This is a genomic window from Polaromonas aquatica (genome assembly GCF_042659145.1).
Lineage (GTDB): Bacteria > Pseudomonadota > Gammaproteobacteria > Burkholderiales > Burkholderiaceae_C > Polaromonas > Polaromonas aquatica.
In genome coordinates this window covers 109,770-164,460 of sequence record NZ_JBHSRS010000018.1, presented here as the reverse complement: position 1 = coordinate 164,460, position 54,691 = coordinate 109,770, and the positions used below count along the sequence as shown (strand labels likewise).

At 62.8% G+C, this 54,691-nt stretch carries 56 protein-coding genes (2 of these 56 only partly in view); 28 read left to right on the top strand and 28 right to left on the bottom strand.

Annotated elements, in window-relative coordinates:
- Together ACFQND_RS09225 and ACFQND_RS09220 are read left to right on the top strand one after the other, a co-directional pair.
- Positions 1 to 912, top strand: partial view of an MFS transporter gene (locus ACFQND_RS09225; RefSeq protein WP_371439074.1) — the 3' portion only. The gene continues 564 nt to the left of window position 1, outside the view; the window shows 912 of its 1,476 coding nt (coding positions 565-1,476); its start codon lies off the left edge, out of view; it ends in the stop codon at positions 910 to 912.
- Between the two features lie 3 nt (positions 913 to 915).
- The gene (locus ACFQND_RS09220) at positions 916 to 1,281 is read left to right on the top strand and encodes a tetratricopeptide repeat protein (RefSeq protein ID WP_371439073.1); all 366 of its coding nucleotides are present in this window, start codon (positions 916 to 918) and stop codon (positions 1,279 to 1,281) included.
- 218 nt (positions 1,282 to 1,499) lie between these two features.
- Here the strand turns inward: ACFQND_RS09220 and ACFQND_RS09215 are convergent, their stop codons facing one another.
- Genes ACFQND_RS09215 through ACFQND_RS09195 form a run of 5 tightly spaced genes read right to left on the bottom strand, consistent with a single transcriptional unit; the run spans position 1,500 to position 4,523 of the window.
- The gene (locus tag ACFQND_RS09215) at positions 1,500 to 1,970 is read right to left on the bottom strand and encodes an OsmC family protein (protein WP_371439072.1); all 471 of its coding nucleotides are present in this window, start codon (positions 1,968 to 1,970) and stop codon (positions 1,500 to 1,502) included.
- A gap of 13 nt (positions 1,971 to 1,983) precedes the next feature.
- Complete coding sequence (locus ACFQND_RS09210) at positions 1,984 to 2,916, bottom strand: alpha/beta fold hydrolase (protein ID WP_371439071.1); 933 nt, start codon at positions 2,914 to 2,916, stop codon at positions 1,984 to 1,986.
- A gap of 9 nt (positions 2,917 to 2,925) precedes the next feature.
- Positions 2,926 to 3,417, bottom strand: coding sequence for a nuclear transport factor 2 family protein (locus ACFQND_RS09205; protein ID WP_371439070.1), 492 nt, complete (start codon positions 3,415 to 3,417; stop codon positions 2,926 to 2,928).
- 33 nt (positions 3,418 to 3,450) lie between these two features.
- Positions 3,451 to 3,975, bottom strand: a complete 525-nt coding sequence (locus tag ACFQND_RS09200; RefSeq protein WP_371439157.1) for a CinA family protein — start codon at positions 3,973 to 3,975, stop codon at positions 3,451 to 3,453.
- A gap of 8 nt (positions 3,976 to 3,983) precedes the next feature.
- Positions 3,984 to 4,523, bottom strand: coding sequence for a phosphatidylglycerophosphatase A family protein (locus ACFQND_RS09195; RefSeq protein WP_377413190.1), 540 nt, complete (start codon positions 4,521 to 4,523; stop codon positions 3,984 to 3,986).
- Positions 4,524 to 4,671: 148 nt separating this feature from the next.
- Between ACFQND_RS09195 and ACFQND_RS09190 the strand changes: the two genes are divergently transcribed.
- On the top strand, positions 4,672 to 5,157 hold the full coding sequence (locus ACFQND_RS09190; RefSeq protein ID WP_371439068.1) for a hypothetical protein: 486 nt from the start codon (positions 4,672 to 4,674) through the stop codon (positions 5,155 to 5,157).
- 12 nt (positions 5,158 to 5,169) lie between these two features.
- On the opposite strand, the gene ACFQND_RS09185 is transcribed toward ACFQND_RS09190, so the two are convergent.
- Positions 5,170 to 6,411: a multidrug effflux MFS transporter gene (locus tag ACFQND_RS09185; protein WP_371439067.1), complete on the bottom strand. Its 1,242-nt coding sequence runs from the start codon at positions 6,409 to 6,411 to the stop codon at positions 5,170 to 5,172.
- Entirely contained in the window at positions 6,408 to 7,256 is an 849-nt protein-coding gene (rsmI, locus tag ACFQND_RS09180; RefSeq protein ID WP_371439156.1) for a 16S rRNA (cytidine(1402)-2'-O)-methyltransferase, read from the bottom strand. Before rsmI ends, ACFQND_RS09185 begins: the two co-directional genes overlap by 4 nt.
- 50 nt (positions 7,257 to 7,306) lie before the next feature.
- On the opposite strand from rsmI, the gene ACFQND_RS09175 reads away from it, so the two are divergent.
- The 3 genes from ACFQND_RS09175 (at position 7,307) to ACFQND_RS09165 (ending at position 9,117) form a co-directional block, all read left to right on the top strand.
- Entirely contained in the window at positions 7,307 to 7,780 is a 474-nt protein-coding gene (locus tag ACFQND_RS09175) for a YraN family protein (protein ID WP_371439066.1), read from the top strand.
- 75 nt (positions 7,781 to 7,855) lie between these two features.
- Positions 7,856 to 8,455, top strand: coding sequence for a phosphoheptose isomerase (locus ACFQND_RS09170; protein WP_371439065.1), 600 nt, complete (start codon positions 7,856 to 7,858; stop codon positions 8,453 to 8,455).
- Positions 8,452 to 9,117 carry a BON domain-containing protein gene (locus tag ACFQND_RS09165; RefSeq protein WP_371439064.1) on the top strand — a complete coding sequence of 222 codons (666 nt, stop codon included), beginning with the start codon at positions 8,452 to 8,454 and terminating at the stop codon, positions 9,115 to 9,117. Before ACFQND_RS09170 ends, ACFQND_RS09165 begins: the two co-directional genes overlap by 4 nt.
- Before the next feature lie 250 nt (positions 9,118 to 9,367).
- On the opposite strand, the gene ACFQND_RS09160 is transcribed toward ACFQND_RS09165, so the two are convergent.
- The 3 genes from ACFQND_RS09160 to ACFQND_RS09150 form a co-directional block, all read right to left on the bottom strand.
- Positions 9,368 to 10,282, bottom strand: coding sequence for an NAD(P)-dependent oxidoreductase (locus tag ACFQND_RS09160; protein ID WP_371439063.1), 915 nt, complete (start codon positions 10,280 to 10,282; stop codon positions 9,368 to 9,370).
- Positions 10,283 to 10,431: 149 nt separating this feature from the next.
- A complete protein-coding gene (locus tag ACFQND_RS09155) occupies positions 10,432 to 11,568 on the bottom strand; it encodes a PilT/PilU family type 4a pilus ATPase (RefSeq protein ID WP_371439062.1) in 1,137 nt (378 codons plus the stop codon).
- 176 nt (positions 11,569 to 11,744) lie between these two features.
- Complete coding sequence (locus tag ACFQND_RS09150; RefSeq protein WP_371439061.1) at positions 11,745 to 12,788, bottom strand: type IV pilus twitching motility protein PilT; 1,044 nt, start codon at positions 12,786 to 12,788, stop codon at positions 11,745 to 11,747.
- Between the two features lie 66 nt (positions 12,789 to 12,854).
- Between ACFQND_RS09150 and ACFQND_RS09145 the strand changes: the two genes are divergently transcribed.
- Complete coding sequence (locus ACFQND_RS09145; RefSeq protein ID WP_371439060.1) at positions 12,855 to 13,583, top strand: YggS family pyridoxal phosphate-dependent enzyme; 729 nt, start codon at positions 12,855 to 12,857, stop codon at positions 13,581 to 13,583.
- A 277-nt stretch (positions 13,584 to 13,860) separates the two neighbouring features.
- Here the strand turns inward: ACFQND_RS09145 and ACFQND_RS09140 are convergent, their stop codons facing one another.
- Positions 13,861 to 14,427, bottom strand: coding sequence for a DUF3617 domain-containing protein (locus ACFQND_RS09140; protein ID WP_371439059.1), 567 nt, complete (start codon positions 14,425 to 14,427; stop codon positions 13,861 to 13,863).
- A 140-nt stretch (positions 14,428 to 14,567) separates the two neighbouring features.
- Positions 14,568 to 15,047 (bottom strand): Lrp/AsnC ligand binding domain-containing protein, encoded by a 480-nt coding sequence (locus ACFQND_RS09135; protein WP_371439058.1) that lies wholly within the window; start codon positions 15,045 to 15,047, stop codon positions 14,568 to 14,570.
- A 96-nt stretch (positions 15,048 to 15,143) separates the two neighbouring features.
- Between ACFQND_RS09135 and ACFQND_RS09130 the strand changes: the two genes are divergently transcribed.
- Positions 15,144 to 18,260, top strand: coding sequence for an L-glutamate gamma-semialdehyde dehydrogenase (locus ACFQND_RS09130; protein WP_371439057.1), 3,117 nt, complete (start codon positions 15,144 to 15,146; stop codon positions 18,258 to 18,260).
- Here ACFQND_RS09130 and fusA read toward each other — a convergent pair.
- The 11 genes from fusA to ACFQND_RS09075 all read right to left on the bottom strand — a co-directional run bounded on the left by fusA (position 18,257) and on the right by ACFQND_RS09075 (position 31,327).
- On the bottom strand, positions 18,257 to 20,362 hold the full coding sequence (gene fusA, locus ACFQND_RS09125; protein ID WP_371439056.1) for an elongation factor G: 2,106 nt from the start codon (positions 20,360 to 20,362) through the stop codon (positions 18,257 to 18,259). The genes ACFQND_RS09130 and fusA overlap by 4 nt on opposite strands.
- A 219-nt stretch (positions 20,363 to 20,581) precedes the next feature.
- Positions 20,582 to 21,487, bottom strand: a complete 906-nt coding sequence (locus ACFQND_RS09120; protein WP_371439055.1) for an alpha/beta hydrolase — start codon at positions 21,485 to 21,487, stop codon at positions 20,582 to 20,584.
- Between the two features lie 4 nt (positions 21,488 to 21,491).
- A complete protein-coding gene (locus ACFQND_RS09115) occupies positions 21,492 to 21,881 on the bottom strand; it encodes a RidA family protein (protein ID WP_371439054.1) in 390 nt (129 codons plus the stop codon).
- A gap of 47 nt (positions 21,882 to 21,928) precedes the next feature.
- On the bottom strand, positions 21,929 to 23,104 hold the full coding sequence (locus ACFQND_RS09110) for an iron-containing alcohol dehydrogenase family protein (protein ID WP_371439053.1): 1,176 nt from the start codon (positions 23,102 to 23,104) through the stop codon (positions 21,929 to 21,931).
- A 55-nt stretch (positions 23,105 to 23,159) separates the two neighbouring features.
- Positions 23,160 to 24,632 carry an aldehyde dehydrogenase family protein gene (locus ACFQND_RS09105; RefSeq protein WP_371439052.1) on the bottom strand — a complete coding sequence of 491 codons (1,473 nt, stop codon included), beginning with the start codon at positions 24,630 to 24,632 and terminating at the stop codon, positions 23,160 to 23,162.
- 30 nt (positions 24,633 to 24,662) lie between these two features.
- Positions 24,663 to 25,394 (bottom strand): ABC transporter ATP-binding protein, encoded by a 732-nt coding sequence (locus tag ACFQND_RS09100; protein WP_371439051.1) that lies wholly within the window; start codon positions 25,392 to 25,394, stop codon positions 24,663 to 24,665.
- Complete coding sequence (locus tag ACFQND_RS09095) at positions 25,391 to 27,184, bottom strand: branched-chain amino acid ABC transporter ATP-binding protein/permease (protein WP_371439050.1); 1,794 nt, start codon at positions 27,182 to 27,184, stop codon at positions 25,391 to 25,393. Before ACFQND_RS09095 ends, ACFQND_RS09100 begins: the two co-directional genes overlap by 4 nt.
- Positions 27,181 to 28,092: a branched-chain amino acid ABC transporter permease gene (locus tag ACFQND_RS09090; protein ID WP_371439049.1), complete on the bottom strand. Its 912-nt coding sequence runs from the start codon at positions 28,090 to 28,092 to the stop codon at positions 27,181 to 27,183. The genes ACFQND_RS09095 and ACFQND_RS09090 overlap by 4 nt, the downstream gene beginning before the upstream one ends.
- A 30-nt stretch (positions 28,093 to 28,122) precedes the next feature.
- Positions 28,123 to 29,250 carry an ABC transporter substrate-binding protein gene (locus ACFQND_RS09085; RefSeq protein WP_371439048.1) on the bottom strand — a complete coding sequence of 376 codons (1,128 nt, stop codon included), beginning with the start codon at positions 29,248 to 29,250 and terminating at the stop codon, positions 28,123 to 28,125.
- A gap of 124 nt (positions 29,251 to 29,374) precedes the next feature.
- A complete protein-coding gene (locus tag ACFQND_RS09080; protein WP_377413177.1) occupies positions 29,375 to 30,358 on the bottom strand; it encodes a Bug family tripartite tricarboxylate transporter substrate binding protein in 984 nt (327 codons plus the stop codon).
- A gap of 57 nt (positions 30,359 to 30,415) precedes the next feature.
- Complete coding sequence (locus ACFQND_RS09075; RefSeq protein ID WP_371439046.1) at positions 30,416 to 31,327, bottom strand: hypothetical protein; 912 nt, start codon at positions 31,325 to 31,327, stop codon at positions 30,416 to 30,418.
- Between the two features lie 153 nt (positions 31,328 to 31,480).
- Between ACFQND_RS09075 and ACFQND_RS09070 the strand changes: the two genes are divergently transcribed.
- Entirely contained in the window at positions 31,481 to 32,374 is an 894-nt protein-coding gene (locus tag ACFQND_RS09070) for a LysR family transcriptional regulator (RefSeq protein WP_371439045.1), read from the top strand.
- Positions 32,375 to 32,426: 52 nt separating this feature from the next.
- On the opposite strand, the gene ACFQND_RS09065 is transcribed toward ACFQND_RS09070, so the two are convergent.
- Positions 32,427 to 32,771 carry a hypothetical protein gene (locus ACFQND_RS09065; RefSeq protein WP_371439044.1) on the bottom strand — a complete coding sequence of 115 codons (345 nt, stop codon included), beginning with the start codon at positions 32,769 to 32,771 and terminating at the stop codon, positions 32,427 to 32,429.
- Between the two features lie 213 nt (positions 32,772 to 32,984).
- Positions 32,985 to 33,287, bottom strand: coding sequence for a hypothetical protein (locus tag ACFQND_RS09060; RefSeq protein ID WP_371439043.1), 303 nt, complete (start codon positions 33,285 to 33,287; stop codon positions 32,985 to 32,987).
- Between the two features lie 171 nt (positions 33,288 to 33,458).
- On the opposite strand from ACFQND_RS09060, the gene ACFQND_RS09055 reads away from it, so the two are divergent.
- On the top strand, positions 33,459 to 33,995 hold the full coding sequence (locus ACFQND_RS09055; protein ID WP_371439042.1) for a bactofilin family protein: 537 nt from the start codon (positions 33,459 to 33,461) through the stop codon (positions 33,993 to 33,995).
- A 499-nt stretch (positions 33,996 to 34,494) separates the two neighbouring features.
- On the opposite strand, the gene ACFQND_RS09050 is transcribed toward ACFQND_RS09055, so the two are convergent.
- A complete protein-coding gene (locus ACFQND_RS09050; RefSeq protein WP_371439041.1) occupies positions 34,495 to 35,982 on the bottom strand; it encodes an FAD-linked oxidase C-terminal domain-containing protein in 1,488 nt (495 codons plus the stop codon).
- A 201-nt stretch (positions 35,983 to 36,183) separates the two neighbouring features.
- Here ACFQND_RS09050 and ACFQND_RS09045 point away from each other — a divergent pair, with 201 nt between their 5' ends.
- The gene (locus tag ACFQND_RS09045; RefSeq protein ID WP_371439040.1) at positions 36,184 to 36,675 is read left to right on the top strand and encodes a DUF4440 domain-containing protein; all 492 of its coding nucleotides are present in this window, start codon (positions 36,184 to 36,186) and stop codon (positions 36,673 to 36,675) included.
- A 52-nt stretch (positions 36,676 to 36,727) separates the two neighbouring features.
- Here ACFQND_RS09045 and ACFQND_RS09040 read toward each other — a convergent pair whose 3' ends face one another.
- Both ACFQND_RS09040 and purU read right to left on the bottom strand, forming a co-directional pair.
- Positions 36,728 to 37,627, bottom strand: coding sequence for a LysR substrate-binding domain-containing protein (locus tag ACFQND_RS09040; RefSeq protein WP_371439039.1), 900 nt, complete (start codon positions 37,625 to 37,627; stop codon positions 36,728 to 36,730).
- Positions 37,628 to 37,772: 145 nt separating this feature from the next.
- A complete protein-coding gene (purU, locus tag ACFQND_RS09035) occupies positions 37,773 to 38,621 on the bottom strand; it encodes a formyltetrahydrofolate deformylase (RefSeq protein WP_371439038.1) in 849 nt (282 codons plus the stop codon).
- Between the two features lie 110 nt (positions 38,622 to 38,731).
- Here purU and ACFQND_RS09030 point away from each other — a divergent pair, with 110 nt between their 5' ends.
- The 17 genes from ACFQND_RS09030 to ACFQND_RS08950 all read left to right on the top strand — a co-directional run.
- Entirely contained in the window at positions 38,732 to 40,072 is a 1,341-nt protein-coding gene (locus ACFQND_RS09030; RefSeq protein WP_371439037.1) for an aminotransferase class III-fold pyridoxal phosphate-dependent enzyme, read from the top strand.
- A 132-nt stretch (positions 40,073 to 40,204) separates the two neighbouring features.
- Positions 40,205 to 40,558, top strand: a complete 354-nt coding sequence (locus tag ACFQND_RS09025; RefSeq protein ID WP_371439036.1) for a non-heme iron oxygenase ferredoxin subunit — start codon at positions 40,205 to 40,207, stop codon at positions 40,556 to 40,558.
- Positions 40,555 to 41,358 (top strand): ABC transporter ATP-binding protein, encoded by an 804-nt coding sequence (locus ACFQND_RS09020; protein ID WP_371439035.1) that lies wholly within the window; start codon positions 40,555 to 40,557, stop codon positions 41,356 to 41,358. The genes ACFQND_RS09025 and ACFQND_RS09020 overlap by 4 nt, the downstream gene beginning before the upstream one ends.
- Before the next feature lie 52 nt (positions 41,359 to 41,410).
- A complete protein-coding gene (locus ACFQND_RS09015) occupies positions 41,411 to 42,406 on the top strand; it encodes an ABC transporter substrate-binding protein (RefSeq protein WP_371439155.1) in 996 nt (331 codons plus the stop codon).
- 6 nt (positions 42,407 to 42,412) lie between these two features.
- Positions 42,413 to 43,198 (top strand): ABC transporter permease, encoded by a 786-nt coding sequence (locus tag ACFQND_RS09010; RefSeq protein ID WP_371439034.1) that lies wholly within the window; start codon positions 42,413 to 42,415, stop codon positions 43,196 to 43,198.
- A 41-nt stretch (positions 43,199 to 43,239) separates the two neighbouring features.
- Positions 43,240 to 44,004 (top strand): SDR family oxidoreductase, encoded by a 765-nt coding sequence (locus tag ACFQND_RS09005; RefSeq protein WP_371439033.1) that lies wholly within the window; start codon positions 43,240 to 43,242, stop codon positions 44,002 to 44,004.
- Between the two features lie 105 nt (positions 44,005 to 44,109).
- Positions 44,110 to 44,619: a cupin domain-containing protein gene (locus ACFQND_RS09000; protein WP_371439154.1), complete on the top strand. Its 510-nt coding sequence runs from the start codon at positions 44,110 to 44,112 to the stop codon at positions 44,617 to 44,619.
- 71 nt (positions 44,620 to 44,690) lie between these two features.
- Positions 44,691 to 45,572, top strand: coding sequence for an alpha/beta fold hydrolase (locus ACFQND_RS08995; RefSeq protein WP_371439032.1), 882 nt, complete (start codon positions 44,691 to 44,693; stop codon positions 45,570 to 45,572).
- Positions 45,569 to 46,399: an IclR family transcriptional regulator gene (locus ACFQND_RS08990; RefSeq protein WP_371439031.1), complete on the top strand. Its 831-nt coding sequence runs from the start codon at positions 45,569 to 45,571 to the stop codon at positions 46,397 to 46,399. The genes ACFQND_RS08995 and ACFQND_RS08990 overlap by 4 nt, the downstream gene beginning before the upstream one ends.
- 5 nt (positions 46,400 to 46,404) lie before the next feature.
- Positions 46,405 to 48,075, top strand: a complete 1,671-nt coding sequence (locus ACFQND_RS08985) for a thiamine pyrophosphate-binding protein (protein ID WP_371439153.1) — start codon at positions 46,405 to 46,407, stop codon at positions 48,073 to 48,075.
- 2 nt (positions 48,076 to 48,077) lie between these two features.
- Positions 48,078 to 48,896 carry an aspartate dehydrogenase gene (locus ACFQND_RS08980; RefSeq protein WP_371439030.1) on the top strand — a complete coding sequence of 273 codons (819 nt, stop codon included), beginning with the start codon at positions 48,078 to 48,080 and terminating at the stop codon, positions 48,894 to 48,896.
- Complete coding sequence (locus ACFQND_RS08975) at positions 48,893 to 50,377, top strand: aldehyde dehydrogenase (RefSeq protein WP_371439029.1); 1,485 nt, start codon at positions 48,893 to 48,895, stop codon at positions 50,375 to 50,377. Before ACFQND_RS08980 ends, ACFQND_RS08975 begins: the two co-directional genes overlap by 4 nt.
- Positions 50,374 to 51,327, top strand: a complete 954-nt coding sequence (locus ACFQND_RS08970; RefSeq protein WP_371439028.1) for an MBL fold metallo-hydrolase — start codon at positions 50,374 to 50,376, stop codon at positions 51,325 to 51,327. The genes ACFQND_RS08975 and ACFQND_RS08970 overlap by 4 nt, the downstream gene beginning before the upstream one ends.
- Before the next feature lie 10 nt (positions 51,328 to 51,337).
- Positions 51,338 to 52,309 carry a VOC family protein gene (locus tag ACFQND_RS08965; RefSeq protein ID WP_371439027.1) on the top strand — a complete coding sequence of 324 codons (972 nt, stop codon included), beginning with the start codon at positions 51,338 to 51,340 and terminating at the stop codon, positions 52,307 to 52,309.
- A gap of 7 nt (positions 52,310 to 52,316) precedes the next feature.
- Complete coding sequence (locus ACFQND_RS08960; RefSeq protein WP_371439026.1) at positions 52,317 to 53,495, top strand: FAD-dependent oxidoreductase; 1,179 nt, start codon at positions 52,317 to 52,319, stop codon at positions 53,493 to 53,495.
- A 61-nt stretch (positions 53,496 to 53,556) separates the two neighbouring features.
- Entirely contained in the window at positions 53,557 to 54,498 is a 942-nt protein-coding gene (locus ACFQND_RS08955; RefSeq protein WP_371439152.1) for a Bug family tripartite tricarboxylate transporter substrate binding protein, read from the top strand.
- 25 nt (positions 54,499 to 54,523) lie between these two features.
- Positions 54,524 to 54,691, top strand: the 5' portion of a protein-coding gene (locus ACFQND_RS08950; RefSeq protein WP_371439025.1) for a recombinase-like helix-turn-helix domain-containing protein. It continues 81 nt past the right edge of the window; the window shows 168 of its 249 coding nt (coding positions 1-168); its start codon is at positions 54,524 to 54,526; the stop codon falls past the right edge of the window.

Below are 54,691 nucleotides of genomic sequence, written 5' to 3'. Positions count from 1 at the left end.
TGGCGCTGGGCTTTCTGGGCGCTGCTGCCCGTGGCGTTGGTGCAGGCGCTGATCGTCTACGCGCAAATGCCGGCGCATGCCGGTGACAGCGACGACGCCGGCAAGGCGCCGCCCGCGGCCTTGCCGCTGACCCAGATTGTTTTATTGATTACTTCCGCGCTGTGTATTGCCATGGCCAGCCTGTTCAGCACGCCGCTGGCGCAGGTGGCGGTTGTTGTTGTCGGCCTGGCGCTGGGTTGGGCGGTGGCGCGGGTGGACCGGCATGCAAGCGTGCGGCTGTTGCCGACCGGGGCTTATGCACTGTTCACGCCGCTGGGTGCGATTTATGCCAGCGTGGCGCTGCTGCTGATAGGCACGACCACCGAGATTTTTGTGCCTTATTTCCTGCAGCACCTGCACGGTTTTTCGCCACTGGCGGCGGGTTATTTGACTGCCGCCATGGCCGGCGGCTGGAGCGCAGCATCGCTGCTGTCCTCGGGCCGCACCGGCGCTGGCGCCGAGCGCATGTTGCGGCTGGGGCCGGTGGTGGGCACCTTGTCCCTGGCTGTGCTGGCGCTGCTGATGCCGGTGGCGCGCATGGAGCCTGTGTTGCAGACGATCTGCATGGGGCTGGCGCTGGCGGGTGCGGGTTTTGGCGTGGGTGCCGGCTGGCCGCATTTGCTGACACGTGTGTTGTCGCTGGCAAAACCCGGTGAGGAAAACCTGGCTTCAACTTCCATCACCACGGTGCAGCTTTACGGCATGGCGGTTGGTGCGGCGGTGGCGGGGCTGGTGGCCAATGCGGCCGGCCTGACGCAACCGGGTGGCAATGCCGGGGCGCAATCGGCTGCGGTCTGGCTGTTTGCCAGCTTTGCCGTGGCGCCCGCGCTGGCGGCGTTGCTGGCGCGCCGCATTGTGGGCAAGCGGGGTTGAGCCATGAGCGCGTCATCGCCCGGGCGCGGCACCGATCCAGCCGCACTGGAGCGCCTTCTGGCTGCCGGCCGCGACAGCGCGTTGCTGCGCATGGGGCTGGCGCTGGCTTACCACCGGCGTGAGGACTACGAAGCCGCACGTTTGCATGTGACGCAGGCGCTGGTTTTTGATCCGGACTTTGCGGCGGCCGGCCGCCTGAAAGGCCTGATCGCGCTGGCTTGCGGCGATACGGTGGGGGCTGAAGCGGCGTTTACCGGTGCGCTGGCGGTGGCGCAGCGGCGTGGTGACTACCAGCTGGCCAAGGAGCTGGTTGTGCGGCTGCGGCGGCTGCAGGCGCCACAGCATGAAGTGCCCGGCGATCTGTCCTGAATACTGCGCCTGAATGCTATCGTTTGTATAGCTGCTTGCGCGCATTCTGATTGGGTGTCGAGCACTTTTGATACTCAAAAAGCCTTGAAAATGCCCGAAAAAACGCTGTCAGAACGCTTTCAGGCGCTCCTGAAGGCCAAAAAACCGGATTTTTAAAGCCAGATCAGGCTCTGGCCGCCATCATATGCGCGCCGCTAGCTATTAATTTAATAGCGGAATCAGGATGGATAAACCGGCTCGCAACGCACATCGGTCCTGACCGAGTTGGCGATAAAACAGGCGTCGTGTGCCTCATGGTGCAGCTTGTCCAGCTCATCGCGTGTGGGCCGGCGCTCGCCCGAGAAAGTCGCCTTGGGCCGCAGCGTGACGGCGGTCATGGCCATTTTCCCGTCTGCGTTCTTTTCCATGATGCCGCTGGCCGCGTCGATGTAACGGTCCACGCAGAATTTGCGTTTGGCGGCAATCGACAAAAACCACAGCATGTGGCAGCTGGAGAGCGAGGCGACAAAGGCTTCCTCCGGGTCCAGCGCGTACGCGTCCGAGTACGGCAGCGGCACCACATGCGGCGATGAGGAGCCCGGTACTTCCAGTCCACCGTCAAAACGCAGCAGGTGGCGGCGGCTGTAGCGGTTGGCCAGAAAGTCCCCGTCGCCCAGGGTCCATGAAACTTCAGCGGTATAGGTGGACATGGATGGACACGGTTCAGCTAAAAAATTGCCGCAGCGCGCCGGCGGTTGCTTCGGGTTGTTCTTCGGGAATGAAATGGCCCGCAGGCATGGCTTGGCCCGTGACTAGGCCGCTGCACTGCGCCTGCCACAGCGCCATCGGGTCGAACAGGCGGTGCACCACACCGCGCTCGCCCCACAGCACCAGCATGTCGCAGCGCACCTTGTCGCCGTGCGCGCGGCTTTCGCGGTCGTGCGCCAGGTCCAGGCCGGCGCTGGCGCGGTAGTCCTCGCAGGCGGTGTGCAGCGCCTCGGCATTGCAAAAGCAGCGTTCGTATTCGGCCAGCGCCTGCGGCTCGATATACCCCAGCCCGGCGCTGCCCCAGCCGCCCAGCTTGGCGTGCAGGTAGGCCCTGGCGGTCTCGGGGTGGTTGGCGCCCATCATGATCTCCGGCAGCGGCGCGGGCTGCAACATGTGAAACCAGTGGTAGTAGGCCCTGGCAAACTCCATATAGGGTTGCGTCATGCTGGTGCCGTCATACATGTCCAGTGTGGGCGCGATGTCGATGACGCAGAGTTTTTGCACACGCGGCGCATAGTCCAGGGCCAGCCGGTGCGCCACACGCCCGCCGCGGTCGTGGCCGCAGACATTGAAGCTGCCCACACCCAGCGCATCCATCACGGCCACCACGTCGTGGGCCATGTTGCGTTTGCTGTAGTTGCTGTGGTCCGGCAGGCCGGCGGTTTTGGAGGAGTCGCCGTAGCCGCGCAGGTCCGGCATGACCAGGAAAAAATGCGCTGAGAGGTGCTGCGCCACGCGGTGCCACATCACATGCGACTGCGGAAAGCCGTGCAGCAGCAGCAGCGCCGGACGCTGCACCTCGCCGGGCGTGACTCTTGAAAACCGCGCCTCTATGCATGCGCCGTTGACTTCGAAACTGCGCGATTCAAAGCCGTCAAACCAGGTCATGGTGATACCTCAGGTTTTGTGCGAAGCCAGATATTTTTGCAGATTGGAGGCCGCTTGTGCACGGACTTTTTTGCGCAGCAAGGGCGTCCAGCCCAGCAGCAGGCCGGGTGCGCCCAGCGCCTGGCGCGACCAGGCCCAGAAATCAAAACGGTCGCGGTGCCGGGTGATCAAACCCTGTTCATTGAATTCAAAGACACCGTCGATGACGTTGTGCACCATGCGCCCGGTGGCGCTGAAGCGGTAATCGGCTTCCCAGTGCGCCTTGCCGCCCCTGGTGTCGGCCTCGATGCCGCTGTAGGTGAGCTTCCAGACATCCGCGCCCCTGGCTTTGGTGGCCTCGCACAACATGCGCCACATGCCGGTGACCTCGCGGTGCCCGCGCAGCGAAAACGCCTCGTCGTCAAATTGCGCGTCCGGCGCATAACAGGCCGCTATGGTGTCGGCGTCGAGCCGGGCGAATGCGCTGTAGAAGTTTTCGAGGGTCTTCTGGTTCGGGTGCATGCGGGCTCCTGTTGTGGCGGCTGCCGTCCATCGTCAATGCGCCGGCGGCAGCAGTTCAATCAACCGTTGCAAAACGTGCCTGACGGTGGCGGCACGCACGGCCGCCCGGTCGCCTTCAAAGCGCTGTACTTCCGAGACTACCTTCACGGGATGACCGGCGGGCTGGCCCGGCAGCGCAAAACCAAACCATACAGTACCCACCGGCTTGAGCCGGCTGCCGCCTGTAGGGCCAGCCACGCCGGTAACGGCCACGGCAACCTGCGCACGCGAGTGGCCCAGCGCGCCCAGGGCCATGGCACGCGCCACGGCCTCGCTCACTGCACCTTCCTTTGCGATCAGCGCGGCGTCCACGCCCAGCGCTTCGGTCTTGGCGTCGTTGGAGTAGGTCACAAAACCACGCTCAAACCAGTTGCTGGAGCCGGCCAGGTCGGTGCAGGCCGCCGAGATAAGCCCGCCGGTGCAGCTTTCCGCCGTCACCAGGAACCACTTGTTTTTTTGAAGTAAATCGGCCACCTGTCCCCAGTGAATGGGTGCAGTTAGCTCCTGTTTTGATAGCATTTCGAGGCTCACCAGAAAGTCCAGACTGCAATGACCAGCAGCGTGCAAAACGCTGCCACGATGTCGTCAAACAAGATACCGAAGCCGCCGCGGGCGTTAAAACCCTTGAAGTTCTGGTCGGCCCATGCCACGGGGCCGGGTTTGACGGCGTCAAAAAACCTGAACAGCACAAAGGCTGCAAGCTGGCCGTAAAAACCGGTGGGCATGATGAGCCAGAGCACCAGCCAGAAGGCCACGACCTCGTCCCAGACAATGCTGCCGGGATCGGCCACGCGCATGTGTTTGGCCGTGACCGTGCAGGCCCACCAGCCCACCAGGGTAGACAGGCCTATCAGCCAGCCCATTTGTGCAGCCGTCAGCCAGCCCTGCAGCACCAGGTAAGCCAGCCAGGCCCACAGCGTGCCGGCGGTGCCGGGCGCGATCGGGCTCAGGCCCGAGCCGAAACCCAGCGCGATGAAATGCGCCGGGTGCGACAGCATGAATCTTGCGTTGGGTTTGCCCTTGGCCAGCGCTGTGTCCGGGTTAGTGGGCGGTTCCATGTCTGTCATGGTTTCTGCTGGCCGTAAGGAGGAGTCGTGCATGGTGTCATGGGGGGTGAGGAACGATTCTGTCACACAGTGCATGATGGCTGGCGGCGTGGCCGGAACCACGGCGCGGTTTTGCAGTCATAAAAGGGTCGGTAACAAGGATTCCACCATGTCCAGACAATTGCTCCTGTCCACCGCCCTTACGGCCCTGCTGCTGGGCGGCTGCGCGGTCCAGCCTGTGCCCTTGGGCGCTTCGCGTGATGACGTGATGGCGCATTACGGCACACCTTCGCGGGTGGTGGCGCTGCCGTCGGGAAGCCGCCTGCAATACTCCCGCCAGCCAGCGGGGCAACAGGCCATCATGGTCGACCTGGATGCCGCGGGCCGGGTTGTTGCCGTGCGCCAGGTGCTGAACCCGGCTGACTTTGCACGTGTGGTCCCGGACCAGTGGACGCGTGGGGACATCGAGCGCGAGTTCGGCAGGCCGGCTTCGATTGACCATGTGGCAACGTGGAGCGGCGACATCATGACCTACCGCTGGCAGGACAGCACCGGTTTTGACATGTTCTTCTGGGTCTACCTGGATGCCGGCAATGTGGTGCGACGCACCGGCCAGGGCATGGAGATCAGGAACAGGATGCGGCGATGGGGCTGAGGCGTTGGCTGTCTAGCCCGCATCGTGGTTGGTCACGGCCCGCCCGATTTCCGGCCAGCGGTGGTGCAGGTAGACCCAGGCGACCAGGCCCACACACATCATGCCCAGGGACACCGCGGCCATTCCCACGGTGGAATGCATGACCAGCGGCGCGAGTATGCCGGCCACAATGCCGTTGGCCGTTGAGCCAATGACGGCCTGCAGCGACGAGGCCATGCCGCGCCGTTCGGGGTAGAGGTCCAGCACCAGCAAGGTGACCACCGGCACCATCAGGGCCCAGCCGAATGCAAACAGGGCAATCGGAATCAGCGCCCACGACACATGCGGCGTGAACAGCAGGTTGGCCGCCAGGTTGAGCACGGAGACCATCAGCATGATCACAAACCCATGGCGGATCTGCTGTTTGGGCGCAATCTTGCCCGCCAGCCGGCCGCTGAGCCAGGCGCCCGACATGATGCCGCCTATGGTCAGCAAAAAGAACCAGAAAAACTCGGTAGGCCCGAGATGCAGGTGGTCGCCCAGAAAGGCGGGTGCCGCCAGCACATATAAAAACATGCCGTTAAAGGGCACGCCGCTGGCCAGAGCCAGCAGCAAAAAACGCGGGCTGGAGCCGAGCTGCCAGTAACCGCGCATCAGGTGTTTCACTTCAAAGGGCTGGCGCTGGCTGACATGCAGGGTCTCGGGCAAATACCTGTAGTTGGCGATCCACAGCACGGCGCCCACGCCGGTCAGAAACCAGAAAATGCTGTGCCAGCCGGTATGCACCAGCAGCCAGCCGCCGACGATGGGGGCAATCGCGGGTGCCACGCCAAAGTAGATGGTGACCTGGCTCATGACCTGCTGGGCCTGCGCCGGCGGAAACATGTCGCGTATCACGGCGCGCGAGACAACAATGCCCGCGCCGGTAGACAAACCCTGCAGCGCGCGGAAAAACACCAGTTGCCCGATGCTTTGCGACAGGGCGCAGCCGGCAGATGCAACAGCAAACACCGCCATGCCCCAGAGCACCACAGGCCGGCGGCCAAAGCTGTCGGCCAGCGCGCCATGGAACAGGTTCATGAAGGCAAAACCGAACAGGTAGGCCGACAGGGTCTGCTGCATCTCCACAGGCGTGGCGCCCAGCGACTGTGCAATGCCTGAAAACGCCGGGATGTAGGTGTCAATTGAAAACGGCCCCAGCATGCCCAGCAGGGCCAGCAACACCGCAAGCGTCCAGCGTGGGCCGGGCCAGAGCTTGTCGGCGTTGGGATTCATTCGTTGCCGGCCTTTTTCAGCTTCAGCGCGGTTTCATACAAATCATTGCGCGGTGCGCCGGTGATGTCAGCCGCCAGCTTGACGGCTGTTTTTAAGGGCAGTTGCTCCAGCAGTAATCCCAGTACGCGGCTGCCATCGTCCTGCGGCAGCGCCTGCGCTGCAGGGTGCAGCACCAGCGCAAATTCGCCGCGCGTGCGTTGCGGGCTGCCGGCCAGCCACGCCGGGAATGCGCTTGCTGCCACGGTGGCAATCTCTTCAAACTGTTTGGTCAGCTCGCGGCCGATTGTGACCAGCCTGTCGCCCAGCGGGGTCATCGCCTGCGCCAGTGCCTCGATGCGGTGCGGTGCTTCAAGAATCACCACCGCGCGGGCCTCGCCCTGCAGCCCTACAACGGCCTGGTCGCGCTCGCCCGCCTTGCTGGGCAGAAAACCTGCAAAGATAAAACCGGAGTCGCCCGAGATGCCCGCCGCGCTGAGGGCGGTGGTCACACTGCTGGCGCCGGGCAGCGGCATGATGGCCAGCCCCGCGGCGCGCACGGCGGCCACCAGGCGTGCACCCGGGTCGCTCACGGCCGGTGTGCCGGCGTCGCTGACATAGGCCACACGCTCACCGCGCTGCAGGCGTTCAATCACGCCGACGGCCGCCTCGGCCTCGTTGTGTTCGTGCACGGCCAGCAGGGTTTTCTCGATGCCGTACTGGCGCAGCAGGCCTTGTGTGTGGCGTGTGTCCTCGCAGGCGATCACGTTGGCCAGGTGCAGCACATGCAGTGCGCGCAGGCTGATGTCGGCCAGGTTGCCTATCGGCGTGGCCACCACGTACAGCGTTCCTTCCGGATAATGCTGCATGCCGGCAGCGGCTTTAGCTGCGCCCAGTGCCAGGTCGAAAGAAGCGTTCAATGTGGTTTTCCAGAAAACAGGTTGCAAAGTCCGCGAAAGCGCCGAAAGGCCAGCTTGAGTTGTTGCCGGGTCAGCAGGTGGCCGCGCCAAATCAGCTTACCACCAAGCGATTGGGCGACGCTGCCGAGTCGCTCGCGCTGAAGCACCTGGTCAAGGCCGGGCTCAAGCTGGTGGACGCCAATTATCGGACACCGGGCCGCGGCGGCGGCGAGATAGACCTCGTCATGCGGGCGCCTGATGGCACGCTGGTGTTTGTCGAGGTGCGCCAGCGCTCCGGCCAGTCACACGGCGGCGCCGGCGCGAGCATCAGCGCCGTCAAGCAGCAGCGCATTGTTCTTGCCGCCCGCCATTACCTCATGCGTTTTGCCAGCGCGCCGCCCTGCCGCTTTGACGTGGTGCTGGTGCAGGGCGGGCTGGGCGAAGAAGGTGGGGCAAACATCGAGTGGTTGCGTGCGGCGTTTGATGCCTCGTAGGGCGAGGCTGGTTTTGTAACCATACGTGATGCCCGCCCGTGCATGGTGTCATTCTTGACCCGCTATCATTGCCACATGCTCGAACAACGTATTGAACAGCACTTCATAGACAGCGCGGACCTTAAATACCAGGCCGCACAGGTTTTATCCAAACCCATCGCAGCGGCAGTGCATGCCATCCTCGCCAGCGTCACCAGCGGCGGCAAGGTGCTGGCCTGCGGCAATGGCGGCTCGGCTGCGGATGCGCAGCATTTTGCAGCCGAATTTATTGGCCGTTATGAGCGTGAACGGCCCGAGCTTGCGGCGATTGCGCTGACGACGGACAGCTCCATCCTCACGGCGATTGCCAATGATTACGACTTCAACGTGATTTTTTCCAAGCAGGTGCGCGGGCTCGGTGCCGCCGGCGACGTCCTGCTGGCCATCAGCACCAGCGGCAACTCCGCCAATGTGCTGGCCGCCATCGAAGCCGCGCATGAGCGCGACATGACGGTGGTGGCCCTCACCGGCCGCAGCGGCGGAAAAATGGCGCAGGCACTGCGTGAAACCGATGTGCACATCTGCGTGCCGCACGACCGCACGGCGCGCATCCAGGAGGTGCACCTTCTTGTCCTCCATTGCATTTGCGATGGTGTGGATACCCAGTTACTTGGCGATCAGGAGTCTTCAGTATGAAACGTGTTGTGATGAAACGATTGGCTTTGGCAAGCACTGCCGCGGCACTGCTCTGCGGCGCGCTGACGGCCTGCGTGCCGCTGGTGATAGGCGGCGCAGCCGCCGGTGGCTCGCTGGTCGCAACCGACCGCCGCACCTCGGGCACGCAGCTTGAAGATGAGGGCATTGAGTTGAGGGCGTCCAGCCGGCTGCGCACAAACCTTGGCGACAGGGCGCATGTGAACCTGACCAGCTACAACCGGCAGGTATTGCTGACCGGTGAAGTGCCTACCGAACAGGACAAACAACTCGTCGAGCAGATTGTGTCCAGGGTGGAAAACGTTGCATCCGTCGTCAACGAGCTGGCTGTGATGGGCAACTCTTCCCTGACCCAGCGCTCCTCGGACACGCTGGTGACCGGTCGCGTCAAGGCCATGCTGATTGACGCGAAAGACCTGTTTGCCAACTCCTTCAAGGTGGTGACGGAGCGTGGAACGGTGTACCTGATGGGCCGTGTCACCCAGCGCGAAGCCGACCGGGCGACCACCGTGGTTCGCTCAACCCCGGGCGTGCAAAAAGTCATCCGGGTGCTGGAGATCATCAGCGAGGATGAACTGGCGCGCATGCTGCCGGCACCTGCCACGCCGCAGCCGGCAAACACCAAACCCGCATCGGCCAACTGACAAGCCCAACCCCCGCAAGAAGCATCCTTCGACAAGCTCAGGACGATCGGAAAAGATCGTGGGTTTGGGTGGGGGCCGTCAACTCTTCGACGGGCCGCCTCTGGAAAAATTAACCCCCTTGGAGGCAGCAAGCCACACGCAGTGGGCTTGCGTGGGGGCCATGTTTTTCCGCCGGGCAGCCCCAAGGAAAAATGCGCCCCCTCGGGGGGCAGCAAGCCACACGCAGTGGGCTTGCGTGGGGGCCTTATTTCTACTTCAGGCGCTTGATCAGGCTGGACGTATCCCAGCGCTGGCCGCCCATGGCCTGCACATCGGCGTAAAACTGGTCCACCAGCGCAGTGACCGGCAGGCGGGCGCCGTTGCGTTTGGCTTCGTCAAGCACCAGGCCCAGGTCCTTGCGCATCCAGTCCACCGCAAAACCAAAATCAAACTTGTCGGCGACCATGGTTTTGCCTCGGTTGTCCAGCTGCCAGCTTTGTGCGGCGCCCTTGCCGATCACATCCAGCACCTGGTTCACGTCCAGCCCGGCTTTCTGGCCGAAGGCCACTGCCTCGCTCAGGCCCTGAACAAGGCCGGCAATACAGATCTGGTTGACCATTTTGGTGAGCTGGCCCGCGCCGCTTTGACCCATGAGCGTGAATGCTTTTGAGAAGGCCATGCCGGCTGGCTTGACCGCATCAAAGGCGACGGTGTCACCACCGCACATGACGGTCAGCGCGCCGTTTTGCGCACCGGCCTGGCCGCCGGAAACTGGCGCATCGATGAACTGCAGGCCGAGTTTTTGCGCTTCGGCATACAGCTCGCGCGCCACATTGGCCGAAGCCGTCGTGTGGTCGACAAAAATCGCGCCTTTTTTCATGCCGGCAAATGCGCCGTCCGGGCCCAGCACCACGCTGCGCAGGTCGTCGTCATTGCCAACGCAGCAAAACACGATGTCGGCGCCGGCGGCAGCAAGTTTGGGCGTGGCGCCCGAGGCCGGGCCCGGCGTGGCGGCAAACTCCTTGCACCAGCCGGCGGCTTTGGCGCTGCTGCGGTTGTAGACCGTGACCTGGTGGCCAGCAAGGGCGAGGTGGCCGGCCATGGGGTAGCCCATGACGCCGAGGCCGATGAACGCGACTTTGCGCGAGGGGATGGATTCGTAGGGGCGGGTGTTGGTGCTGGACATGGGTTGATTCAATCAAGTAAGAGAGTTACCGGAGCGTAGCGAGCGGGCTTCAGGCGAGGCGGGCGGCGCGCAGCAACCGGAACGTACCTCCGGGTACGTGAGGATTGCGAGCACCGACCAACGAAGCATCAAGCCCGCGCAGTAGCTCCCTAGACGATGGCGAAGTTTTCGGTGCCTGCGGCCAGGTCCACAGACTTGGCCCGCTGCGAATTGAGCTTGATCTGCAGGCGCAGGTCGTTGACCGAGTCGGCGTTGCGCAGCGCGTCTTCGTAGGTGATCATGTGGCTTTCGAAAGCGTCGAACAGCGCCTGGTCGAAGGTCTGCATGCCCAGGTTGCGGCTCTTTTTCATGATTTCCTTGATCTCGGACACATCGCCCTTGAAGATCAGGTCGGAGATCAGCGGTGTATTGAGCATCACCTCAACCACGGCAGCGCGGCCCTTGCCGTCCTGTTTGGGAATCAGGCGTTGCGACACCATGGCCTTGAGGTTGAGCGACAGGTCCATCAGCAGCTGCGGCCTGCGTTCCTCGGGGAAAAAGTTGATGACCCGGTCCAGCGCCTGGTTGGCGCTGTTGGCGTGCAGGGTGGCCATGCACAGGTGGCCGGTTTCGGCAAAGGCAATCGCGTGTTCCATGGTCTCGCGGTCGCGGATTTCGCCCATCAGGATCACGTCCGGTGCCTGGCGCAGGGTGTTCTTGAGGGCGGCTTCCCAGCTGTCGGTGTCCAGGCCCACTTCACGCTGCGTGACGACGCAGTTTTTATGCGGATGCACGAACTCCACCGGGTCTTCGATCGTGATGATGTGGCCGTACGACTGCTCGTTGCGCCAGTCGATCATGGCCGCCAGCGTGGTGGACTTGCCCGAGCCGGTAGAGCCGACCAGGATGGTCAGCCCGCGCTTGGACATCACCACTTCCTTGAGCACCTGCGGCACGCCCAGCCCGTCTATGGTCGGCAACACTGCCGGAATCACCCGCATCACCATGCCGACCTTGCCCTGCTGGATAAAGGCGTTGACCCGGAACCGGCCGACGCCTGGCGGCGAGATGGCGAAGTTGCATTCCTTGGTGCGCTCGAATTCGGCCGCCTGCTTGTCGTTCATGATGGCGCGTGCCAGCGCCATGGTGTGCCCGGCATTGAGCGGCTGCGGCGACACCTTGGTGACCTTGCCGTCGACTTTCATGGCCGGCGGGAAATCACTGGTGATAAAGAGGTCGCTGCCGTTGCGGCTGAGCATCAGCTTCAAAAGGTCGTTGATGAACTTACTGGCCTGGTCGCGTTCCATGAACGGCTCCTTTTTTCAAACCCGGGGCAACGAAGCCCCGGTCATTCAGCTAATTTCAAAAATCGGTTCCCGCATGCCCAAGCCTGGGGCCGCGGTCCGGCTTTGCCGGCCGCAAGGCGCAGCGGCCCCCTCGGGGGGCAGCGCACTACGCGAAGCGAGAAGCGTGGGGGCCACATTTAGCCTGGGAAGTTCTCAGGGATTTTTGCCTTGCCGCGTGCTTCGGCTGCGGAAATGACGTTGCGCTTGACGAGTTCGGTCAGGTTCTGGTCCAGCGTCTGCATGCCGACGCTGTTGCCGGTCTGGATGGACGAATACATCTGCGCCACCTTGGCTTCGCGGATCAGGTTGCGGATGGCGCTGGTGCCCAGCATGATCTCATGTGCGGCGACGCGGCCCTGGCCGTCCTTGGTCTTGCACAGGGTTTGCGAAATCACCGCCTGCAGCGATTCCGACAGCATGGAGCGGATCATTTCCTTTTCCTCTGCGGGGAACACGTCGATGATGCGGTCCACCGTTTTGGCAGCGCTGGAGGTGTGCAGTGTGCCGAAGACCAGGTGGCCGGTTTCGGCGGCCGACATGGCCAGGCGAATGGTTTCAAGGTCGCGCATCTCACCGACCAGGATGGCGTCCGGGTCTTCACGCAGGGCGGATTTGAGCGCGGCGTTAAAGCTCAGCGTGTGCGGGCCGACCTCGCGCTGGTTGATCAGGCACTTTTTGGATTCATGCACAAACTCGATAGGGTCTTCCACCGTCAGGATGTGGCCGTATTCGTTTTCGTTCAGGTAGTTGACCATGGCCGCCAGCGTGGTCGATTTGCCCGAGCCCGTCGGGCCGGTGACCAGCACCATGCCGCGCGGTTTCATCGCCAGCTCGCCGAAAATTTTCGGCGCGTTGAGCTGTTCCAGCGTCAGGATTTTGGAGGGAATGGTCCGCAGCACCGCGCCGGCGCCGCGGTTGTGGTTGAAGGCATTGACACGAAAGCGCGCCAGGCCGTCGATCTCGAAGGAGAAGTCGACCTCCAGGAATTCCTCGTAGTTTTTGCGCTGGGTGTCGTTCATGATGTCATACACCATGGCGTGGACCTGTTTGTGGTCCAGCGGGTCGACATTGATGCGGCGGACGTCCCCATGCACGCGGATCATGGGGGGCAGGCCGGCTGACAAATGCAGGTCAGACGCCTTGTTTTTGACGCTAAAAGCCAGCAGCTGGGTAATGTCCATCCCGGGGAATCCTTAAAAGGGTGCGGAAAACTGAAGGGGGGTTGAATCTGAGTTTACAGTCGGATTATGACCATGATTGTGCGCAACCTCCAGCAAGTCCGTGATCGCATTACCACGGCGTGTATGGCCGCCGGACGCAAGCCGGACGACGTACACCTGCTCGCAGTATCCAAGACCTTTGGCGCCGATGCCGTGATCGAAGCCATGAGCGACGGCCAGCGTGCGTTCGGGGAAAACTACATTGCCGAAGGCGTGGAAAAGATACTTGCCCTGCGCGCCTTCCAGTCGGCGCAGCCCGCACAGCCGGGTGTGCCGCCTGCCGCGCTGGAGTGGCACTGCATAGGGCCGGTGCAAAGCAACAAGACCCGCCTCGTGGCCGAGCACTTTGACTGGGTGCAGTCGGTCGACAGGCTGAAGATCGCACAGCGCCTGAGCGAGCAGCGCCCGCCGCACCTGCCGCCGCTGCAAATCTGCCTGCAGGTCAACATTGATGGCGGCGCCAACAAGTCGGGCGTGGCGCCCGGGGAACTGCAGGCGCTGGCCGGCGAAGTGGCGCATCTGCCGAACCTGGTGCTGCGCGGCATCATGGCGATTCCCGAGCCTGCTATTGATTTTGTAGCGGCCTGCGCGCTGCATGCAAGGACCAGGGCTGTTTTTGATCAATTAAATGCTTCCGGTGTTTTGCCGCTGCGGCTGGATACCCTGTCCATGGGCATGACGGCCGACCTTGAAGCCGCGATTCACTCGGGCAGCACCATGGTGCGGGTGGGGACGGCCATTTTTGGTGGACGGTGAATAAGGCCCCCACGCTCCCCACCGCGTGTGGTTCGCTGCCCCCAAGGGGGCGCATTTTTCCTTGGGGCGGCCCGGCGGAAAAACATGGCCCCCACGGTCGCTCACTTCGTGTAGCTCCCTGCCCCCCGAGGGGGCCGCTGCGCCTGCGGCCTGGCAAAGCCAGTTCCGCGGCCCCTGCTTGAAAGTGATCAGCCCTCACATCCGATCATCGTGAGCTTGTCGAAAGATGCGCCCTTGATCGGGATGCCCATCTCCTATGCTTTCGGCGCAGCGCCCTTTACTGCTTGGGCGGCTCCATCGGCTTGATGTTTCCGCAGTCGCTGCCCAGCCATGAACCGGATGCCGCTATGGAGGTGTTTGTCTGCACGCCTTTGACCGTGCTGGTGATGTTCATGCTCATGGTGTAGGCGCTGTCGCCCTGGAAGGTGTAGATGCCTTCGCCGCTGGACGGCGGGTCGGTACAGGTGAGCCTGACCTTCATGCTGCTGCGCGTCTTGTCGCTGATCGTGGTGGTGCAGTTGCCCTTTTGCTGTATTGGCAACTGGTTGCGCTCAATCATTTCCTTTGTGATGCACATCTTCATGGTCATGCCGCCGTTTGACGCGCCGCCCATGCTCATGCCCTGCCTGGCCATCATGTCTTCCATCTGCTTGCGCTGGGCCGGCGGCATGTTGGCCAGTTGTTGCTGCATCTGGGCCATGGCCTGGTCCATCGCCGGGCTGCCGCCTATCTTGTTGGTGCTCTCCCAGAGGCCGGGTTTCATGGCCTGGGCGATTGCGGGCGCGGCAAAAGCCAGGGCGCTCAGGCCGGCCAGGCTTGCCTGAAGGAATGTGCTGGTTTTCATGGTGTTCCCCGTGATGAAGGAATGGAGCTGAAAAGGTCTGGAGCAGACAACCCGCATTATTGCCAGCCTGCACCGCTTTGCAAATCCCCTATGGGTAGGGGGTTGGGCTGCCACTGGGGAGGGGCCTGCCGCAGCGTTTGTCACACGCCCAGCGCCAGCCGCGTGGTGTTTTTGACTTCTTCCATCACCGCATAGGTCCGCGTTTCACGCACGCCGGGCAGTTTCCACAGTACGGCGCCGGCAAACGCACGGTAGGCGGCCATGTCGGCCATGCGGGTCTTGAGCAGGTAGTCAAAGCCGCCGGCCACCATGTGGCACTCCATGATCTCGGGGTGGACCTGCACCGCCGCCTTGAAGGCCTCGAACACATTGGGGGTTGTGCGGTCCAGCAGCACTTCCACAAACACCATCATGCCGGCGCCCAGCTTGAGCGGGTTCAGCCGCGCCTCATAAGCCAGGATGTAGCCATCCCTGGCCAGACGCTGCACACGCGCCAGCACGGCCGTAGGCGACAACGCCACGCTTTCTGCCAGCTTGAGGTTGGAGATGCGCCCATCCTGCTGCAGCACATTCAGGATTTTCAGGTCGATGCGATCGATTTCCGGGTTTGTATCGGTCATGAATAGTGAATTATTCGGTGAATTAATGAAATTTAGAGGGAAATTCACTGTCTTTCAAGTCACCATTACCAGATGGATGGGTCACCGGAGTTTTTGATGCGCAATCTTTCACCTGCCCCTCAGCGTCTGCCTTCTCCCTACCGGCCAGAGGCGGGCGTGGTGTCCGGTTTGTTAAACATGCTTGACGGCACGCTCGACTGGGCTGCGGCGGTGCGCATCGCCCAGCCCTGGGTGCAGGCCGTGCGCGATCATCCACCGCCCTTCTGGGCCATGGAAAGCCTGCTCCGCGAATACCCGATTGCCAGCAGCGAAGGGCTGGCGCTGATGCGCCTGGCCGAAGCGCTGCTGCGGGTGCCGGATATTGAAACCGCGATTGCGCTGACAGCCGACCAGCTGGGCCGTGCCGACTTTGACGGCGCCGGCGACAAGACCATGGCACGGCTGTCGTCCAGCGCGATGGCCTTGTCCAAAAAGTTTTTGCCTGCGGCAGATGGTGAATCGGCGGGTCTTCTGGGCAAGCTGGGCGCACGCACCGTGGTGGCTGCCGCCTTGCGCGCCGTGCAACTGCTGGGCCGGCAGTTTGTGCTGGGCCAGACCATTGGCGAAGCGATGGATGAGGCCGACAGCGCACGCCAGAAAATCAAGGGCCTGCGCTACAGCTACGACATGCTGGGCGAAGGCGCACGCACCGACGCCGATGCACGGAAATACCTGGAGAGCTACCGGAATGCTATTAAATCAATAGCTGACGGCGCGCAAATTGATTGCGCTACAGAGCTGAATGATGGCATTTCCATCAAGCTGAGCGCACTGCATCCGCGGTATGAAGACGCCCAGCGTGACCGCGTGATGGCCGAGCTGGTGCCGCGTGTCTGGGCGCTGTGCGAGCTGGCGGCCGCTGCCAACATCAGCCTGACCATCGATGCCGAAGAGGTGAGCCGGCTGGAGCTGTCGCTGGATGTATTTGAAGCGCTGGCCGCCCGGGTCGCGCAGCAGCAACCCGGGTGGCAAGGCTTCGGCCTGGCCCTGCAAGCCTACCAGACCCGTTCGCTGGAGTTGGTGCAGCACATCATCGGCCTGGCCCGCAAATACCGGCTGCGCCTGATGTGCCGGCTGGTCAAGGGCGCTTATTGGGACACCGAGATCAAGCGCGCGCAGGAGATGGGTTTGCCGCACTACCCGGTGTTTACCCACAAACACCACACCGACGTGTCCTACCTGGCCTGCGCCAAAGCGCTGTTTGATGCACCCGATGCGATTTACCCGCAGTTTGCCGGGCACAACGCAGGCACCATCGCCGCCATTTTGCAAATGGCCGAGATGACTACCCCCACGCTTGTCGCTTCGCGTACTGCGCTGCCCCCCGAGGGGGCTGGCCTTGCTAGGGGCGGCCCGGCGCTGCGGCCCGGTCCTCAATTTGAATTGCAACGTTTGCATGGCATGGGTGAAGGCGTGTTTCGTGAGGTGCTGAAGAACCCGCAAATCAGCTGCCGTGTTTACGCCCCGGTAGGCTCACACCGCGACCTGCTGGCCTACCTGGTGCGCCGCCTGCTTGAAAACGGCGCCAATTCCTCGTTTGTGCATCAGCTGGCAGACGAGTCGGTGGGCATGGATACGCTGCTGGAATCGCCGCTGCGGCTGGCGCTCGACAACACCATTTCCCTGCCGGCCGAACTGTATGGCCCGGGCCGTAAAAACAGCAGAGGCGTGGACCTGGCAGTTGAAAGCATGCGCGCACCGCTGCGCACGGCTTTTTTGTCCGTGGAGGTTCCGTATGTGCCTTTGTTTGATGTCGAATCGCATTCAAATGCCCTGGCGATAAGCGCAGCCAGCTATCAAAAATGGAGCAGGTTGCCGGTTGCCGGGCGCGCCGCTGTGTTGCGCAGGGCGGCGGATGCGCTGGAGCATCAGTTGCCGAAGTTCTGCACCTTGCTGGTCAAGGAGGCGTTCAAGACCTGGGATGACGCCGTGTCTGAAGTCCGCGAGGCGGTGGACTTCCTGCGTTATTACGCCAACGAAGCCGAGCGCATCATGGTGCCACAGGCCTTGCCGGGCCAGAGCAACGGAGTGACGCATGGCGTCACGGGCGAAAGCAACGAGCTGCGCCTGACGGCGCGCGGTGTCTGGGTCTGCATCAGTCCGTGGAATTTCCCGCTGGCCATCTTCATGGGCCAGGTAGCCGCCGCGCTCGCCACCGGCAATGCCGTGCTGGCCAAGCCGGCCGAACAGACGCCGGGCGTGGCCTGGGAGGCCGTCAAACTGCTGCACGCGGCGGGCATTCCCGAGGGCGCGCTGCAACTGCTGCACGGGCCGGGCGAAACCGTGGGCGCTGCGCTGGTCGCCGCGCCGGGTGTGGCGGGTGTGGTGTTCACGGGCTCAACCCGGGTGGCCAAAACCATCCAGCGTGCGCTGGCGGCCAAAGACGGCCCCATAGTCCCGTTGATTGCCGAGACCGGCGGCATCAATGCCATGCTGGTCGATTCAAGCGCGCTGCCGGAGCAGGTGGTTGACGTGGTGCTGCAGAGCGCTTTCCGCTCGGCGGGCCAGCGCTGCTCGGCCCTGCGCCTGCTGTGCGTGCATGAAAGCATTGCCGACCGCGTGATTGAAATGGTCCAGGGCGCGGCGCATGAACTGGTCTGCGGCGATCCGGCCGACCTCTCCACCGATGTGGGGCCGGTGATAGACCGCGAAGCGTTTGAAACCATCCAGAAACACCTCAAACGCCTTGGTTTTGAATCAAAAGTGCTGCTGGCCGCCGTACCACTTGCGCCACCAGCTATCAATTCAGTAGCATTCAAAGTCCCCAACCTGGTCCGGCCGGCAGCGTTTGAAATCAGCGACCTGGCCGGGGTGCAGGACGAAATCTTTGGCCCGGTGCTGCAAATCATGCGCTGGGGCAGCGGGGAATTCAGGGCGCCGGAATCCGTGATTGCGGCGATCAATGGCCTTGGCTACGGCCTGACGCTGGGGCTGCAGACCCGCATCGACTCGCGCGCACAGGCGCTGGCCGCGCGCGCGCATGTGGGCAACATCTACATCAACCGCAACATGATTGGTGCGGTGGTCGGCGTGCAGCCCTTTGGCGGCGAGGGGCTGAGCGGCACGGGCCCCAAGGCGGGTGGCCCGTACTACCTGTACCGCTTTTGTGCCGAGCAGACGGTGACGGTCAACACCACGGCGGCGGGCGGCAATGCTGCGCTGCTGGCCGGCTAGCTGCCCTTGCCGCGCATGATGGCCGCCGAAACATCGGCCGGCGTTTCGGCATAACGCCGGAATTCCATGGTGTAGGTGGCGCGCCCCTGGGTCAGCGAGCGCAGGGTGGTGGCGTAGCCGAACATTTCCGACAGCGGCACCTCGGCGCGCACCAGCTTGCCGCCGCCCCCGGCGATGTCTTCCATGCCCTGCACCATGCCGCGGCGCGAGGAAAGGTCGCCCATCACATTGCCCATGAAGTCCTCGGGCGTTTCCACTTCCACAGCCATCACCGGCTCCAGCAGCACCGGTTTTGCGCGGCGCATGCCTTCCTTGAAAGCCAGCGAGCCGGCCATGCGGAAAGCGTTTTCGTTGGAGTCCACGTCATGGTAGGAGCCGAATACCAGCGTGGCCTTGACATCCACCACGGGGTAGCCCGCCAGCACGCCGGCCTTCAGCGTTTCCTGTATGCCCTTGTTGACGGCGGGAATGTATTCGCGCGGGATCACGCCACCCTTGATGGCGTCGACAAACTCATAACCCTTGCCCGAGGGCTGCGGCTCGAGGTTGAGCACGGCGTGGCCGTACTGCCCGCGTCCGCCCGACTGCTTGATGAACTTGCCTTCGACATCGTTCACCGCCTGCCGTATGGTTTCGCGGTAGGCCACCTGCGGCTTGCCGACGTTGGCTTCCACGCTGAACTCGCGCTTCATGCGGTCCACCAGGATTTCAAGATGCAGCTCGCCCATGCCCGAGATGATGGTCTGGCCCGACTCTTCGTCGGTGTGCACGCGGAATGAGGGGTCTTCCTGCGCCAGGCGGTGCAGGGCTATGCCCATTTTTTCCTGGTCGGCCTGGGTCTTGGGTTCCACCGCCTGTGAGATCACCGGCTCGGGGAACACCATCTTCTCGAGGATGATGACGTGGGCCGGGTCGCACAGCGTGTCGCCGGTGGTCGCATCCTTCAGGCCGACGGCAGCGGCGATGTCGCCGGCGCGCACCTCCTTGACCTCGTTGCGTTCGTTGGCGTGCATCTGCAGGATGCGGCCCAGGCGCTCGCGCTTGCCCTTGACCGGGTTGTAGACCGTGTCGCCCGCGCTGATCACGCCGGAGTACACACGAAAGAAAATCAGTTGCCCGACGTAGGGGTCGGTCATGATCTTGAAGGCCAGCGCCGAGAAGGGTTCGTCGTCTTTGGGATGGCGCTCGGCCTCGCCGTCGTCCTCGGTGTGGCCGAGGATGGCCGGCACGTCCGCTGGAGAGGGCATGTAGTCGATCACCGCATCCAGCATGGCCTGCACGCCCTTGTTCTTGAAGGCACTGCCGCAGAGCATGGGCACGATCTCATTGGCGATGGTGCGCTGGCGCAAGCCCTGTTTGATCTCGTCTTCGCTCAGCGGCTCGCCTGCCAGGTATTTGTTCAGCAGCTCGTCATTGGCTTCGGCGGCCGCTTCCACCATCTTTGTGCGCCATTCATTGGCGGTGTCCAGCAACTGCTCGGGGATGTCGCCGTATTCAAAATGCAGGCCCTGGCTGGTGTCGTCCCAGATGATGGCCTTCATCTTGACCAGGTCCACCACGCCCTGGAAATGGTCCTCGGCACCCACCGGGATCTGCACCGGCACGGCCACGCCCTTCAGGCGTTCGCTGATCTGGCGCTGCACGCGGAAAAAATCGGCGCCCACGCGGTCCATCTTGTTGACGAAAGCCAGGCGCGGCACCTTGTATTTGTTGGCCTGGCGCCAGACGGTTTCCGACTGCGGCTGCACGCCGCCGACGGCGTCGTAGACCATGACGGCGCCGTCAAGCACGCGCATGGAGCGCTCCACCTCGATGGTGAAGTCCACGTGGCCCGGCGTGTCTATGATGTTGATGCGGTGCTCGGGGTAGTTGCCGGCCATGCCTTTCCAGAAGGCGGTGGTGGCGGCCGAGGTGATGGTGATGCCGCGCTCCTGTTCCTGCTCCATCCAGTCCATCGTGGCCGTGCCTTCATGGACTTCGCCGATCTTGTAGTTCACCCCCGTGTAAAACAGGATGCGCTCTGTCGTCGTGGTCTTGCCGGCGTCAATGTGCGCACTGATGCCGATGTTGCGGTAACGCTCTATGGGGGTATGGCGGGGCATGGCGAACTCCTTTTTGCCGGCCTGCGCATTTTGGAATTATTGGCGTGGCCGGGCCTGCCAGTTTGCACCCAAGCGCCGTTTTCTGCTTGCCTATCCGCTGGCCGTCCTGCCTGGACGCGCTCTGGTGGGGTGTTTGGCCATGCGTTTTTCATCCCATGCCGGAAAACCATGGGCTGCGGGCGGACGTGTGGAATGCCGGCTTGAGCCGGAGGGTGCCTGTCAACGCCCGGTATCGAAGAAGTCCAGTATCTCGCGGCCCAGGATGTCTTCACCACTGTTGAAATGCGCAACGATGGACATGTGGTTGTGCTGCATCAGGCGCAGGTGCCGCGGGGCGCGCCGGCGCGCCAGGGCCAGCCTGTGCGCGAACTCCAGGCCATAGATATCCAGCAGCGGGTTTTCAAACTCGGCGGTCACGATGAAGGTCGGCATGTCGCTGCAGGCGGCGAAGTTCACCGGTGAACGTTTTTCATAAAGCGCCGGGTCGTTGCCGAAATAGGCGCGTACACCTTCGGCGTTCGGGTTTTCGGGTGACTGGTCGGCGCGCAGGCGTGCCGATATCAGGACCACGGCTGCGGCATGTTTGCCAAGGTAGCCCAGGGACGGGTCGAAGGCATAACTGGCCACGTGCGTTCCACCGGCCGAGTGGCCGATCAGGAAGAGCCTGTTGCTGTCGCCGCCGTGGTCCGAAGCATGGGCATGCAGCCACGCCATGGCGAGTGCCAGGTCGTCAGCACCGCCGGGAAACGGCGACCCGGGCGCCAGCCGGTATTCCACGTTGATGCCAATGCAGCCCTGCCGCGCAAACCAGTACAGCACGTTGTCATACAGCTCAGTGCTGGCGCATTTGTCCCCGCGCACAAAGGCCCCGCCATGGACAAAGATGACCACGGGCGCATGTGCGACACCGGCTGGCCGGAAGATGTCGAGGACCTGCCGGCTATGCGGACCGTAGGGGATGTCGCGCGTGACCTGCACTCCGTCTTTGGGCGCGGCGGCGAGCAGGGGCGCATAGGCGTCCTTGACCATCTGGCTGTGGGCCCGGATATCCGAGGCCCATGCCGGCCCTATCTCTGCCATGAGTTTCTGCACGGAGGGGGGCGCGCCGGCCAGCGGTTTGTTCATGGGTTCAGGCCCGGTATGCGACAGCTTCGACTTCAAACAGCCACTCGGGCCTGGCCAGTGCCTTGACGATCAGCAGCGTGGAGGCCGGGCGTGCCTCCCCCAGGAAGGCGGAGCGGACCGGGTTCAGGTCCTTGAGGTCGCCGGCTTCGGTCATGAAGGTGGTGACCTTGACCAGGTGGCTTGCGTCCATGTGGGCAGCCGCCAGCACGGCCAGGAGGTTTTCCCATGCAAGGCGCGCCTGCTCCGCAAAACCGGAGCCCAGGCTGCCGTCCGGCCGTACGCCTATCTGCCCGGACACGTGCAGCCACTGGCCTGTGGCGGGAGCCAGCACGCCGTGGCTGTAGGCGCCAACGGGGGCGGCAATGGCTGGAGGGTTGAGTTTTTGGCTTGTCATGCAGGCTTCCCTGTTCTGTGGATGAGGAGTGCGCAGCGCTAGTAGTACTAAAGGGCAATGACGGGCTCGCCGCCGCCCGTGGGCGTGCGCATGGCCTGGATGATGGCGCGCATGTCTTCAATTGTCGCCAGCCTCGGGTTCATGCGAACCTGCCCGCTTTTCATGGCCGCCTGCGCAACGAGTTCGCGTTCTTCGTCCGTGCCTACAAAGCCGTCCAGGCTCAGGTCCAGGCCTAGCAGCTGGCGCAGTTTCGACAGGCCTGCGGCGGCCGTCGCTCCGCCGAAGGCCCGCGCAACGACGGCTGCTTTCGGGCCCATGGCGGCTTCGTTGTAGGCCGCCACAGCCGGCAGGGCCAGGGCATTGCCGAGGCCGTGCGGCACATGGTGCAGGGCGCCCAGGGGCGCTGCAATGGCGTGGGCCAGGCCGAGGTTGGCGCTGTTGAAAGCGATGGCCGCCTGGCAGGAGGCGATCAGGCACCAGCTGCGGGCGTCCTGGTGCGTGGGCTCCCTGTAGGCGACGGGCAGCCACTGGCCCAGCAATAGCATGGCCGACTCCGCGAAGGGGTCGCTCATGACGGAGGCCGCCCTGGACACATAGGCCTCGACTGCATGGGTCACGGCGTCGTAGCCGGAGGCTGCCGTGACTTTTGCCGGTGCCGTCATGGACAGGCTGCCGTCCAGCAGCGCGATATGCGGTGTCATTTCCTGCGAGCGGAAGATCAGTTTGATGTCCGAGCCGGCCTTGCCTGCAACGGCGGATTCGGACACTTCGCTGCCCGTGCCCGCCGTCGTCGGCACGGCGACAAGCAGGCTGGCATGGGGTTTGAAAAGCTTGCCGAAGCCCGAGACGGATTCAGCGGAACCCGGGTTGGACAGCAGCAGGCGCGCGACCTTGGCGGTGTCCATGGCGGAGCCGCCGCCCAGTGCCACCACGAAGTCGGGGCTGGCAGCCGCCAGCGCGCGGTAACAGGCTTCTATGGTGTCGGTGTCGGGCTCATGCGCGGGGACAAAATGCAAAGCGGGCTTTGTGCCCGTAGCCGCTTGCAGCAGGTCCACCACGCGGGCGGCGACTTCACCATTTTCAAAAAACGCATCCAGTACAACTGCCGGGCTTTTTGCGCCGGCTTCGCGCGCCAGGTCGCCTAATTTGTCGAGGCCATTCCAGGCGGAGATGACGCGCCGGTTGGAGTGGGTGAATGTAAAAGGCTGGTAGGCGGCTGGCATGAATCCTCCACGGAAAGGGGGTTGGCTGGCAATGTTTGAAAAGGGCGCGGTGCGTTCAGGTGACATCCATCACGATGCTCTTGTGCTGCAGGTAGGCGTCCATGCCCTCCACACCCAGTTCCCGGCCGTAGCCGCTTTGTTTGTAGCCCCCAAAAGGCATTTCAATGCCGATCACGGCGGGTGTGTTGACCGACACCGTGCCGGCCTCTATCCGGGCTGCGAGCTGGTGCCCGCGGGCGAGTGAGCGGGTCCACACCGTGGCCGCCAGGCCGTAGTCGGAGTCGTTGGCCACGCGAATGGCTTCTTCCATGTCCTTGACCCGGATCACCGTGAGCACCGGGCCGAAGATTTCCTCGCGCGCGATCTTCATGTTGTTGTGTGCGTGGTCGAAGATCGTCGCTTCGACAAAAGGGCCGGGCAAGCTTTCCGGCGCCTTGCCGCCGCAGACCAGTCTGGCGCCCTCGGCCAGCGCACTGTCGCAGTAAGCCAGGATGTTTTTCTGCGCCGACTTGTTGATGACCGGGCCCAGCGTGGTCGAGGCCTGCATCGGGTCGCCCACCTTCAGCAGCTTTGCGCGCGCTGCAATTTTTTCCACCAGTTCGTCGGCTACCGACTCCATCACGATGCAGCGTGTGCGTGCCGCGCATTTTTGCCCGGCATGGCCAAACACGCCGGCCGCTGTGCCAATGGCCGCGCGGTCGAGGTCGGCGTCGTCGCAGATGACGGCGGGGGACTTCCCGCCCAGCTCCAGGGTGACGCGCTTGACGGTGCGCGCCGCGGCCTCGGCCACCTGGATGCCCACTTCGGTGGAGCCGGTGAAGGAAACCTTGGCAACGTCGGGGTGCGTGGCCAGCAGCATACCGATGGCGCGCCCCGAGCCCGGCACGACATTAAAGACGCCGCGCGGCAGGCCGGCCTCGACGGCCAGGGCCGCGAAGGCCAGCGTAGACAGCGGTGTTTCACTGGCCGGTTTGACCACCACGGTATTGCCGGCGGCCAGTGCGGGGGCGAGTTTCCAGAGCATCAGCAGCAAGGGGAAGTTCCAGGGCAGGATGAGCGAGCACACGCCCAGGGGCTCGCGCCGGACATAGCGGTGTATCGTCGAACCGCTGGCCACCACGCGGCCATCCAGGCGTTCGGCGCAGCCGGCAAACCACTGCAGGGTGCCTATGGCCGCACGGATGTCGATTTCCGCGTCAGCGATGGTTTTCCCGCCGTGATGCGACTCCAGTGCGACGAATTCCTTAAACCGGCTTTCCAGCGCCCGGGCTATGGCCTGCAGTACCTTGCTGCGCTCTGCGGGCGCCTTTGCGGCCCAACCTGGAGCTGCTGTCTTTGCAGCGGACACCGCGGCATTCAGGTCGTCCGGTGAGGCGTAGCCGCACAGCGTGATCAGCCGGCCGTCGGCCTTGCCAAACACCTCGTGCCGGTCAGTGGTCCTGACATAAGCGCCATCGACATAAATGCACCCCTCGGGTATTTCTGAAAGCAGGCGGGCGTAGTCCTGGGGGCTGTACGAAGCTGACATAAAACTCCTGTTGATCTGTTGATCTGTTGATTAACGATTCGCGCCCGTTGGCATGGAGCCGCCAAGAAACGCACTGCTCAGGTCGCCGGCCGCCAGTAATTCGCTGGAGGCGCTGCTGCGAACCACACGGCCCAGCTGGATCACATAGGCGCGATGCGATACCGACAGCGCCTTGTGCACATTCTGTTCAGCCAGCAATACCGCTGTACCCGAGGCCGTGATGTCCCTGACCCGGTTCAGTACTTCCGTCATCAGCAATGGGGACAGGCCCAGCGACGGTTCGTCCAGCAACAACAGGCGGGGCCGCAGCATCAGCGCACGGCCTATCGCCAGCATCTGTTGCTGGCCCCCGGACAGCGCCCATCCCATGGCCTGTGACTTCTCCTTCAGCGCCGGGAAAAAGGCGTAAACCTCTTCGGCGCGGGCCCGCCCGCCATCCTTGTCCCGGCTGGCGACAAGCAGGTTTTCATGCACCGTCAGGCCCGAAAACACGCGCCGCCCCTCGGGCGAGTAGCCGATGCCGATATCGGCCCGGCTGGCGACGGAACGGGTGGTGATGTCCTTTCCGTCGAAACGCACGACGCCCGAAACGCCGGCAAGCATGCCCATGACGCATTTCATCAGCGTCGATTTGCCTGCGCCGTTGGCGCCCACCAGCGCCACGGCTTCGCCGGCACCTACGCGCAGGCTGACCCCGCGCAAGGCTTCGATCTGGCCGTAGCTGGCAGCCAGTCCTTCTATTTCAAGCAGGGCTGTGTTCATGGCTGCGGCCCCTCGGGCGCGCCCAGGTAGGCTTCGATCACAAGCGGGTTGGCCCGGATTTCAGCGGGCGTGCCTTCTGCGATGACAACGCCGTGGTCCAGGCAAATGATGCGCTGTGCCAGCGGCATCAGGAAGGGCATGTTGTGCTCTATCACCAAAATGGACAGTCCCTTTCTGGAAAATGTGCGCAGGCGGTCGGCCAGGTCGATTTGCTCGTCCTCGTTCAGACCGGCGGCGGGTTCGTCCAGCAGCAGGAGCGAAGGCTCGAGCGCCAGCGCACGCGCAATCTCCACCTTGCGCTTGATGCCATAGGCCAGGCCGCCTGCGCGTGCGCTGGCCGTGTGGGCAATGCCCAGCGCATCCAGCAGGTACACCGCATTGGCGCGTGCCCGTTGCCATGCGGCCTCATGCCAGTCGGCGCCCAGTGCCTGCGACAGTCCGGCCTTCTCAAAGCCGTAGCGGGCGACGGCGACGTTGTCGAGGACCGCCATGTCGTCTACCAGGTTGATGTTCTGGAAGGTGCGTGCGATGCCGCTGCCGGCAATCGTGAAACTCGCTTTTTCATGGATGGCTTCGCCGTTCAACAGCACGCTGCCTGTATCTGCGCGGTAGATGCCGGTGATGACATTGAGCATGGTCGTCTTGCCGGAACCGTTCGGGCCTATGAGCCCCAGGATTTCCCCGTAGGCAACCTTGAATGACACCCCGTCAAGCGCCTTGAGGCCGCCAAAGCGCTTGCGCACATCCTGCACTTCCAGCAGCGTGCCTGCCTGGCCGACGACCGGGCTTTTGTCTGGCAGGGCTGCGGGCTCAGGCAAGGCCGCCGGGCGCTCAGGCCAGAGCTTTGCGCGCCATTGCTCGAGCAGGCCTATCAGCCCGTAAGGCGCCACGATGATCGCCGCCAGCAGTGCAACGCCATAGGCGATCAGGTAATATTTTTCCATGACCCGAAACCATTCGGGCAGGTTGACGATCAGGATCGCGCCGAGGATGGCGCCCGCAATATGCGTGCGCCCGCCCAGCACCGTGATGGTCAGGCAGGCCACCATGATGGGGAACTCCAGCGCTTCCACCGATACCACGCGGATGGAGTGGGCATACAGCGCCCCTGCCAGTCCCGCGAACATGGCCGACAAAAGAAAGGTTGCGTAGCGCAGGCGCGCTGTATCGATGCCTATGGCCTGGGCCGCAACCGGGTTTTCGCGCGAGATCTGCAGTGCCGCGCCGTATAGCCCGCGTGTGATGCGCCATGACAGCAGGGCACCCGCTGCGACGCAGCACCACACGGCGATCATGATGCCCGGGCCCTTTTTGATCTCGTAGCCCAGGACAGACAGGCCGGGTATGCCGGACAGCCCGTTGGAGCCGCCCGTCAGGTCCTGCCAGGCGATGGCTACCAGCAGCAGTACCTGGCCTATGCCCAGGGTGGCCAGCGCAAAGTAGTGTGAGTCAAGCCGTAGCACGGGTGCGGCCACAATGGCAGCGAGTGCCAGCGGCAGGGCGACGGACAGCAGCAGGGTGTATTCGCCGCCCAGCCCGTAGCGCGACCCCAGGATGCCGGTAACGTAGGCGCCGACGCCGAAAAAACTGCCCTGCGTGAGCGCCAGCGCGCCGGCGTGCCCGAAGATGAACTGGTAGCCGAGCGCCAGCAGTGCGTAGATGCCGACAATGGTGAAGAGCCGCATCTGGTAGGCCGACGATATCGTCGTTGCCCACAGTACAAGGCCCAGCACGCCAAGGATCAAAAGCGGCCGGATGCCCGCGCCGCACCATCGCAAGAAATTGCTCATACCCGCTTCTGCACCTTTTCACCAAACAGGCCCTGGGGGCGGAAAAACATGATTGCCAGCAGGCAGATGTAAAGCAGTATGGTCGAGGCGGTCTGTGTGAACAGCCACGGCGCGACGGACTTGAGCGCGGGCACCAGCACCGGCAGCGAGGGCAGCACGACCTCGAACAGCGCAATGATCAGCGCGCCGCAGACGGCGCCCGTCAGGCTGCCCCAGCCGCCTATCGTGACGGCGATGTAGGCCTTGATGACGTAGTTGGAGCCATCCGTGGGCGCAATGAAAAAGGTATTGGACAGCATCAGGCCCGCCGCGCCTGCCAGCGCGGAACCCATGGCAAAGGTCAGTGCGATCATCCGGTTCACGCGTATGCCTATGGCCTCGGCCATTTGCCGGTCCTGGGCTGTGGCCCGCAGTTTGCGGCCTATGCCTGTGTGGTTGAGCAGCAGGTGCTGCAGGGCGATGAGTACCGCCGCCACAAGCACGATGGCCAGTGCCTGCTCGCCTATCGTGACCCCGCCCAGGTCAAATGATCCCTCCCCCAGCAGGGGCGGACCCTTGCGCGGTTCGGCGCCGTTGATCGCATTCGACGAGTTCTGGAAAATGATGCCCAGCGCGATGGTGGAGATAAAAACCGAGACGGGCGGCCTGTCCTTCAGAGGGAAGTAGGCCAGCCAGGAGACCACAAAACCCAGCGCGGCCATCACCACCACCACCATGGGCAGCAGCAGTGCCCCGGGCAGGTGCAGCAGGCCGAACAGGGCAATGGCGACGTAGCCGCCGGCCATGACCATGTCGCCATGCGCAAAGTTGACGGCGCCCGTTGCGTTGAGGATCAGCACAAAACCCAGGGCAAGCAGCGCATAGGAAGCGCCCAGCGCGAGTGCATTGGCAAGAATTTGAAGCAGCATGTCGGCTCCTTGCGTCCTGGTAGCGGCCGGTTATTCGTAGCGCTTGACGATTTTTGGCGTGCGGCTTGCTCCGTCGTAGCAGATGATCATGGCCGAGTGCGCCATGTTGCCCTTGCCGTCGGATTTGTAGGTCATCGCCAGTCCCTTGTATTTGTTTTCGGCCAGGGCCTTGCGCATGTCCTCGGCGGACCTCGCGCCTTTGGTTGCGGCATCTATGAGCATGGCCGTGGCGTCGTACTGGCCCACGGCGAAGCCGTCCGGCTCGGACTTGAACTCGGCGCGGTACTGTGTGAGGAATTTATCCATCTCGCTGCTGCCGCCGGCGACGGGGGCTGCATTGGTTTCCGCGCAGACGCCCTGGAGTTCGGCAGGCTCCAGCAGGGCTGCCGTCGAGGGCTGGGCTAGCCCCGAACCGGCGACGATGGGCAGGTTCAGCCTGGCTGCCGCCGCCTGTTTGAGAAACAGGGCGGAAGGTCCTCCGTGCAGGTGCAGCATGATGACGTCAGGTTTGGCCGCCTGCACCTTGCCGATGACGGCCGACATGTCCTTGACCGTCACGTCCAGGGCCTCTTCCATGACGGGGGCGATGTTCGCCTTTTTCAGCAGCGCCGCGATATGTTCGTGCCCGCTCTGGCCATAGGCCGTGGTCTGGTACACAAGGGCAACGCGTTTTTTCTTGAGGTCTTCCAGCACGTATCGGACATGCGCCGCCTTGGCCACCGCATCGCCCGGGAAGAAGCGGAACACATAGGGGTTGTTTTTCTCCGTGATGCTGGCCGTGCCCGAAACGGTCACGAGCGGGACCTTGTTTTCCAGTGCGATGGGCAGCATGGCCAGCATCTGGGGGCCCAGCATGGAAGCCGCCACCGCGGTCACCTTGCCGCGTCCCAGTGAGCGTTCGAGTGCCGTGGTTGCGCCTTCGGGCGATGCGCCTGTATCGCTTACTTCGGCGCGCACCTTGACCGACGCCGGTGCATTCTTGACAGCGAGCAGTGCGCCGTTTCTCTGGCTGGTTCCTTCCAGTGCGAGAAAGCCGGTGACCGGCACCAGCACGGGAAGATAGATCTCGGCTGTCTGCGCCCGCGCCGCGAGCGGCAGCACCAGCAGGGAAACGGACAATGCGACAAGGCTGGGGCGAAATATACCGGGGTTGCTCATGATGACCTCCTTTAAAAAACGACGTGGGCTGACAAAACCGTTCTACGCGATACCGGCAAGGCGGCCATCAATTGGCGGGGGGACTGGATGCCTGCCATGCAGAAAGCATGCCGGCCGCGCAGGCCTATTTGTTGGTGCTGGCGCCGGCACTCTTGACAATCTCCGCCCATTTCACGGACTCGCTGCGTACATATTCGGAAAATGCCTCGGGTGTGCCGGACTCGGGCTCCGCGCCCAGGTCGCGCAACTGCTTTTGCACGTCAGCCATCTTCAATACGCTGGCCAATGACTGGTTGATTTTTTCCGTAACCGGCCGGGGCAAGGCTGCCGGTGCGAAGATGCCGAACCACGCGCTGGCTTCGTAGCCGGGCACGCCGCCTTCGACCATGGTCGGTACGTTGGGCAGGTTTGAACTGCGCGTCTTGCTGGTGATGGCGAGTGCGCGCAGCCTGCCGGAATTGACATACGGAAGCGCCGTGGCCTGCAGGTCAAACATCAGCTTGACATGGCCCGCGAGCACATCGCTGAGTGCGGGTGCGCTGCCCTTGTAAGGCACGTGCAGCAGGTTGATGCGCGAGGCTCCCTCAAGCAACACGCCGGCCAGATGGTTGGATGTTCCTGGACCTGCGGACGCGTACGTGATTTCCCCCGGTTTTGCCCGGGCCATGGCAACCAGGTCCTGCAGGCTGGCCGCAGCAAAGGAGGGGTGGGCAACCAGCACAAAGGCGACGGAGGCAAGGGGCGCTACGGCAGTGAAGTCCTTCACTGGGTCGTAACCGACCTTGTTCATTGCCGGGTTGATGGCGTGCGAGCTGACTGTTCCCATCAGCAGGGTATAACCATCTGCCGGGGCCGACGCGACTGCTTTTGCGCCTATGGCGGTACCGGCGCCGGCCCGGTTGTCCACGATGACCGGCTGGCCCCAGAGAACGCTGAGTTTTTGCCCGACGGTGCGTGCAAGGATGTCGGCAGAACCGCCTGGCGGATAGGGCACCACCAGGGTCACGGGCCGGCTCGGGTAGCCGGTTTGCGCGTGCAGGGCACCCGCAAAGAGGGAGGCAAAAAACAGGGCGTGAAATGCCAGTGCCAGCCGCCGGTATGAGTTCATGTTTTTATTCATGGGTCCATGGGGGTGAGTCGGGGTCGCCGTCATGGAAGACTGTATCTAATGAGCAGGCGCGACGCGATCCACCTCGGGTATCTCCGGAATTTCCACGCTGTAGGGCGCGATGTCTTCGCGGATTTGCTGGAGCGCGCGCTGGATGATAAAAATCTCTTCATCGGGATGGGTCGCGCCCAGCCCATGCTCGGCGGCCAGCGCGCGGTTGTGGCCTGCGCGCGCACGTTCGCCTTCAGGCAGGTTGACCACGGCATAAACGCCGTTGAGCAGGCTTCCGCGAAGTTTTTTGGCAAACTTTTGCCCTATCAAGGCCCTGTCCGTCGCCGTCAGGTCTTCAAAAAACCTGCGCATGATGATGCGGCCGAACTGGATATGGCGCGCCTCATCCCGCAGGATCAGCTGGCAGGCACTGCGGACCGACTCGAAACGGGCATTCTCATAGCGTGCCTTGAGCAGTTCCCCCGACAGTTGCTCAAACAGGGTGTTGACGGCAAGCCCTGCGTAAAACGACATGGCCTTCTCGTCCCTCTCGTCGTGAAAGCGCGGTATGACCGACTTGAAATAATCTGCGCGCGGCTCGTCCTGGTAAGCCGCCAGCCCGCGGGCGACGAGGAAGGAAGCCTCGTGATGGCGCAGTTCTTCGGCAATGAAGTTGACGATGTGCTGCTTGATCTCAAATGGCTGGTGGTCAAAAATCGCTTCCCGCAGGCGCTCTGTGCCGTAGGGGATGGCGCCGTGCTCCATCCAGGCGCGCAGGCTCCACCATTCGGCGCCGGCTTCCCGGATTTCGGTGGAGAGTTCGGCCTCGCGGAGATCCGAGAAATCAATCAGGGCGGGATTCCATGCCAGCTCACGCGCCTGCTCGCAGAGTCGCCAGACTTCCGGGTACTCGACCTCGGATTTGATGGGGTAGGGGTTGGGAACCGGGTTGAGTTCTTCCAGCAGTGAGGCTTGCATGACGACGCTTTCAATCAGGTGGGCATTGACGATGAAATCCGGTGACGTTTTGATGACGTTTGTCGCATTCTGGGATAGCCTGGAAATTCCGTCTAATACCGTTTGTATGAGCTGGTGATAGTTTTTATGAATCACCAGCGCTAGAATCTACGCATGGACCTTCGTCAACTCCGGCAATTCGTTGCAGTCGCGGAAGAGCGCAGTTTCCGGCGCGCCGCCGAACGGCTGCATGTCTCCCAGCCGCCCCTGAGCGTTGCCGTGCAAAGGCTTGAAGCCGATGTGGGCGTGATGCTGCTGGACCGTACCCGGCATCACGTGCGCCTGACTGTGGCGGGAGAGGCTTTCCTGCGTGAAGCGCGGCGCACACTGGCGCATGCCCAGCTGTCGATCGAGATTGCGCAACGGGCGGCTGTCGGCAAGCTCGGCACGCTGCGGCTTTCATTTGTGCCGAGTGCCGCGCTTGGTGTGGTGCCCAGGCTGCTGCGTGCCTTTCGGGAGGATTACCCGGACGTCAAGCTGGTACTGGCGAGCGACACGTCGTCACAGCAGAAGGCCGCGCTGATAAGCGGTGCCATGGATGTCGGAATCGTGGTGCCGCCCCTGCACGATGCCGAGGATTTCCGGGTCGACCGTTTCTGCGAACAGGAGCTCATCCTGGCGGTACCCGATTCCCACCCCCTGGCCAGCCAGACGCGTGTCCAGTTGCGGGACCTGGCTTCGGAGTCGTTTATCGGTTTTCCGTCCAGGGAGGGGCCAGGTTTTGAGAGTGTGGTGATGGCCGCGTGCCAGGACTGCGGTTTTGTTCCCAACTTCGTGCAGGTCGCCTCGGAAATGCAGACGATTCTCGCCCTGGTGAGCAGCGGCCTGGGCATTGCGCTTGTGCCCGAGGCGATGCAGGCAGTCAAGGCCGACCACGTGGCTTATCTCCAGGTCCGGCGGCGCAACGCGGCTGTCAAGTACTCGCTGGTGCTGGCCTTCAGCCCTTCGAATACGAATCCGGCGCTGGATGCCTTTGTGTCCGTAGCGCACCGGTTCAGCCGTCAGTGAGACGGCACCGGCGAAGGCCCCGGTATCCGCGAGGCGTTTGTCCCGCACTCAATCAATACCTGACGCTACAAACTTCCAGTGCGTTGAGCCCGAGGTCGGTGATGGCATAGCCGTCCCGGGCATTCCCGCTCAGGAAACCATGCCCTGACAGGGATTCCACGGTTCTCAGGCCGTGGGCGCGGGTCTTGTGGGCTTGCGGCTGCCCGCGTTCGGAGGGCGGCAACCCGACAATCCTGAACCCGTAGCGTGCATCCTCCAGGCATTCATACTGTTTGTAGGTCAGCGTTTTGAGCGGCAACGTGCCGGTGCTGTTGCCGCTCCACTCGAACTGTGGTGGTGCATAACTGACCTGATAGGCTTGCGGATCCACCGCAGGTACGGAAACCGGGACGGGCAAGGCTCTGGTTTTGTTGCGCCGGTACAGCCAGAGGCCAAGTACTCCCAGTGCAAGCAGAAAAATGACACACAACACCACAATCACTATCGGCCCCGTTTATTACCCTGTGTAATTATCGATACAAAGCCCAACATTTGACCGGTATCCGGGGCTGCAGTTGTCGCTTTAGTGTCCTGCACCAAGTGGCGGAGCGGCAGCAGTGCGGGCCAGTTGTCAAACGCCCAACTCGAAGTGTGCGTCCCCCATGTAGCGCTCCGCACCAAAAGCCGCCTGTGTGGCTGCCATTTCGGCTTCTTCCCACTGGTCTGCCAGCAACTGCTCCGCAGGCGAGATCGGCCAGGGACGAGGGTGGTCGCCATGGGCTTGCAGCAGCTTGAGGTAGGCCTGGTACACCGGCACCACCAGGCTCGCGTCACCCAGCGATGTTTCGAGGGCTGTACGAAAGCGCTGTGCGGCCTGTTCACGTGCTGTTTCGGTCACTTCTTCTGCGGTGAAGATCTTTAATGTGTAGGACATGGCGGGTGACTATATCGCCATGCCGAGGCACGCGCGTGGGCATGTGTGTTTGCGCAGGCGTTGCTGGATAAGGCTGCATGTAAGAATTAATTTCGTTACCTCTCTTGCATTAGGCGGGCGCTTTAAATTTTTTGCAGACGTACGATGCGTTCTTTTTCAAGGAAGCGTCACATGGCAACACCGTTTTTTGGCAAGCGCGATATCGATACCCCCACCACATCAGGCCATCTGCGCCAAGGCGCGTCCACTGGCCTGTCCGGTGGGTATGGAGCACAGCAGGCTGCCAGCCCGCAAGCCAATGCCAAACCCGTGGTTGAAGCGGTGCCGACAGCCGCAGCCGCCAGCAGTGTCACGGAGGGCGGCAGCAAGCTGACCGTAGGTCCGAATATCAAACTCAAGGGTGTTGAAATCACCGACTGCGACACGCTGGTAGTCGAAGGCCTGGTCGAGGCCACGATGGACTCACGTGTGATCCAGATCTCTGAGCAGGGCGCTTTCAAGGGCTCCGCTGAAATCGACGTGGCCGAAATCCGGGGCGAGTTCAATGGCAACCTCACGGTGCGCCAGAAGCTGGTGATCTACTCGACCGGCAAGGTCACAGGCACCATTCGTTATGGCAAGCTGGTGATTGAGGAAGGTGGCCAGCTGGCCGGCGAGATACTGTTCGGCGCAGTACCCAAGGCGCCGGCCCTCGCCAAAGTGGGCTAAGCAGACTGCTGACAACCGGTGGCGTTGCAAGGACGCCAGTGTGACCCTGTGAGTCCGGCCCGGGCATTGGCACGAAGTTGGACCTGCAGGGCGCAAGTCGTCTGCTCCTCGTTTTGTATCGCCAGCGGACAGAGGGCTTCTGACGCTGCTGTGCCTGCAGAAAATATTTCCCTGGCCCCGGCTCCTTCGGCCATGTTCATGCTGACCGTTCAGGGCGTGCATATCCCATTTTTCCCGGACCAAGCTGCCCTGTGCACTATGGATGCAGGTGACGCGTGGTCTGACTTGTCAGCCGCCGCGCCACCAGTGCGAACCCAAACCAGTCGTCGTTAAACCAGCGAACGAAGGCGGCAGCGTGAGCGTTGCAGGCGAAACGCTGCGGGCGCACCAGCGAAGCAGGGGTCATGGCCGCACCGAAAACAGCTGTAAAGCGTAACGAATGGTGCGTCGGCACGGCCGGCCTGTTTGCGAAAAACTCGCTGGTCCGGCAGGCTCTTCTCTAGAAACGAGGTAAATCGGGGTGTGCTATCTTCCCGCCGCGCACCAGCATTTTTCCGTACTCGGCGCAACGGTTCAAGGTGGGAATCACCTTGCCCGGATTGAGCAAACCCTTTGCATCAAACGCGCGCTTGACACCAAACATCTGCTCGTTTTCTTCGGCCGAGAACTGCACGCACATGGAGTTGAGTTTTTCCACGCCAACACCGTGTTCCCCGGTCACCGTGCCGCCCATGGCGACACTGGTTTCAAGGATGTCGGCGCCAAACAGTTCACATCGGCGCAACTGGTCTGCATCGTTGGCGTCGAACAGGATCAGCGGGTGCAGGTTGCCGTCGCCCGCATGGAAAACATTGGCGCAGCGCAACTGGTATTTTTTTTCCATCCCGGCAATCGCCAGCAAAATGTCGGCCAGGCGTTTGCGTGGAATGGTCGAGTCCATGCACATGTAGTCGGGGCTGATGCGGCCCGATGCCGGGAAGGCGTTTTTACGGCCGCTCCAGAAGCGCAGGCGCTCGGCTTCATTCTGGCTGACTGCTATCGCGGTTGCGCCGCAACGCGTCAGGACATCGCTCATGCGGCTGATTTCTTCCTCGACTTCTTCTGGCGTGCCGTCGCTTTCGCACAGCAGGATCGCCGCTGCGTCGAGGTCATAACCCGCATGCACAAAATCCTCAACTGCTGCCGTCATGGGCTTGTCCATCATCTCCAGCCCTGCCGGAATAATGCCCGCGGCAATGACGGCTGCAACGGCATCGCCGGCCTTGCGCAAATCATCGAAGCTGGCCATGATGCAGCGCGCCAGTTGCGGTTTGGGTATCAGCTTCACTGTCACCTCTGTCGTCACTGCCAGCATGCCCTCGCTGCCGATGACGATGCTCAGCAGGTCATACCCCGGCGCATCGAGCGCGTCGCTGCCAAACTCGACTTCTTCACCTTCGATGGTGAAACCCTTGACCTTGAGCACGTTGTGCACCGTCAGGCCGTATTTCAGGCAATGCACGCCGCCCGAGTTTTCCGCCACGTTGCCGCCTATGGTGCAGGCAATCTGGCTGGATGGGTCGGGTGCGTAATACAGGCCGTGGGGGGCGGCCGCTTCTGAGATTGCCAGGTTGCGCACGCCGCCCTGCACGACAGCGCTGCGGCTGACCGGGTCGAGTTTGAGGATTTTGTTGAATTTGGCCAGCGACAGCGTGACGCCCAGCTTGTGCGGCATCGCGCCGCCGGAGAGGCCTGTGCCCGCGCCGCGTGCCACAACCGGCACGTCCATCGCATGACAGGTTTTGAGGACGGCCTGCACCTGGGCACAGGTTTCGGGCAAGGCCACGACCAGCGGCCGCTGGCGGTAGGCGGTCAGTCCATCGCATTCGTAGGGAGTGGTGTCCTCGCTGTTCCATAACAGGGCATGTGCCGGCAATACGGCTCTAAGCGCCTGCACCACCTGCGCTTTCCGTTGTGCTCTTTCGGTGCTTGAGGGGGGGGCATTCATGGTCCGGTTCCTGTTTGACCCCAGACTTTAGGGCAAGCGGGGGCTTTCGGGTTGAAGAAATTTAAGGCATTCTGTGAAAATGCGGGGCTGCGCGAGGGGCAAGGGATTCCGCGCGGCCGCTGACCGTGGCAGTAAGGACGAGCATTTGCTTGTACGCCACTGTTGATTCTGTAAATTTTCATTCTTATTTGAGGAGTGTGTATGAAACGTTTATCCATCCTGTGCGCCGCCATTGCATTTATTCTTGCCGGCTGTGCGACCGCGCCAGGGGACGCCGTGTCATCTGCCTCGCCGCCGCAAACGATGGCCTGCAAGGCAAGCAGCGAGCAGGAGATCGCGGCCCTGTTCGACCGGTGGAATGACTCGCTTAAGACGGACGATCCCCGCAAGGTGGTTGCCAACTATGCAAGCAAATCGATTCTTCTGGCCACTGTCTCCAATCAACCCAGGCTGACCGCTGCCGAGAAGGAAGACTACTTCCAGCACTTTCTCGAGAACAAGCCGGTTGGAAAAATCGACTCAAGGTTCATCGTGATCGGCTGTAACTCGGCTCTTGATGCGGGGCTTTACACCTTCAGTTTCGGCAAGACGGGAGCCCAGGTCAAGGCGCGTTATAGCTATACCTACAGCTGGGATGGATCGCAGTGGCTGATTACAAGCCACCACTCCTCGGCCATGCCGGAGAAAAACTGAACAGGGTTGATGCTGGTTTTTCCGGTGGTAGCCGGACGTCCGGCGCCCTGAATCAGGCGATCGATTTTCTGAGCCAGTCGGCAAATGCGGCGCATTCCCAGCGGTCCATGGTGCCGGTGCGCCAGCACAGGTAGTGGGCGTGCGGGCTGGGGACGTTGCTGCTGAACACAGCGTTGTTGCCCAGGCGCACCAGTGAGCCGTTTTCCAGCCAGGGAGCGCCCAGCTTGAGCCTGACCAGCGCTATGCCCATGCCTGCCGCCGCCGAGTCACACATCAGGCCGATGTCGTTGAATTGAGAGCCGTCTGCCGGCTCGGGCCAGTCAAGGTGCTTGGCCGCGAACCAGGTGCGCCACGGTTCCAGCGGGGAGCGCAGCAGGCTTTCACCTTCAAGGTCTTCTGGCGACTCGAAGGGGCCGTGCTCACGCACAAAAGCCGGGGAGGCCAGCGGCGTGACCTCGTCCCTGATCAGGCACACATGCTCCAGATCGGCATAACGCCCGGTGCCGAAACGCACGATCAGGTCGGCATCTTCGGCCACCACATCCAGTAGAGGAATCGACACCTGCAGGGTCAGGTCTATCTCGGGGTAGGCTTCGGTGAACTGACGCAGGCGCGGGATCAGGATGGAACGCGCAAACGTGGGTGTGACGGCCAGCCGTAGTTTGCGTTTGCCGGGCGTGCCGCTGGTGCCGGCCGCGCCCGGGAACTTCTGCAGAGTCGCCAGGCCCTCGCGCACGTGCGCCAGGTATTCGCTGCCCTCGGTGGTCAGGGAAAAGTCGGCCCGGCCAAACAACCTGGTGCCTATGATTTGCTCCAGCTGCTTGACGCGGTGGCTGACCGCGCTGGGCGTGACGCAGAGTTCTTCAGACGCCTGCGTCACGCTGCGCAGGCGCGCCAGTGCCTCAAAAGTGAGAAGACACTGGATAGGCGGAATGCGGCCAGCAGTAGCCATATCAAGAGGCGCTTGATACCGCGCGCGCCGATGAATGCGTTTCTTCGCAAGCAGGGGCCGCGGGACCGGCTTTGCCGGACCGCAGGCGCAGCGGCCCCCTCGGGGGGCAGGAAGCTACACGCAGTGAGCGACCGTGGGGGCTCATCTACTTAAAGATGACCGTCTTGTGGCCGTTCAGCAGCACACGGTGTTCACTGTGCCATTTCACGGCTCTGGCCAATACGCGGCTTTCGGTGTCCTTGCCGCGGGCCGTCAGGTTCTCGACCGTGTCCTTGTGGTCCACGCGGGTAACGTCCTGCTCGATGATGGGGCCTTCGTCCAGGTCGGCGGTCACATAGTGGGCGGTGGCGCCTATGACCTTCACGCCGCGGTCATGTGCCTGGTAATAGGGTTTTGCGCCCTTGAAGCTGGGCAGCATGCTGTGGTGGATATTGATGGCCCGGCCGGCGAGTTTTTTGCACATGTCGTTGCTCAGCACCTGCATGTAACGGGCCAGCACCACCAGCTCCGCGCCTTCGGATTCGATGATTTCCAGCTGTTTTGCTTCGGCCTGCGCCTTGGTGTCGGCCGTCACCGGGATGTGGTGAAAGGGCACGTTGTAGCTCGCCGCGAGCTGGTAAAAATCGCGGTGGTTGCTGATGATGGCGCGCACATCCACCGGCAGCAGGCCGGACTTGGCGCGGAACATCAGGTCGTTCAGGCAGTGCCCGTCGCGGCTGACCAGGATCACGGTGCGCATGGCCGATTCCGTGGAGTGCAGCTTCCAGCTCATCTGGAAGGGTTCTGCAAAAGCAAGCAGCCGGGCCTTGAGTTCTTCGTGGCTCAGTTTGTCGCAGGCAAACTGTACGCGCATGAAAAACAGGCCGGTGTCGTTGTCGTTGTACTGCGCGGCCTCTTCAATATTGCCGCCGTGTTCGAGCAAAAAGCCGGAAACAGCGTGAACAATGCCCATGCGGTCCGGGCAGGACAGGGTAAGGATGAAAGCGTGATTCATAGGTGGGCAATTGTCGCAGGTGGCGAAGGGAGCTGCCCGCCCAGGATTGAATTCCCGGTGCGCTAGCCCTTCAGGAGTGCCAGAATGCAAAAACTACGCAGGAGACTGACATGGCCCAGCAGGATTTCAACATGGAGCACCACTGGCTCCCCTTCACACCGAATCGCAGCTTTAAAAAAGACCCGCGTGTTTTTGTCGCCGCCGAGGGCATGCATTTCACGACACACGATGGCAAACAGGTGCTGGACGGCATCTCCAGCCTGTGGTGTGTGGGCGCGGGCCACAATCGCAAGCCGATCAATGAAGCGATCAAAAAACAGCTGGACACCCTGGACTACGCCACGGCTTTCCAGGCCAGCAACGACCAGGCGTTCAAGGCTGCCGACATGATTGCAGCCATGGCGCCGGGTGAGCTCAACAAGGTGCTGTTTTGCAACTCGGGCTCGGAAGCTGCCGATACCGCGCTGAAAGCGGCACTGGCCTACCACCGTGCGCGCGGTGAAGGGCACCGCAATGTGTTCATAGGCCGGGAGCGCGGCTACCACGGGGTTGGTTTTGGCGGCATGAGCGTGGGCGGCATCCCGGCCAACCGCAAGGTGTTTGGCGCCGCCTTGCTGCCGCGTGTGGACCACCTGCGCTTTATCCACGATCCGGTGAAGCATGCCTATATCAATGGCATTGAGCCGGAGTGGCAGGAGGACATCCTGCTGGAGCTGGAAAACCGCATCCTGCCGCTACACGATCCGAGCAATATCGCCGCCGTGATCGTCGAGCCGGTGGCGGGCAGTGCGGGCTGGTATTTGCCGCCCAGGGGTTACTTGAAGCGTTTGCGCGAGATCTGCGACAAAAACGGCATCTTGCTGATTTTTGATGAGGTGATCACCGGTTTTGGCCGTTTGGGAACCGGCTTTGGCGCTGACTATTACGGTGTGGTGCCGGACATGCTGACCTTTGCCAAGTGTGTGACCAATGGTGTGATTCCGCTGGGCGGCGTGATCTGCTCCGACCGCATTTACGGCGCCATGATGCAGGCCAACGAAGGCGCGCCCGAGCATGCGATCGAATTTTTCCATGGTTACACCTACTCGGGCCACCCTGTGGCTTGTGCTGCGGCGATTGCCACGCTCAATCTGCTCAAGGAGGAAAAACTGGTTGAACGCGCCGGGCAGATGGGCAAGGTGCTGGGTGACGCCATGCACGCTGGTCTCAAGGGCTTGCCCAATGTGACCGGCATTCGTTGTCTTGGCCTGGCTGGCGCGGTGGAGCTCGCATCAATACCGGGTGCACCGGGCAAACGTGCCTATGACATTTTCATCAGCTGCTTCCACAAGGGTGTTCTGGTGCGGCCTGCCGGCGAGAACCTGGTGCTGGCGCCGCCTTATATCGTGGAGCAGGCCCACATTGACCAGATGGTCGGCACACTGGCGGACGCGATTCGGCAGCATGCCTGAATATCCCTACTAAACCAGTCGGATATGAATTGACAGAAAAAAGCATAAGGCAAACAATGAATCTTTAGTGAATCAATGTTTCACTAATGAATCAAAAATCCAATCAACGGCCACCCTTCTGAAGAGAAAAGCATGAGCACTTCAACCGGCGATCAAGAGTTTCCATGGCATGAGGTCGCATCGCGCGACCAGCTCGATCCAGACTTCCCGGTGGGCGTCGAGGTCAACGGCCAGAAGCTGGGCCTGTTCCTGGTGGGCGACGAAGTGCACGCGCTTGAGGATGTGTGCCCCCATGCCTACGCATTGCTGTCCCAGGGTTTCCAGGAAGACGGCGTGATCGAGTGTCCGCTGCATGCCGCGCGTTTTGACATTGCCACCGGCAAATGCCTGGTTGAAATCGGCCAGCGCGACCTGCATTGCTACCCGACCCGGGTACAGGAAGGTCGTGTCCAGGTCCAGATACCCATCATGAAAGTCGCAGCATGAGCAACGTAACCGCCGGCACGCCGGCCATTGAATTTATCGGGGTGGACAAGCGCTTTCCCGCGCGCGGCAACTCGAAAGAAGTCCTGGCCGCGACGAATGTCAGTTTTTCAATCGCGCAGGGCGAGGTGGTTTCCATCATCGGGCCTTCAGGCTGCGGCAAAAGCACCCTGCTCAACATGGGCTCGGGCCTGGCCAAACCCAGTGCCGGCATCGTCAAGGTGGCGGGCCAGGTGGTGGAGGGGCCAAATCCGCATGTGTCCTTCATGCTGCAAAAAGACCTGTTGATGCCCTGGCGAACGATTTCCCAGAACATCGAGTTCGGGCTGGAGTTGCGCGGTGTTCCGGCGGCTGACCGGGCCAAGGTATCGGACAAACTGCTGGCGCAATGCCATCTTGGCGGTTTTGGCGCCAACTACCCGCACCAGCTCTCCGGCGGCATGCGCCAGCGCGCGGCGCTGGCCAGGACGCTGGCCGTGGATCCGCTGGTGTTGCTGATGGATGAGCCTTTCTCGGCGCTGGATGCCCAGACCAAGATGATCCTGCAACAGGATCTGGCCCATACCGTTGCCGCCCACAAAAAGACGGTTCTGTTTATTACCCACGACCTGGTCGAAGCCGTTGCGCTGTCGGACCGCATCCTCGTCATGAGCGAGCGTCCCGGCACCATCGTCGAGGAAATCACCGTGGACCTGCCTGACCGCAGCAACCCGATGGCCAGGCGCAAGCGTGCTGAAGTGGGGCCTTATGTCGCCCGGCTGATGGATCTGCTCAAGATCGACGCCAGCACCGAAGTCCACTGATCATTTCCCCTTTTTTCGACCAGCAACCATCCCACCGGAGAACTTCATGAACCTGAAAAACCATCCTGTTTTGCGTCGCACCTGTCTGGCCCTCCTTGCCTCCACGGCATTGTTCGGGCCCCTGGCTGCCCAGGCCCAGCAACTGCAGAAAATCACCTATCTGCTGCCCGCACCGGGAACCCTGCCGGCTTTCGGCCCATGGATGCTGGCCCAGGCCAAAGGTTATTACGCAGCTGAAGGGCTGGAGGTCGAGTTCGTGACCGGGCGTGGCGGTGTGGATGTGGCCAAGCAGGTGGGTGCCGGCAACGCCGTCATCGGCGGCGCGATCGGTGATACGCCCATCATCGCGCGCGCCCAGGGCATCCCCATCAAGGCTGTGGCCGTGCTGGGCAGCGGTTCGCTGACGCAACTGGTGAGCCACAAGGATGAGCGCATCGAAAGCCCGCGCGAACTCAAGGGCAAGACGGTTACAGTGATTTCGTACACCGACACCACCTACTACGCCCTGCTGGGCATGCTCAGCAAGGTCGGCCTGACGAAGAACGATGTCAACATCCAGGCGGCCGGACCTGCCGGTGTCTGGCAGCAGTTCGCCAGCAAGAAGGCCGTCGCCATGGCTGCCGTGCCTGACTGGACGGTGAGCGCACTGGAGACCGGCGCCAAGGTGGACATCCTGCCGGCCGACGTGTACTTCAAGAGCATGGCGCAGGCCATCCTGGCTTCCGACGAGACCATCCAGAAGAACCCGCAACTGATCCAGAAACTGGTGCGCGCAACCCTGCGGGGCATGAAGGACATCATGGCCGACCCGAAGGCAGCTACCGCGGTCTACGTCAAGCAGGTGCCCATGTACAAGGGCAAGGAAGCCTCCATCCTGCAGGCCTTCGAGATGTACAACAAATACGTCTATGCCGGCCAGAAAGTGCCGGGCCAGATGGATGAAACCCGTCTGGGCGAGCTGCAGAAGTTCTACGTCAGCAATGGCGTGGTGCAAAAAGAAGCGCCGCTCAAAGACCTCTACACCAACCAGTTTGTAAACGCGAAATAAACAGCCATGAGCGCCAACCGCGACCGCCTTGTCACTACCAGCTGGAGCCTGCTGGTCCTTGTCCTGTTCCTCGCCGCATGGGAGTGGGGGCCGGGGATGATCGGTGTCCCCGATTTTGTGCTGCCTCACTTCAGCAAGGTGTGCGCCGAGGCCGTGCGTATCTGGGGCTCGGAAAACCTGCTCTGGCACGCAGGGGTGACGGCGGCCGAGGTGGTGATCGGCTTTATCCTGGGTTCGGTGCTGGGCGCGCTCATCGGTTATGCGCTTGGCCTGTCGCCACGTGTGGAGTCGGTGCTCTCGCCCTACCTGCTGGCCCTGCAGATTGCGCCCAAGGTGGCATTTGCGCCCCTGTTCGTGATGTGGATGGGTTACACCATGTACCCCAAGATACTGGTGGCGGTGCTGATTGTTTTCTTCCCGGTGCTGATCAACGTGCTGTCGGCCATGCGCACCATGGACGTGGACATGATCAACCTGGCGCGCTCCTTCTCGGCCACGCGCCTGCAGGTTTTCCGCAATGTCGAATTCCCTACGACCATGCCGGCGCTGTTCTCCGGGCTGCGCATCGCCAGTACGCTGGCAGTGATTGGCGTGGTGGTCGGTGAGCTGGTGGGCGGCAATATGGGCCTGGGCTACCTGCTGGTGTTCTTTGAGGGCCAGGGCAATACCGCTGCCGTGTTTGTTGTCATTGGCGCGCTGACGGTGATCGGCATCATTGCCTATTACGCGGTGGTGATCGCCGAAAAACGCGTGTTGCATTACCTGCCCAGTTCAGAGCGGCGCTCGGCCTGAGCGCGTCGCACAAGCCTCCTACCCATTTAAAAAAGCCATCCATGACTGTTTCCACCCAACCCGAAATCATGCTCACAGGCCGCAAGGTGCTGGTCACAGGCGGCGCACGCGGCCTGGGCGAGGCCTTTGCCCGCGCGCTGGTGGCTGCGGGTGCGAGCGTCGTGATCAGCGATGTGCTGCATGAGCGCGGCGAAGCGCTGGCCAGGGAACTCGGCCAGCAGGTGTTTTACGTGCCCATGGATCTGAGCGATGCGGCGGCCATCAAGGCCGGCGTGGATGCGGCAGCCAAACACCTGGGCGGCCTTGACGGCCTGATCAACAACGGCGCGATTACCAACTCCGGTGGCAAGGTGATGGGCGACATCGCCGTGGACACCTGGGACCGCGTGATGGACGTCAATGTGCGCGGCACCTGGCTGACCACAGTGGCGGCACAACCGCACCTGGCGGCGTCGGGGTTCGGGCGTGTGGTCAACCTCGCCTCGGACACCGCGCTGTGGGGCGCCACCAACCTCATGGCCTATGTCGCCAGCAAGGGAGCCGTGATGGCGATGACACGCGCCATGGCGCGAGAACTCGGCCCCCAGGGCACCACGGTGAATGCGATTGCGCCCGGCCTCACGCTGGTGGAGGCCACCGAATACGTGCCCCAGGTTCGCCACGACCATTACCGCAATGGGCGCGCGATCGAGCGTGCCCAGGTTCCCGAAGACCTTACGGCCGCCGTGATGTTCCTGCTGTCTCGCGGCAGCGGTTACATCACCGGCCAGGTGCTGCCCGTCAACGGCGGCTTTGTGATGAATTGATAGAAGGAGATTTTTATGAATGCCCCCGCTGCAAACCAACCCGTCTTTAATGAACGCGGCCTGCTGGATGCCACCATTCCGCCCGAAGCCGATATCCAGCGCAGCATGATGCCCGCTGAAGGCCAGAGTTTTTCGGACTGGCTGGACGGCCGCGTCGCGCGTTTCGCCTCGCGCAAGTACGACTGGGACGCGCTCAAGTTCCAGGCCGACTACGACCCCAGCTACCGCCGTGCGCAGATGCGCTACGTGGGCACTGGCGGCACCGGCGTTGCCAAGGACGCGAATACCGTGCCTTCGGCGCATTTCACGTTCTCGACCATGGTGATCCCGGCCGGCAATGTCGGCCCCCTGCACATCCACTATGACGTGGAAGAAGTGTTTTTTGTCATGCGCGGCAAGATGAAGATCGTCTGCGAAAAGGACGGCGAGCGCTGGGAGTCCATCCTGAATGAGCGTGACCTGGTCTCCGTGCCGCCCGGCGTGTACCGCGAAGAAACCAATATCGGTGACGAGGACGCGCTCATGTGCGTCATGCTGGGCACGCCAAAGCCTGTCACGCCGACCTATCCGCCGGACAGCCCGCTTGCAAAGATCAAGCGGGACGCTATGAAATAAATAGCTGGTTGCGCTCGTATTCAGGGCGCTACGGCTATTTTTCATACTCAAAACAGTATCTGGGCGCATCCATGAACCCTGTAGAGCCCTCTACCACCACCCTGGCCGGGCGCATCCAGCGATTCGCGCCCGCGCGCTTGGCAACGCCTGCCGGCGAGGTCGAGTTTCGCCGGGCGGGTACCGCACCTGCCGGCGTGACGCATGTGCTGCTGCACGGCATAGGTTCGGGTTCGGGCAGCTGGCTGATGCAGCTCGAAGCTGTTGCGCGCAGCAAAGGCGTTGGCGTGCTGGCGTGGGAAGCACCGGGCTACGGTGCCAGCAGTCCCGTGGGCGCGGCCCACCCGGATGCGGGCGACTATGCCAGCCGCCTGTGGGCCTGGCTGGATGCATTGGATGTAAGCCTGCCCGTCACGCTCGTTGGCCACTCACTGGGCGCCCTGATGGCGACCCGCGCCGCCTTGCAGCGCCCCCGTCAGGTGGCGCGGCTGGTGTTGCTGTCACCGGCCCAGGGTTATGCCCGGGCCAGCGAAGAGGACCGCGCCAAAAAACTCAATGACCGCCTGGCCAACCTGCAGGCGCTGGGCCCGGCCGGCATGGCGCAAAAGCGCGGTGCGGCCATGCTTTCGCCCAGGGCCGATGCGGCGCACGTGGCTTATGTGCAATCCATCATGGCGCAGGTTCACGTGGGGGGTTACACCCAGGCCTCGCACCTGCTGGCTGGCGGTGACTTGCTGGCAGACCTGGCCAAGGTGACCTGCCCCGTGGCCGTGGCCAGCGGGCAGGCCGACACCATCACGCTTCCCGCCGGTTGCCAGGCTGTTGCGGCGGCGGCCGGCGTGCCGTGGACAGACCTGGGCGATGCCGGCCATGCCTGCGCGCTGGACGCTTTCGGCAAGGTCAATGCCCTGCTCGGCCTGCCCGATTCAGGCAAGCAACAAAAGGCCGCTGTATGACTGCTGCTGACGACCGCTATACCGTACCGGCATTGCAGCGCGGGCTGGAACTGCTGGGCCAGTTCAACCGCCACACGCCGGAGTTGAGCGGTGCAGACCTTGCACGCCAGCTGGATTTGCCGCGCGCTTCGGTGTTCCGCATACTGCACACGCTGGAAAAATCCGGCTTTGTGGAGCGCGTCGGAGACAGCAACAATTACAAGCTCAGTATTGGCGTGCTGCGCCTGGGCTTTGAATACCTGGCCTCCATGGAGCTGACCGAGCACGGCCGCCCGGTGATAGATGCGTTGCGCGACCAGTCGGGTTACTCAGCCCACCTGGTGGTGCGGGACAACCGCGACGTGGTGTTTGTGGCCAAGGCCACGGGCCGCAGTGCGCTGTTTCATTCAATACAGGTGGGGGCCAGGCTGCCGGCGCATGCCACCGTGCTGGGCCGGTTGCTGCTTTCGGACCTGGACATGGCGGCGCTGTCGGCCTTGTACCCGGACCGCCCCTTGCCCGCCCACACGCCCAAGACGCCCACCACACTGGCCCAGCTCAAGGCGCTGATCGACGTAGACCGGGCCAATGGCTACGGCATCAGCCAGGGCGGTTATGAAACCGGGATTTCCACCATCGCCGCGCCTGTGTTCAACGATGAACACGAGGTTGTGGCGGCTGTCAGCATCACCGTGCCGGCGCAGCAACTGGACGCCAGCCAGACCGAGGTGCTGGTGCCCCAGGTGCAGCAGGCGGCCGCCCAGTTGACACAACGCATGAGCCACCTGCCCCAGCCCGGCCATCGCCCTTCAAAACAACAAACTCCATCAGAAAAGATAGCCGCATGACCAATATGACCCAAGCTTCCAGCCCAACACGCGTTACCGTAGGCGAGCTAGCCGCCCGCTTCCTGGAGCAGTGCGGCGTCAAGGCCGCCTTCGGCGTGATCTCCATCCACAACATGCCCATCCTGGACGCCTTCAACACGCGCCAGAAGATCCGCTTTGTTTCGGCCCGCGGCGAGGCCGGCGCCTGCAACATGGCCGACGCCTATGCGCGTGTGACCGGTGTGATGGGCGTTTGCGTGACGAGTACCGGAACGGGCGCAGGCAATGCGGCCGGCGCGCTGGTCGAGGCACTCACGGCCGGCACGCCGATGCTGCACCTGACCGGGCAGATCGAGTCCGACTACCTGGACCGCGACCTCGGTTTCATCCACGAAGCCCCGGCGCAACTGGCCATGCTGCAGGCCGTTGGCAAGGCAGCGTTCCGCATCCGCAATCCCGAGACCGCACTGGCGACCCTGCGCGAGGCGCATCGCCTGGCGTTCACCGCACCCTGCGGGCCGGTCAGCATTGAAATCCCGATTGACATCCAGGCCATGCTGCTGGATCTGCCGGCAGACCTGGCGCCGCTGTTTGTCGCGCCGGTGCAAGCCGCCTCCTCCGAGGTGGATGCGCTGGCTGCACAGCTTCTGACGGCCAAACGCCCGTTGCTCTGGCTGGGCGGCGGCGCACGCGGTGCGCGTGCCGCAGTCGAGCGTTTCGTGAAGATGGGCTGGGGTGTGGTCACCTCGGTCCAGGGACGCGGCATCCTGGCTGAAGACCATCCAGCCAGCCTGGGCTCCTACAACCTGCAAAAACCTGCCGAAGAGCTGTACCAGAGCTGCGACGCCATGCTGGTGGTCGGTTCGCGCCTGCGCAGCAACGAAACCCTGCGCTACAAACTCAGGCTGCCAAAGGCCCTGTACCGCATTGATGCCAATGCGCTGGCCCACAACCGTGGTTACAACAGCGACTATTTTGTGCAGGGTGATGCGCTGGCAACGCTCAATGCGCTGGCCGACAAGCTCGAAGGCCGCATGAAGGTCGATGCGGCGCTGGCTGGCGACGTCAAAAAGGCGCGCGACCAGGCCGCCGGCATGGTCGATGCAACGCTGGGCGCCTACGCCGCGCTGAAAAACGGCCTGGCAACACAAGCAGGTAAAGACCTCTGGTGGGTGCGTGACATCACGCTGTCCAACAGCATGTGGGGCAACCGCGCGCCCATGCTTGACCATCCGCGTGCCGGCGTGCATGCGCTGGGCGGCGGCATCGGCCAGGGCCTGGCGATGTCCATAGGCACGGCGATTGCCGATACCGAGCACAAGCTTGGCCGCAAGACCGTGGCACTGATTGGCGACGGCGGTTTCATGCTCAATGTGGGCGAACTGGCCTGCGCCGTGCAGGAAAAAGCCAACATCGTCATGCTGGTCATGAACGACAGCTGCTATGGCGTCATCAAGAACATCCAGGACGATATCTACGGCAGCCGCCATTGCTATGTGGACCTGCACACGCCTGATTTCGCACAGTTTTGCGCCAGCCTGAAGGTCACGCATTTCCGCCTTGGCGAACCTGCGCAGACCCAGGACGTGCTGGCCAAGGCCTTTGCCGCCAGCGGCCCGGTTGTGGTTGAAGTCGACATGAAAGCCTGGGGCCCGTTCGCCGCCAAGTTTGCCGGCCCCATCCTCAAGAAGGACTGAATATGAGCACCACTGCCCGCAAGATCCGGCCTGTGCAGCCCGTCACCCTGATCGGTTTCGGCGCCATTGGCCGCTCCATCTTCCAGCGTATCGCCAGCAACCCCGGTGTGCGCATCACGCACGTTGTGGTGCCTGCCGAATATGCAGAGACCACAAGGACCGGAGTCGGCGATGCCGCCCAGGTGTGCCAGCAAGTCCCGCAGGAGGCCACGCTGGTGCTCGAGTGCGCCGGCCATTCGGCCCTGATTGAGCACGTGATCCCGGCACTGGAGCGTGGTGTCGAATGTGCCGTGCTGTCCATCGGCGCCTTGTCAGGCCCCGGCGTGGTTGAACAACTGGCCCAGGCCGCCGAGCAGGGCGGCGCCCAGGTGCACCTGCTGTCGGGTGCCATCGGTGGTGTGGACGCTATCGCCGCGGCCCGCCTGGCAGGCCTGGATGAAGTCCGTTACACCGGCCGCAAGCCGCCCAGCGGCTGGCGCGATACGCCGGCCGAGCAGGTCTGTGACCTGGGTGCGATCACCGAACCCACGGTGATCCTGGAGGCTACGGCGCGTGAGGCCGCCCAGCTCTACCCGAAGAACGCCAATGTGGCCGCCACCATCGCCCTGGCCGGCCTGGGCCTGGATGCGACCCGGGTGCGGCTGATTGCCGACCCTACGGTGACAGAGAACATCCACCACATCGCCGTGCGCGGCGAGTTCGGCGAGATGGAGCTGACCATGCGCGGCAAGCCCCTGGCCGACAACCCCAAGACATCTGCGCTCACCGTGCTCTCGGCGCTGCGCTTTCTCAACAACCGCGCTGCGGCAACGACCATATGACCACATCAACCGTACCCCATCTGCAGTCCCTCATTGCCGGCCAGTGGCGTGACGCCTCGGGGCCATCGTATGCCACCGACTATGCGCACGACGGCAGCACGGTGGCCACACTGAATGCGGCCACGGCAGACGATGTGAACGAAGCCGTGCTGGCTGCAGAAAAGGCCCGCATGCAACCGGCCTGGGCCAACCTCAAGCCGCACGAGCGCGCCAGCATGCTGCACCGCATTGCCGCAGGCATACGGGAGCGCGGCGAAGAGCTGGCCCAGTTGCAGCGGCTTGACAACGGCAAGCCGATCAAGGAAACCCGTGCGCTTGTCGCCAGCGCAGCCGGCACCTTCCAGTTTTTTGCCGCTGCCTGCGAAACACATGAAGACGCCATTACGCCTCAGCGTGGCGACAGCATCACGATGAGTGTGCATGAGCCCTTGGGTGTCGTAGGCGCCATCACGCCGTGGAATTCGCCTATCGCCAGCGAAGCGCAAAAACTCGCACCAGCCCTGGCGGCCGGTTGTGCCGTGGTTTTCAAACCGGCCGAAATCACGCCGCGCATGGCCATAGAGCTGGCGCGCATTGCGCAGCAGGCCGGTGTGCCGGACGGCATTATCAGCGTGTTGCCGGGCAAGGGCTCCATCGTCGGCGAGGCGCTGGTGCGCCATCCGCTGATCAAACGCATTGCCTTCACGGGCGGCACCAACGTCGGCATGGGCATTGCGCGCATAGGCGCTGAAAAACTCATGCCCACCTCGCTGGAGCTGGGCGGCAAGTCGCCCACCATCGTCTGTGCCGATGCCGACCTGGACCATGCGGTGGCAGGCGTTTTGTATGGCATCTTCAGTTCCTCCGGCGAGTCCTGCATTGCCGGCTCGCGCGCCTTTGTGCATGCGAGTGTGTATGACGAGTTCAAGTCGCGCCTGCTGGCCGGCGTCAAGGCACTGCGTGTCGGCGACCCGATCAGCGAAAGCACGCAGATGGGGCCGCTGGTCAGCCAGAGCCACCGCGCATCGGTTGAAAAATATGTGCAGCTAGGCATAGATGAAGGCGCCAAGGTGCTGTTCGGCGGCACGCGCCCCGAAGGCGCCACGTTCGACAAGGGCAGCTACTACCGCCCCACCGTCATGGAAGGCCTGGCCAACAGTGCCCGCATGTGCCAGGAAGAAATATTCGGCCCCGTGCTGGCCATGCTGCCATGGCACGACGAGGCCGACCTGATTGCCCAGTGCAATGACAACGTCTACGGCCTGGCCGCAGGCATCTGGACCAAGGACTACAAAACGGTCTGGCGCCTGGGCCGTGCCCTGCAAACCGGCACCGTCTGGGTCAATACCTACAAGGTGTTTTCCGTCAGCACGCCGTTTGGCGGCGTGAAGATGAGCGGCACCGGCCGCGAAAAAGGCCGGCTCGGCATTCTTGAATACACCACCCAGAAGAGTTATTACTGGGGTGTGAATGAAGCGCCCATGCCATGGAGCACAACGTGAACCTGACCCGCAGGCAAACCCTTTTTGCTGGTGCCGGTGCCGCCGCAGCGGCTCTCGGCCCGGTAGCGGCCTCCCAGCCGGCACTGCCTCCGGCGCCCTGGCGCACCGGCACACACATTGTGTTGCTGGGCACCATGGCCGGCCCGGTGCTGCATCCGGCACGCATGATGGCCAGCCAGGCCTTGTTTGTGAACGGCCGCGGTTACCTGATCGACTGCGGTTACGGCGCCATCGCGCGCATGACCGAGATGGGCATGCGCCTGCCCGAGATCTCAAACGTATTCATCACGCACCATCATTCGGACCATAACGCCGATTACCCCAGCCTGGTCAACCTGGCGTGGATTCTGGGCATCAAGGGGCAGATGAAGGTCATGGGCCCGCCGCCCATGAAACGCATCCACGATGCCTCGATTGCCGTGCAGCGCGAAGACATAGACATCCGCATCAAGGCCACGGGCCGCCAGCCGATTGAGAAGAGTTTTGACGTCAGCGAGATCAGCGCGCCCGGTGTGGTGTTCACCGACGACCGTGTCAAGGTGACCGCTGCGCGTGTTGACCATGAGCCTTTTGAAGTGGCGCTGGCCTACCGTTTCGACACGGCCGATACCAGCGTGGTGTTTTCTGGCGACACCTCGCCGGTGGCGTCCACCGTGGCGCTGGCACGCGGTGCGGACACCCTGGTGCATGAGGCCATGCTTGTTTCGGGCATTGACGCCATGCTGGCGAAACGGCCTTATGTGCCGCCCAACCTGAAGAAGTTTTTGCTGGCCGGACACACAACGGCTGAAGACGCAGGCCGCATCGCCGCCGAAGCCGGCGTGCGCCGCCTGGTGTTGACCCATCTGCTGCCCGGCGATGAGCCGATTGCCGACGAGGTCTGGCGTGAACACGCTGCTCGCCATTTCAAGGGCGAGATCGTCGTGGGTCGGGACAAACTGGTTTTATAAGGTTAAGAAAATGATTGAAGGTATTGACGCCATCACCTATTCCACGGACAAGTGGGATGACTCGGCCCGTTTTTTTGCGGACTGGGGACTTAAAAACCTGAGCCAGTCGGACACGCTACAGGAATGGGAAACGCTCAACGGCGCCCGTGTCAATGTGCGCCGCACCGATGATGCCTCCCTGCCGCCGCCCATGGAAGCCGGCCCCACCTTGCGCGAAGTGGTGTGGGGCGTGCAAAACGATGCCCAGCTTGAAGCACTGGCCAAGGCCATGGCCAGCGCGCCCGGTTTTGCCGACAACCGCGCGACCACAGGAACATTGCAGGCGCTGGACCCGCACGGCCTGCGCATCGTGTTCCAGAAAAGCATCAAGCGTGAGATCGACATTGCCGGCGTACCCAGCAATACCTGGGGCGATGTGCGCCGCATTGACACGCCATCGCCGATTTACGAACGCGCACAGCCGGTGGAAATCGGCCATGTGGTGCTGTTCACCGACAAGCTGGATATTGCCGAAGCGTTTTACAGCGGCCTGGGCTTCACCACCTCGGACCGTTACCCGGGGCGCGGCGTGTTCATGCGCTGCTCGGTCAACGGTGGCCACCATGACATCTTCCTGCTGCAGCTGCCCAACAAGGCCAGCGGCCTGAACCATGTGGCTTTCACCGTGCGTGATCTCCACGAGGTGTTTGGCGGCGGCATGAACATGAGCCGCAAGGGCTGGAAGACCCAGCTCGGCCCGGGCAAACACCCGATCTCATCGGCGATTTTCTGGTACTTCGAAAACCCCTGCGGCGGACTGATTGAATACAACGCCGACGAGGACCACCTGACCGAAAACTGGCAGGTGCGCGAGTTTGAACCCAGCCCCACGGCATTTGCCGAATGGGCGATTGACGGCGGCATTGACGGCAATACGCGGCGCCAACCAAAAGTGGAAGTCGGCACCGGCTTCCTGACCGAAAAAAGACCGTCGTCCAAATAAGGCCTGCATGAAATCGCTGGAGCGTGGTGTCCTGATTGTTGGCGGCGGCATTGCCGGGTGTTCGCTTGCCATCGCGCTGGCGCAGCGCGGTATGCGCGTGACCGTGCTGGAAAAACTCGATGCCTGGCGCTTTCACAGCTCCGGCATCTTCATCTACAGCAACGGCCTGGCGGAGCTGCAAAAACTGGGCGTGCTGCCCGGCATACTGGACAGCGGGTTTGCCATTGGGCAGGGCCGCAACCTCTACTATGACCAGCATGGCGAGCTGATTGTCGAGACCCGTTACCCGAGCGCCCCAGGCACCACACTGCCGCCTGTCCTGGGCATCCGTCGTGCCGAAATGCATCGGGTTCTGGCAGACCGCATGCGCGCGCTGGGCGTGGAAATACGTCTTGGCAGTACGGTGGCTTCCATTGAAGACAATCCCGCGCATGATGCCGTTGTGGCGACCCTGAACGACGGCAGCAACATCGAAGCCGGCGTGGTGGTGGGCGCGGACGGCATTCGCTCGCAGATTCGCGGCATGCTGTTTGGTGATCTTGAGCCCGAGGACACCGGTTTCGGCGTCTGGCGCAGCATTCACCGCCGCCCGCCCGAACTGCGCGAAAAAATCCTCATGATGGGTGTAGGCAAGCGCCTGGGCATCATGCCCATCAGCGAGGACCAGCTCTATATTTACGCGACGACCAACGAGCCCGGCCATCCGCGCTACGATCCTGCGCGCCTGCACCTGACCATGCGTGAAAAGTTTGCCGAGTTCTCGGGGCCGGCGACGGCGCTGCTTGAGGACATCCGCGATCCGTCGCAGGTGTTTTACACCGCTGTCGAAGAAATCCGCTTGCCCCAGCCCTGGAGCCGGGGCCGCGTGCTTTTGATCGGCGATGCGGCCCATGCCTCAACGCCCTTCATGGGCCAGGGCGGCGCGATGGCGATTGAAGACGCCAACGTGCTGGCGGACATGCTTGAAAAGGGCGGTGATGTTGCGCAGGTGCTGCTGGCGTTTGGCGCATACCGCCAGCCCAAATGCCAGTTTGTGCAGGATGTGTCGCGCAGCGTGGGCGAGGCCGGTGGCCTGGAAAATGCCGATACCTGTATTGCCCGCAATGTTCGCATGCGCGAGCAGGCCCAGGCCGATGTTGATAATTTTTACCGGAGGCTGCATGCGTTTGACCTGGCTGTTGCCTGAGCTTGTTTTTACTTGTCGCCTGGCGCGGCTTGCCGGCGCTGGTATTGCTGCACTGGCTGTGATGGGTAGCGGGCTCGTGGCCGCCCAGACGCCTGCTGAAAAGGCCCTCGCCGCAGAGTCTTTCCGCATCATTGCGCCGTTCCCGCCGGGTGGCCCGGTGGACTCGCTGGCACGCTTTCTTGCGGCCGGCCTGGGCGAGCGCTACAAGCAGGTTGCCGTGGTGGAAAACCTGGCCGGCGCGGCGGGCAATATCGGTATCGAAAAAGTCAAGCGCGCCAAACCCGACGGCCATACCCTGCTGGTGGTACCCGCAGGCAACCTGACCATCAACCCGACCCTGATGCCGAATTTCCCGTTCAACATCGAACGCGATTTTGTGCCCATCACCATGCTGGCCAAGGCGCCCAATGTGCTGGTGGCGAATCCCTCGCTCAATGTCAAAAATGTCCGGGAACTGATCACCCTGGCCAAGGCCAAACCCGGCAAGCTGGCCTATGCGTCGCCCGGCGTCGGCAGCGGCCTGCATCTTGCAGGTGAGCTGTTCAAGCAGCAGGCGGACATAGACCTGCTGCATGTGCCGTACAAGGGAACAGGCCCGGCGCTCAACGACGTGCTTGGCGGTCAGGTGCCGCTGATGTTCAGCAACCTGCCGGGTACGCTGGCGTACATCAAAAGCGGCAAGCTGGTGGCGCTGGGTGTCACTGAAGCCGCGCGCAGCGCCAGCGCTCCAGACATCCCGACGCTGGCCGAGCAGGGCGTGAGCGGTGTGGTCGTGACCTCCTGGTATGGCCTGCTGGCCCCGGCAGGTACGCCGCCTGCGCTGGCTGAACGGCTGGCCCAGGACGCGGCCGAGATTCTTGGCCATTCGAATGTGCGTGAACAGCTCAAGGCCCAGGGCTTGACCGGGACGCTCATGAAGCCGGCCGGATTCGCTGCCTACATGCGCAATGAAACCGCGCAGTGGACAAAGGTTATCAAAGCCCGCAACATTGTTGCGGAGTAATTTTTCTGTTTCAGGAGAACCCACCATGACCATGAACAACATACCCATCCATGCTCTGCCAGAGCGTTACCTGAACCAGCACCAGGCGCGCCAGCGGCCGCCCACCACGTATGAAGACCTGCTGGGTGACTCCATCGAGCGCGGCTTCGCCGCCGGCCACTGGGAGCTGGATGCGCTGGTTGCCCACCTGAAC

Bases quoted from the DNA above. Each gene is read 5' to 3' on its own strand.
- ACFQND_RS09220 (WP_371439073.1), top strand. From the start codon at position 916: ATGAGCGCGTCATCGCCCGGGCGCGGCACCGATCCAGCCGCACTGGAG.
- ACFQND_RS09215 (WP_371439072.1), bottom strand. From the start codon at position 1,970: ATGTCCACCTATACCGCTGAAGTTTCATGGACCCTGGGCGACGGGGAC.
- ACFQND_RS09210 (WP_371439071.1), bottom strand. From the start codon at position 2,916: ATGACCTGGTTTGACGGCTTTGAATCGCGCAGTTTCGAAGTCAACGGC.
- ACFQND_RS09205 (WP_371439070.1), bottom strand. From the start codon at position 3,417: ATGCACCCGAACCAGAAGACCCTCGAAAACTTCTACAGCGCATTCGCC.
- ACFQND_RS09200 (WP_371439157.1), bottom strand. From the start codon at position 3,975: ATGCTATCAAAACAGGAGCTAACTGCACCCATTCACTGGGGACAGGTG.
- ACFQND_RS09195 (WP_377413190.1), bottom strand. From the start codon at position 4,523: ATGACAGACATGGAACCGCCCACTAACCCGGACACAGCGCTGGCCAAG.
- ACFQND_RS09190 (WP_371439068.1), top strand. From the start codon at position 4,672: ATGTCCAGACAATTGCTCCTGTCCACCGCCCTTACGGCCCTGCTGCTG.
- ACFQND_RS09185 (WP_371439067.1), bottom strand. From the start codon at position 6,411: ATGAATCCCAACGCCGACAAGCTCTGGCCCGGCCCACGCTGGACGCTT.
- rsmI (WP_371439156.1), bottom strand. From the start codon at position 7,256: ATGCAGCATTATCCGGAAGGAACGCTGTACGTGGTGGCCACGCCGATA.
- ACFQND_RS09175 (WP_371439066.1), top strand. From the start codon at position 7,307: ATGTGGTTTTCCAGAAAACAGGTTGCAAAGTCCGCGAAAGCGCCGAAA.
- ACFQND_RS09170 (WP_371439065.1), top strand. From the start codon at position 7,856: ATGCTCGAACAACGTATTGAACAGCACTTCATAGACAGCGCGGACCTT.
- ACFQND_RS09165 (WP_371439064.1), top strand. From the start codon at position 8,452: ATGAAACGTGTTGTGATGAAACGATTGGCTTTGGCAAGCACTGCCGCG.
- ACFQND_RS09160 (WP_371439063.1), bottom strand. From the start codon at position 10,282: ATGTCCAGCACCAACACCCGCCCCTACGAATCCATCCCCTCGCGCAAA.
- ACFQND_RS09155 (WP_371439062.1), bottom strand. From the start codon at position 11,568: ATGGAACGCGACCAGGCCAGTAAGTTCATCAACGACCTTTTGAAGCTG.
- ACFQND_RS09150 (WP_371439061.1), bottom strand. From the start codon at position 12,788: ATGGACATTACCCAGCTGCTGGCTTTTAGCGTCAAAAACAAGGCGTCT.
- ACFQND_RS09145 (WP_371439060.1), top strand. From the start codon at position 12,855: ATGACCATGATTGTGCGCAACCTCCAGCAAGTCCGTGATCGCATTACC.
- ACFQND_RS09140 (WP_371439059.1), bottom strand. From the start codon at position 14,427: ATGAAAACCAGCACATTCCTTCAGGCAAGCCTGGCCGGCCTGAGCGCC.
- ACFQND_RS09135 (WP_371439058.1), bottom strand. From the start codon at position 15,047: ATGACCGATACAAACCCGGAAATCGATCGCATCGACCTGAAAATCCTG.
- ACFQND_RS09130 (WP_371439057.1), top strand. From the start codon at position 15,144: ATGCGCAATCTTTCACCTGCCCCTCAGCGTCTGCCTTCTCCCTACCGG.
- fusA (WP_371439056.1), bottom strand. From the start codon at position 20,362: ATGCCCCGCCATACCCCCATAGAGCGTTACCGCAACATCGGCATCAGT.
- ACFQND_RS09120 (WP_371439055.1), bottom strand. From the start codon at position 21,487: ATGAACAAACCGCTGGCCGGCGCGCCCCCCTCCGTGCAGAAACTCATG.
- ACFQND_RS09115 (WP_371439054.1), bottom strand. From the start codon at position 21,881: ATGACAAGCCAAAAACTCAACCCTCCAGCCATTGCCGCCCCCGTTGGC.
- ACFQND_RS09110 (WP_371439053.1), bottom strand. From the start codon at position 23,104: ATGCCAGCCGCCTACCAGCCTTTTACATTCACCCACTCCAACCGGCGC.
- ACFQND_RS09105 (WP_371439052.1), bottom strand. From the start codon at position 24,632: ATGTCAGCTTCGTACAGCCCCCAGGACTACGCCCGCCTGCTTTCAGAA.
- ACFQND_RS09100 (WP_371439051.1), bottom strand. From the start codon at position 25,394: ATGAACACAGCCCTGCTTGAAATAGAAGGACTGGCTGCCAGCTACGGC.
- ACFQND_RS09095 (WP_371439050.1), bottom strand. From the start codon at position 27,184: ATGAGCAATTTCTTGCGATGGTGCGGCGCGGGCATCCGGCCGCTTTTG.
- ACFQND_RS09090 (WP_371439049.1), bottom strand. From the start codon at position 28,092: ATGCTGCTTCAAATTCTTGCCAATGCACTCGCGCTGGGCGCTTCCTAT.
- ACFQND_RS09085 (WP_371439048.1), bottom strand. From the start codon at position 29,250: ATGAGCAACCCCGGTATATTTCGCCCCAGCCTTGTCGCATTGTCCGTT.
- ACFQND_RS09080 (WP_377413177.1), bottom strand. From the start codon at position 30,358: ATGAACTCATACCGGCGGCTGGCACTGGCATTTCACGCCCTGTTTTTT.
- ACFQND_RS09075 (WP_371439046.1), bottom strand. From the start codon at position 31,327: ATGCAAGCCTCACTGCTGGAAGAACTCAACCCGGTTCCCAACCCCTAC.
- ACFQND_RS09070 (WP_371439045.1), top strand. From the start codon at position 31,481: ATGGACCTTCGTCAACTCCGGCAATTCGTTGCAGTCGCGGAAGAGCGC.
- ACFQND_RS09060 (WP_371439043.1), bottom strand. From the start codon at position 33,287: ATGTCCTACACATTAAAGATCTTCACCGCAGAAGAAGTGACCGAAACA.
- ACFQND_RS09055 (WP_371439042.1), top strand. From the start codon at position 33,459: ATGGCAACACCGTTTTTTGGCAAGCGCGATATCGATACCCCCACCACA.
- ACFQND_RS09050 (WP_371439041.1), bottom strand. From the start codon at position 35,982: ATGAATGCCCCCCCCTCAAGCACCGAAAGAGCACAACGGAAAGCGCAG.
- ACFQND_RS09045 (WP_371439040.1), top strand. From the start codon at position 36,184: ATGAAACGTTTATCCATCCTGTGCGCCGCCATTGCATTTATTCTTGCC.
- ACFQND_RS09040 (WP_371439039.1), bottom strand. From the start codon at position 37,627: ATGGCTACTGCTGGCCGCATTCCGCCTATCCAGTGTCTTCTCACTTTT.
- purU (WP_371439038.1), bottom strand. From the start codon at position 38,621: ATGAATCACGCTTTCATCCTTACCCTGTCCTGCCCGGACCGCATGGGC.
- ACFQND_RS09030 (WP_371439037.1), top strand. From the start codon at position 38,732: ATGGCCCAGCAGGATTTCAACATGGAGCACCACTGGCTCCCCTTCACA.
- ACFQND_RS09025 (WP_371439036.1), top strand. From the start codon at position 40,205: ATGAGCACTTCAACCGGCGATCAAGAGTTTCCATGGCATGAGGTCGCA.
- ACFQND_RS09020 (WP_371439035.1), top strand. From the start codon at position 40,555: ATGAGCAACGTAACCGCCGGCACGCCGGCCATTGAATTTATCGGGGTG.
- ACFQND_RS09010 (WP_371439034.1), top strand. From the start codon at position 42,413: ATGAGCGCCAACCGCGACCGCCTTGTCACTACCAGCTGGAGCCTGCTG.
- ACFQND_RS09005 (WP_371439033.1), top strand. From the start codon at position 43,240: ATGACTGTTTCCACCCAACCCGAAATCATGCTCACAGGCCGCAAGGTG.
- ACFQND_RS09000 (WP_371439154.1), top strand. From the start codon at position 44,110: ATGATGCCCGCTGAAGGCCAGAGTTTTTCGGACTGGCTGGACGGCCGC.
- ACFQND_RS08995 (WP_371439032.1), top strand. From the start codon at position 44,691: ATGAACCCTGTAGAGCCCTCTACCACCACCCTGGCCGGGCGCATCCAG.
- ACFQND_RS08990 (WP_371439031.1), top strand. From the start codon at position 45,569: ATGACTGCTGCTGACGACCGCTATACCGTACCGGCATTGCAGCGCGGG.
- ACFQND_RS08985 (WP_371439153.1), top strand. From the start codon at position 46,405: ATGACCCAAGCTTCCAGCCCAACACGCGTTACCGTAGGCGAGCTAGCC.
- ACFQND_RS08980 (WP_371439030.1), top strand. From the start codon at position 48,078: ATGAGCACCACTGCCCGCAAGATCCGGCCTGTGCAGCCCGTCACCCTG.
- ACFQND_RS08975 (WP_371439029.1), top strand. From the start codon at position 48,893: ATGACCACATCAACCGTACCCCATCTGCAGTCCCTCATTGCCGGCCAG.
- ACFQND_RS08965 (WP_371439027.1), top strand. From the start codon at position 51,338: ATGATTGAAGGTATTGACGCCATCACCTATTCCACGGACAAGTGGGAT.
- ACFQND_RS08960 (WP_371439026.1), top strand. From the start codon at position 52,317: ATGAAATCGCTGGAGCGTGGTGTCCTGATTGTTGGCGGCGGCATTGCC.
- ACFQND_RS08955 (WP_371439152.1), top strand. From the start codon at position 53,557: ATGGGTAGCGGGCTCGTGGCCGCCCAGACGCCTGCTGAAAAGGCCCTC.